Annotated in this window: 52 protein-coding genes and 1 tRNA gene (2 of these 53 running past the window's edge); 36 read left to right on the forward strand and 17 right to left on the reverse strand. The window is 66.1% G+C overall.

Annotated elements, in window-relative coordinates; genetic code table 11:
• Positions 1–551, reverse strand: the 5' portion of a protein-coding gene (locus ACSYG9_RS16415; protein ID WP_440123561.1) for a WYL domain-containing protein. Its footprint begins 418 nt before the window's first position; the window shows 551 of its 969 coding nt (coding positions 1–551); it begins with the start codon at positions 549–551; the stop codon falls past the left edge of the window.
• 86 nt (positions 552–637) lie between these two features.
• On the opposite strand from ACSYG9_RS16415, the gene ACSYG9_RS16420 reads away from it, so the two are divergent.
• The 3 genes from ACSYG9_RS16420 to ACSYG9_RS16430 all read left to right on the forward strand — a co-directional run bounded on the left by ACSYG9_RS16420 (position 638) and on the right by ACSYG9_RS16430 (position 3,971).
• The gene (locus tag ACSYG9_RS16420; protein WP_454839181.1) at positions 638–1,564 is read left to right on the forward strand and encodes a 4-(cytidine 5'-diphospho)-2-C-methyl-D-erythritol kinase; all 927 of its coding nucleotides are present in this window, start codon (positions 638–640) and stop codon (positions 1,562–1,564) included.
• 50 nt (positions 1,565–1,614) lie between these two features.
• The gene (locus tag ACSYG9_RS16425) at positions 1,615–3,402 is read left to right on the forward strand and encodes an ATP-binding cassette domain-containing protein (RefSeq protein ID WP_440123563.1); all 1,788 of its coding nucleotides are present in this window, start codon (positions 1,615–1,617) and stop codon (positions 3,400–3,402) included.
• A gap of 131 nt (positions 3,403–3,533) precedes the next feature.
• Positions 3,534–3,971, forward strand: a complete 438-nt coding sequence (locus tag ACSYG9_RS16430) for a DUF6069 family protein (protein ID WP_454839183.1) — start codon at positions 3,534–3,536, stop codon at positions 3,969–3,971.
• Between the two features lie 113 nt (positions 3,972–4,084).
• On the opposite strand, the gene ACSYG9_RS16435 is transcribed toward ACSYG9_RS16430, so the two are convergent.
• Positions 4,085–5,578, reverse strand: coding sequence for an acetyl-CoA acetyltransferase (locus tag ACSYG9_RS16435; RefSeq protein ID WP_454839185.1), 1,494 nt, complete (start codon positions 5,576–5,578; stop codon positions 4,085–4,087).
• Between the two features lie 94 nt (positions 5,579–5,672).
• Between ACSYG9_RS16435 and ACSYG9_RS16440 the strand changes: the two genes are divergently transcribed.
• From ACSYG9_RS16440 to ACSYG9_RS16455, 4 genes are all read left to right on the forward strand, one after another.
• Positions 5,673–6,311, forward strand: a complete 639-nt coding sequence (locus ACSYG9_RS16440) for a TetR/AcrR family transcriptional regulator (protein ID WP_454839187.1) — start codon at positions 5,673–5,675, stop codon at positions 6,309–6,311.
• A gap of 102 nt (positions 6,312–6,413) precedes the next feature.
• The gene (locus ACSYG9_RS16445) at positions 6,414–6,899 is read left to right on the forward strand and encodes a nuclear transport factor 2 family protein (protein WP_440123567.1); all 486 of its coding nucleotides are present in this window, start codon (positions 6,414–6,416) and stop codon (positions 6,897–6,899) included.
• A gap of 40 nt (positions 6,900–6,939) precedes the next feature.
• Positions 6,940–7,371: a VOC family protein gene (locus ACSYG9_RS16450; RefSeq protein WP_440123568.1), complete on the forward strand. Its 432-nt coding sequence runs from the start codon at positions 6,940–6,942 to the stop codon at positions 7,369–7,371.
• A 56-nt stretch (positions 7,372–7,427) separates the two neighbouring features.
• Positions 7,428–8,465, forward strand: a complete 1,038-nt coding sequence (locus ACSYG9_RS16455) for an enoyl-CoA hydratase/isomerase family protein (protein WP_454839190.1) — start codon at positions 7,428–7,430, stop codon at positions 8,463–8,465.
• Between the two features lie 23 nt (positions 8,466–8,488).
• On the opposite strand, the gene ACSYG9_RS16460 is transcribed toward ACSYG9_RS16455, so the two are convergent.
• Together ACSYG9_RS16460 and ACSYG9_RS16465 are read right to left on the reverse strand one after the other, a co-directional pair.
• A complete protein-coding gene (locus ACSYG9_RS16460; protein WP_440123570.1) occupies positions 8,489–9,109 on the reverse strand; it encodes a hypothetical protein in 621 nt (206 codons plus the stop codon).
• Between the two features lie 104 nt (positions 9,110–9,213).
• On the reverse strand, positions 9,214–10,908 hold the full coding sequence (locus ACSYG9_RS16465; RefSeq protein WP_454839192.1) for a peptide chain release factor 3: 1,695 nt from the start codon (positions 10,906–10,908) through the stop codon (positions 9,214–9,216).
• Between the two features lie 204 nt (positions 10,909–11,112).
• On the opposite strand from ACSYG9_RS16465, the gene ACSYG9_RS16470 reads away from it, so the two are divergent.
• Positions 11,113–12,747: a fatty acyl-AMP ligase gene (locus ACSYG9_RS16470; RefSeq protein ID WP_454839193.1), complete on the forward strand. Its 1,635-nt coding sequence runs from the start codon at positions 11,113–11,115 to the stop codon at positions 12,745–12,747.
• Here ACSYG9_RS16470 and ACSYG9_RS16475 read toward each other — a convergent pair.
• Positions 12,730–13,845: an MFS transporter gene (locus ACSYG9_RS16475; protein ID WP_454839194.1), complete on the reverse strand. Its 1,116-nt coding sequence runs from the start codon at positions 13,843–13,845 to the stop codon at positions 12,730–12,732. The two genes, ACSYG9_RS16470 and ACSYG9_RS16475, sit on opposite strands and share 18 nt — an antisense overlap.
• Positions 13,846–13,979: 134 nt before the next feature.
• The gene (locus ACSYG9_RS16480) at positions 13,980–14,432 is read right to left on the reverse strand and encodes a carboxymuconolactone decarboxylase family protein (protein WP_454839195.1); all 453 of its coding nucleotides are present in this window, start codon (positions 14,430–14,432) and stop codon (positions 13,980–13,982) included.
• 46 nt (positions 14,433–14,478) lie between these two features.
• Between ACSYG9_RS16480 and pdxR the strand changes: the two genes are divergently transcribed.
• Complete coding sequence (pdxR, locus tag ACSYG9_RS16485) at positions 14,479–15,879, forward strand: MocR-like pyridoxine biosynthesis transcription factor PdxR (protein ID WP_454839196.1); 1,401 nt, start codon at positions 14,479–14,481, stop codon at positions 15,877–15,879.
• Between the two features lie 3 nt (positions 15,880–15,882).
• Here pdxR and pth read toward each other — a convergent pair whose 3' ends face one another.
• From pth to ACSYG9_RS16500, 3 genes are all read right to left on the reverse strand, one after another.
• Positions 15,883–16,455 (reverse strand): aminoacyl-tRNA hydrolase, encoded by a 573-nt coding sequence (gene pth, locus ACSYG9_RS16490; protein ID WP_454839197.1) that lies wholly within the window; start codon positions 16,453–16,455, stop codon positions 15,883–15,885.
• Positions 16,456–16,586: 131 nt separating this feature from the next.
• Positions 16,587–17,189 (reverse strand): 50S ribosomal protein L25/general stress protein Ctc, encoded by a 603-nt coding sequence (locus tag ACSYG9_RS16495; RefSeq protein ID WP_440123577.1) that lies wholly within the window; start codon positions 17,187–17,189, stop codon positions 16,587–16,589.
• 211 nt (positions 17,190–17,400) lie between these two features.
• Positions 17,401–18,573 carry an aminotransferase class V-fold PLP-dependent enzyme gene (locus ACSYG9_RS16500; RefSeq protein ID WP_440127677.1) on the reverse strand — a complete coding sequence of 391 codons (1,173 nt, stop codon included), beginning with the start codon at positions 18,571–18,573 and terminating at the stop codon, positions 17,401–17,403.
• A gap of 154 nt (positions 18,574–18,727) precedes the next feature.
• Here ACSYG9_RS16500 and egtA point away from each other — a divergent pair, with 154 nt between their 5' ends.
• Genes egtA through egtD form a run of 4 tightly spaced genes read left to right on the forward strand, consistent with a single transcriptional unit; the run spans position 18,728 to position 22,950 of the window.
• Entirely contained in the window at positions 18,728–19,954 is a 1,227-nt protein-coding gene (gene egtA / locus ACSYG9_RS16505) for an ergothioneine biosynthesis glutamate--cysteine ligase EgtA (RefSeq protein ID WP_454842974.1), read from the forward strand.
• A 2-nt stretch (positions 19,955–19,956) separates the two neighbouring features.
• The gene (egtB, locus tag ACSYG9_RS16510; RefSeq protein ID WP_454842975.1) at positions 19,957–21,255 is read left to right on the forward strand and encodes an ergothioneine biosynthesis protein EgtB; all 1,299 of its coding nucleotides are present in this window, start codon (positions 19,957–19,959) and stop codon (positions 21,253–21,255) included.
• The gene (egtC, locus tag ACSYG9_RS16515) at positions 21,248–21,997 is read left to right on the forward strand and encodes an ergothioneine biosynthesis protein EgtC (protein ID WP_440123578.1); all 750 of its coding nucleotides are present in this window, start codon (positions 21,248–21,250) and stop codon (positions 21,995–21,997) included. The genes egtB and egtC overlap by 8 nt, the downstream gene beginning before the upstream one ends.
• Entirely contained in the window at positions 21,994–22,950 is a 957-nt protein-coding gene (gene egtD / locus ACSYG9_RS16520) for an L-histidine N(alpha)-methyltransferase (RefSeq protein ID WP_454839198.1), read from the forward strand. The genes egtC and egtD overlap by 4 nt, the downstream gene beginning before the upstream one ends.
• A gap of 21 nt (positions 22,951–22,971) precedes the next feature.
• Here egtD and ACSYG9_RS16525 read toward each other — a convergent pair whose 3' ends face one another.
• The 3 genes from ACSYG9_RS16525 to ACSYG9_RS16535 all read right to left on the reverse strand — a co-directional run bounded on the left by ACSYG9_RS16525 (position 22,972) and on the right by ACSYG9_RS16535 (position 27,783).
• A complete protein-coding gene (locus ACSYG9_RS16525; protein ID WP_454842976.1) occupies positions 22,972–24,744 on the reverse strand; it encodes a GMC family oxidoreductase N-terminal domain-containing protein in 1,773 nt (590 codons plus the stop codon).
• A 2-nt stretch (positions 24,745–24,746) separates the two neighbouring features.
• The gene (locus ACSYG9_RS16530) at positions 24,747–25,361 is read right to left on the reverse strand and encodes a hypothetical protein (RefSeq protein WP_454839200.1); all 615 of its coding nucleotides are present in this window, start codon (positions 25,359–25,361) and stop codon (positions 24,747–24,749) included.
• Positions 25,362–25,512: 151 nt separating this feature from the next.
• Positions 25,513–27,783, reverse strand: a complete 2,271-nt coding sequence (locus ACSYG9_RS16535; RefSeq protein WP_440123581.1) for a LuxR C-terminal-related transcriptional regulator — start codon at positions 27,781–27,783, stop codon at positions 25,513–25,515.
• A gap of 239 nt (positions 27,784–28,022) precedes the next feature.
• Between ACSYG9_RS16535 and ACSYG9_RS16540 the strand changes: the two genes are divergently transcribed.
• The 3 genes from ACSYG9_RS16540 (at position 28,023) to ACSYG9_RS16550 (ending at position 31,893) form a co-directional block, all read left to right on the forward strand.
• Complete coding sequence (locus tag ACSYG9_RS16540; RefSeq protein WP_440123582.1) at positions 28,023–29,672, forward strand: NAD(P)-binding domain-containing protein; 1,650 nt, start codon at positions 28,023–28,025, stop codon at positions 29,670–29,672.
• 38 nt (positions 29,673–29,710) lie between these two features.
• Complete coding sequence (locus ACSYG9_RS16545) at positions 29,711–30,664, forward strand: alpha/beta hydrolase (RefSeq protein WP_454839201.1); 954 nt, start codon at positions 29,711–29,713, stop codon at positions 30,662–30,664.
• Positions 30,665–30,891: 227 nt separating this feature from the next.
• A complete protein-coding gene (locus tag ACSYG9_RS16550) occupies positions 30,892–31,893 on the forward strand; it encodes a hypothetical protein (protein WP_454839203.1) in 1,002 nt (333 codons plus the stop codon).
• A gap of 115 nt (positions 31,894–32,008) precedes the next feature.
• Here the strand turns inward: ACSYG9_RS16550 and ACSYG9_RS16555 are convergent, their stop codons facing one another.
• The 5 genes from ACSYG9_RS16555 to ACSYG9_RS16575 all read right to left on the reverse strand — a co-directional run bounded on the left by ACSYG9_RS16555 (position 32,009) and on the right by ACSYG9_RS16575 (position 36,123).
• On the reverse strand, positions 32,009–32,674 hold the full coding sequence (locus ACSYG9_RS16555) for a hypothetical protein (RefSeq protein ID WP_440123585.1): 666 nt from the start codon (positions 32,672–32,674) through the stop codon (positions 32,009–32,011).
• A gap of 182 nt (positions 32,675–32,856) precedes the next feature.
• Complete coding sequence (locus tag ACSYG9_RS16560; RefSeq protein ID WP_440123586.1) at positions 32,857–33,486, reverse strand: DUF2461 domain-containing protein; 630 nt, start codon at positions 33,484–33,486, stop codon at positions 32,857–32,859.
• Positions 33,487–33,518: 32 nt separating this feature from the next.
• A complete protein-coding gene (locus ACSYG9_RS16565; RefSeq protein ID WP_206039866.1) occupies positions 33,519–34,463 on the reverse strand; it encodes a ribose-phosphate diphosphokinase in 945 nt (314 codons plus the stop codon).
• Between the two features lie 29 nt (positions 34,464–34,492).
• Positions 34,493–35,971 (reverse strand): bifunctional UDP-N-acetylglucosamine diphosphorylase/glucosamine-1-phosphate N-acetyltransferase GlmU, encoded by a 1,479-nt coding sequence (gene glmU / locus ACSYG9_RS16570; RefSeq protein ID WP_440123587.1) that lies wholly within the window; start codon positions 35,969–35,971, stop codon positions 34,493–34,495.
• Between the two features lie 80 nt (positions 35,972–36,051).
• Positions 36,052–36,123: transfer RNA gene (locus tag ACSYG9_RS16575), tRNA-Gln, on the reverse strand.
• Positions 36,124–36,333: 210 nt separating this feature from the next.
• On the opposite strand from ACSYG9_RS16575, the gene ACSYG9_RS16580 reads away from it, so the two are divergent.
• From ACSYG9_RS16580 to ACSYG9_RS16675, 20 genes are all read left to right on the forward strand, one after another.
• The gene (locus ACSYG9_RS16580) at positions 36,334–36,927 is read left to right on the forward strand and encodes a TetR/AcrR family transcriptional regulator (RefSeq protein WP_054715858.1); all 594 of its coding nucleotides are present in this window, start codon (positions 36,334–36,336) and stop codon (positions 36,925–36,927) included.
• A gap of 204 nt (positions 36,928–37,131) precedes the next feature.
• Complete coding sequence (locus tag ACSYG9_RS16585) at positions 37,132–37,770, forward strand: ScbR family autoregulator-binding transcription factor (protein WP_454839204.1); 639 nt, start codon at positions 37,132–37,134, stop codon at positions 37,768–37,770.
• Between the two features lie 9 nt (positions 37,771–37,779).
• Entirely contained in the window at positions 37,780–38,109 is a 330-nt protein-coding gene (locus tag ACSYG9_RS16590; RefSeq protein WP_440123589.1) for a helix-turn-helix domain-containing protein, read from the forward strand.
• A 25-nt stretch (positions 38,110–38,134) separates the two neighbouring features.
• A complete protein-coding gene (locus tag ACSYG9_RS16595) occupies positions 38,135–38,755 on the forward strand; it encodes a PIN domain-containing protein (protein WP_440123590.1) in 621 nt (206 codons plus the stop codon).
• 84 nt (positions 38,756–38,839) lie between these two features.
• Positions 38,840–42,496 (forward strand): transcription-repair coupling factor, encoded by a 3,657-nt coding sequence (gene mfd / locus ACSYG9_RS16600; protein WP_454839207.1) that lies wholly within the window; start codon positions 38,840–38,842, stop codon positions 42,494–42,496.
• 7 nt (positions 42,497–42,503) lie between these two features.
• Positions 42,504–43,166 (forward strand): MazG family protein, encoded by a 663-nt coding sequence (locus tag ACSYG9_RS16605; RefSeq protein ID WP_440123592.1) that lies wholly within the window; start codon positions 42,504–42,506, stop codon positions 43,164–43,166.
• Between the two features lie 220 nt (positions 43,167–43,386).
• Positions 43,387–44,280, forward strand: coding sequence for a glycosyltransferase (locus ACSYG9_RS16610; protein WP_440123593.1), 894 nt, complete (start codon positions 43,387–43,389; stop codon positions 44,278–44,280).
• Positions 44,281–44,283: 3 nt separating this feature from the next.
• Complete coding sequence (locus ACSYG9_RS16615) at positions 44,284–45,063, forward strand: NAD-dependent epimerase/dehydratase family protein (RefSeq protein WP_454839209.1); 780 nt, start codon at positions 44,284–44,286, stop codon at positions 45,061–45,063.
• Positions 45,053–45,469: a hypothetical protein gene (locus ACSYG9_RS16620; protein ID WP_454839210.1), complete on the forward strand. Its 417-nt coding sequence runs from the start codon at positions 45,053–45,055 to the stop codon at positions 45,467–45,469. Before ACSYG9_RS16615 ends, ACSYG9_RS16620 begins: the two co-directional genes overlap by 11 nt.
• Positions 45,466–46,434 carry a glycosyltransferase family 2 protein gene (locus ACSYG9_RS16625; RefSeq protein WP_454839212.1) on the forward strand — a complete coding sequence of 323 codons (969 nt, stop codon included), beginning with the start codon at positions 45,466–45,468 and terminating at the stop codon, positions 46,432–46,434. Before ACSYG9_RS16620 ends, ACSYG9_RS16625 begins: the two co-directional genes overlap by 4 nt.
• Entirely contained in the window at positions 46,431–47,225 is a 795-nt protein-coding gene (locus tag ACSYG9_RS16630) for a polysaccharide deacetylase family protein (protein ID WP_440123597.1), read from the forward strand. The genes ACSYG9_RS16625 and ACSYG9_RS16630 overlap by 4 nt, the downstream gene beginning before the upstream one ends.
• Entirely contained in the window at positions 47,218–48,615 is a 1,398-nt protein-coding gene (locus ACSYG9_RS16635; RefSeq protein WP_454839214.1) for a lipopolysaccharide biosynthesis protein, read from the forward strand. Before ACSYG9_RS16630 ends, ACSYG9_RS16635 begins: the two co-directional genes overlap by 8 nt.
• Entirely contained in the window at positions 48,606–50,741 is a 2,136-nt protein-coding gene (locus tag ACSYG9_RS16640) for a hypothetical protein (RefSeq protein ID WP_454839215.1), read from the forward strand. Before ACSYG9_RS16635 ends, ACSYG9_RS16640 begins: the two co-directional genes overlap by 10 nt.
• The gene (locus tag ACSYG9_RS16645) at positions 50,738–52,372 is read left to right on the forward strand and encodes an AMP-binding protein (RefSeq protein WP_440123600.1); all 1,635 of its coding nucleotides are present in this window, start codon (positions 50,738–50,740) and stop codon (positions 52,370–52,372) included. The genes ACSYG9_RS16640 and ACSYG9_RS16645 overlap by 4 nt, the downstream gene beginning before the upstream one ends.
• Positions 52,369–52,590, forward strand: coding sequence for a phosphopantetheine-binding protein (locus ACSYG9_RS16650; RefSeq protein WP_440123601.1), 222 nt, complete (start codon positions 52,369–52,371; stop codon positions 52,588–52,590). Before ACSYG9_RS16645 ends, ACSYG9_RS16650 begins: the two co-directional genes overlap by 4 nt.
• The gene (locus ACSYG9_RS16655) at positions 52,587–53,975 is read left to right on the forward strand and encodes a flavin monoamine oxidase family protein (RefSeq protein ID WP_454839216.1); all 1,389 of its coding nucleotides are present in this window, start codon (positions 52,587–52,589) and stop codon (positions 53,973–53,975) included. Before ACSYG9_RS16650 ends, ACSYG9_RS16655 begins: the two co-directional genes overlap by 4 nt.
• Positions 53,972–55,399: a KamA family radical SAM protein gene (locus ACSYG9_RS16660; RefSeq protein WP_440123603.1), complete on the forward strand. Its 1,428-nt coding sequence runs from the start codon at positions 53,972–53,974 to the stop codon at positions 55,397–55,399. Before ACSYG9_RS16655 ends, ACSYG9_RS16660 begins: the two co-directional genes overlap by 4 nt.
• Positions 55,396–56,244, forward strand: coding sequence for a hypothetical protein (locus ACSYG9_RS16665; RefSeq protein ID WP_454839219.1), 849 nt, complete (start codon positions 55,396–55,398; stop codon positions 56,242–56,244). The genes ACSYG9_RS16660 and ACSYG9_RS16665 overlap by 4 nt, the downstream gene beginning before the upstream one ends.
• A gap of 79 nt (positions 56,245–56,323) precedes the next feature.
• Positions 56,324–56,476, forward strand: coding sequence for a hypothetical protein (locus ACSYG9_RS16670; RefSeq protein WP_440123605.1), 153 nt, complete (start codon positions 56,324–56,326; stop codon positions 56,474–56,476).
• 18 nt (positions 56,477–56,494) lie between these two features.
• Positions 56,495–57,671, forward strand: partial view of a GH39 family glycosyl hydrolase gene (locus ACSYG9_RS16675; RefSeq protein WP_454839220.1) — the 5' portion only. 179 nt of this gene lie beyond the right edge of the window; the window shows 1,177 of its 1,356 coding nt (coding positions 1–1,177); its start codon is at positions 56,495–56,497; the stop codon falls past the right edge of the window.

The following is a 57,671-nucleotide window of genomic DNA, read 5'->3' on the forward strand; positions in this document are numbered from 1 at the left end:
TACCAGCGCAGTCCCGCACGCACCACCCGGTACGGCTCCACCTCCCGGCGCGAGGCCGTGTCGTCGTGGGAGTGGTAATCGAAGCGCAAGCGCTCGTGGCGGTGACAGACGGCCGTCACGGTCGCGAGCAGCTCGGCGTCGACCGCGGATGCCACCGGGCCACGATCGACGACGTCGATGTGCAAGGATTCGAGCCGGTGCTGCAACCGTGACGGCATGACCTGCCTCAGTTTGGTGAGTGCACGTGCTTCGGCGTCCCCGAGGCCGGTGACCGCGTCGTTGGTGCCGGAACGCAACGCGAGTGCGACGGCCACGACCTCGTCGTCGTCGAGCAGCAGCGGCGGCATCTCGGCGCCCGCGCCGAGCCGGTAGCCGCCGCCGACGCCGACATTCGCATCGACGGGGTAGCCGAGGTAGCGGAGCTTCTCGACGTCGCGTCGGACCGTGCGGGTGGTGATCTGCAGACGCTCGGCGAGTTCGGTGCCGGACCATTCCCGTCGCATCTGCAGGAGCGACAGCAGACGCAACAGGCGGGCGGAGGTTTCGCGCATGATCAGACTGTGTCACGAATAACGGACGACTTCCGTCCTCGATTGTGGTCGTTGCCGGTCCCGCAGCGCGGGTAAGCTGTGTATTCGTGCTTTCCGTCGTCCCCGCCTCCGTCAGCGTGAGGGCTCCGTCCAAGGTCAACCTGCACCTCGCGGTCGGGGACCTCCGCCCCGACGGCTATCACGACCTGCGCACAGTGTTCCAAGCGCTGTCGCTGCACGACGAGGTGACCGTCGCCCCCGCAGGAACTCTCCGCGTCGAGGTCCGTGGACCCGACGCGGGTTCGGTGCCCACCGATTCGTCGAACCTCGTCTGGCGTGCCGCGGAGATGCTCGCCGAACGCGCCGGACGCACACCCGACGTCGAGATCACCATCGACAAGGGGATCCCCGTTGCCGGAGGCATGGCGGGCGGAAGCGCCGACGCGGCCGCGACGCTCGTCGCCCTCGACGCGCTGTGGAGGACCGGAGCAAGCCGCGACGATCTCGACGAGATCGCCGCACTGCTCGGCAGCGACGTGAACTTCTGCCTGCACGGTAATACCGCACTCGGAACCGGACGCGGTGAACAACTCGTGCCCGTCCTGTCGCGCGGCACCTTCCACTGGGTGCTCGCGATCGCGAAAGAAGGCCTGTCCACGCCCGTCGTCTTCCGCGAACTCGACCGGCTGCGCGCCAGCGGTGACCCGCAGCGCGTGGGCGACACCGACGATCTGCTGCATGCGCTCGGCGCCGGTGACGCTCGCGCGCTCGCTCCGTTGCTCGGCAACGACCTGCAATCGGCCGCGTTGTCGTTGAACCCCGGTCTGCGTCGCACCCTGCGCGCAGGGGTCGAAGCGGGAGCTCTCGCCGGCATCGTGTCCGGCTCCGGGCCCACCTGCGCATTCCTCGTAGACGATCAACGCGCCGCGGTCGAGGTGAGCGCCGAGCTCGCGGGCGCCGGGGTGTGCCGAACCGTGCGGATCGCGTCCGGCCCGGTGCCGGGCGCGCGCATCGTCGATCACGATCGGTCCTGACACCCCATTCCCGATACACCGATTCACAACTCCGGAAGGCTCTGCACCACGTGGCGAATCTGATCAACCTCGAACAGGTCTCGAAATCCTTCGGTATCAAGCCGTTGCTCGACTCCGTGTCGCTCGGGGTCGAAGAGGGCGAGCGCATCGGCGTGGTCGGCCTCAACGGCGGCGGCAAGACCACGATGCTCGAGGTGCTCGCCGGCCTCGAGGAGCCGGACTCCGGTCGTGTCAGCCGGGTTGGTGGCCTGCGCATGGCGGTGGTCACCCAGCGCGGCGTGCTTCCCGAAGGCTCGACCGTCGGTGACGTCGTGCTCGGTCCCCTCGACGTAGCCGAACACGAGTGGGCGGGTGACGCGCGCATCCGCTCGGTGCTCGCCGGGATCGGCATCGACAAGCTCGGTCTCGACGCCGTCGTCGACGGACTGTCCGGCGGTGAACGGCGACGGGTCGCGCTCGCTGCCGCGCTCGTGCAAGAACTCGATCTGCTCGTGCTCGACGAGCCCACCAACCACCTCGATGTCGAGGGAGTGCAGTGGCTTGCCGAGCATTTGCTGTCGCGACGCAGTGCGCTCGTCGTCGTGACCCACGACCGGTGGTTCCTCGACACCGTTGCGAACCGTACGTGGGAAGTGGTCGGCGGCAAGGTCGAGGCATACGAAGGCGGCTACAACGACTGGATCTTCGCGCGGGCCGAGCGCGCCCGTCAGGCCGACGCCATGGAGGAGCGGCGTCAGAACCTGGCGCGCAAGGAGTTGGCGTGGCTGCGTCGCGGCGCTCCCGCACGCACGTCCAAGCCCAAATATCGCATCGAGGCTGCAGAAGCGCTCATCGCCAACGTGCCGCCGCCGCGTGATTCGGTGGCCCTCGCGTCGTTCGCGAAGCGCAGGCTGGGGCGTGTCGTGATCGAGCTGGAGGACGCCACCTTGGCCACTCCGGACGGCCGTGAACTCGTCCACGATCTGACGTGGCGGCTCGGCCCGGGGGAGCGGATCGGTCTCGTCGGCGTCAACGGATCCGGGAAGACGACGTTGCTGCGCACACTCGCCGGCGAGCGCGAGCCCGCATCCGGCAAGCGGATCGAGGGGCAGACGGTCGAGATCGGCTGGCTACGGCAGGAACTCGACGATCTGCCCACCGACATGCGGGTGCTCGACGCGGTCAAAGACGTGGCCGAACGAATCATGCTGGGCGACAAGGAGGTATCGGCGGGTCAGCTGGCGGAGAGGCTCGGGTTCACCCCTGCCCGCCAGCGCACTCCCGTCGGCGACCTCTCCGGTGGTGAACGACGTCGCCTGCAACTGACGCGCGTACTCATGGCAGAGCCCAATGTGCTGCTGCTCGACGAGCCAACCAACGATCTCGACATCGACACCCTCCAGCAACTCGAAGACCTGCTCGACAACTTCGCAGGGACCCTCGTGGTCATCAGTCACGACCGGTACCTGATCGAGCGGATCTGCGACTCGACATGGGCGCTGTTCGGCGACGGCAAGCTCACCAACTTGCCGGGCGGTATCGAGGAGTATCTGCGTCGACGCGCGGCGATGGGTGACGGTGGGGTGCTGTCGGTGGCGTCCCAGGTGTCGAAGGGGGCAGAAGCGTCGGCGCCGAAGCGGGACGGCGCCGCGGAGCGTGCTGCGCGTAAGGAACTCTCACGACTCGAGCGGGCGATCGCCAAGCTCGACGAGCGCGAATCGAAGCTGCACGTGCAACTGGCCGACGCGGCAACCGATCCCGACCGCTTGCAGAAGCTCGACGCCGAGCTGCGTCAGGTGGTCGCGGACAAGGAAGCGGCCGAGGAGCAGTGGATGGAGCTCGCCGACACGCTGGACTGACGCGGCGAACGGTTTCCACCCCCCACAGGGCAAGGAAAGTCTTCCGGGTCCATGTTTTCCCCTTGACCTCGAGTCTGCTCGAGGTTGCAGGCTGGGCGCAGTCAGTTGAACACGCCCATCAGGAGAGAAACATGTCTGTCACCCGAACATCGTCTGTTTCATCGACATCCGTGTGGTCGCGCGAATACGGGCGGCCCACGGTCGTCGTCGCCTCGGTCCTCGCTGCGTTGATCGCCAACCTCGTGCTCTGGCTGGTCGGCCTGCTGGCCGGTGGATCGTTCGAGCACACCGACGCCGGGACGGTCGCGAGCGCGGCGCCGGGCGGCGTGGTGCTCATGACCGTCGTTCCGCTCACCGTCGGGCTCACCGTCGCCGCTCTGCTGAGTCTGTGGTGGAATCCGATCGTGCGGATCGCCCAGGTGGTCGGGGCGCTGCTGCCGCTCGCAACGATCCAGGGGACGCTCAGCGCGGACTTCGACCCGGCGAGCACCGTCACCCTCGTGCTGATGCACGTCGTCATCGCTGTGGTGGCCGTGCTCGGGCTGGAGAAGATGCGCGTCCGTGTCTAGTGTCGGACCCCGAGAGACCGTGGCCTGGCTCGGGTGAGGCAGGTACACCACAATTGGGCAGGTACACACAGAACGACGGTGTGTATCTGTCCAATTCGCCCGCGGTTGCGTGTCTACGAAGTCGTCGGTGTGACAGTCAGACTGCCGCCGCGGTCGACGATGTGCACGCTGGTGCCGATGATGTCGGCGCCCGCAGCGAGTACTCGGGCCCCCGCCGCGTCGGTATGACCTGCGACGCGACGCCCATCCGGGGTCGCGCCGATGAGGAAGCCGATCGAAGGGTTGCCATCACGGCCGAATTCTGCTGTGGCTGTGATTATCTCGACCTCACCTGAATAGTCGACCGCGACCTCCGTCGCCGACGCGGGCATCAGTACAGGTGCCGGATCGCCGATGTACCCGTCGGTGTGCGGTGCGCATCCGAGCGCCACGACGTGCTGGTAGGTGAGATACCCGCCGTTGCCGTGGACGAGGGCGAGTTCACCGTCGACACGCAGCCGACGCGCGATCGCGACGATCGAATGCAGTGTGTAGCTGTTCAGTGGCCCACCGAAGAACGAATGGCCTCCGGTGACGGTCGGGACGGTGTCGCGGGGCAGACCCAGGTGCTCGACGAGCAATTTGGGGACCACCGGAAAACAACTGTATGCATCGATGATGTCGAAGTCGCTTGCGCGGAGGTCTGCGCGGTCGAGGAGGCGACGGAGGGCGTCGGCGAGTGCGGCGGACCGGTCGAGATCGGCGCGGGAGAGCACGTCCGCCGGTTCGGTCGCGCCTGCACCACCCCAGACGTAGAGAATGCGTTCGTCGGCCACCCCGAGTTCACGTGCCGTCGCCAGCGAGGTGACGACGACGGCTGCGGCCTGGTCGACGAACGGCATCGCATTCATCAGCAGGGGATACGGGTCGGTCACCGCGCGGTTCTTCGGTCCGACCGTGCGGATGTCCTCGGAGGTGCGTGCGTCCGGATTCCACGAGGCCGGATTGTCCGCGGCGATCGCGGAGAACTTACCGTAGAGCTCAGCGGACCATTCGATCGACTTTTCGCGGGAGTGCCCGAGGCGGCTGCTGAACCGGTTCTCGAACAGCGGATACACGCGTGTGGGGGCCACCATCCCGGCGCGCTGCATTGCCGCACTGCCCAGGTCGTCGGGATCGAACACCGGTGGTCCGCCAGGCGCGGTGACCCAGCCGAGTGCGCTCGGGTCGGTCCCGGCCTTGAGGGCATTGGTGACCGAGGCTTGTGCCTCGCCGCCGACGAGCAGCGCGACGGAGCTGGTGCCTGCCGCAATATCGTGTGCGATCCGGTCGAGCAGCGCTGCGGGCCAGTGACCCCCTATCGGGCTCGTCGACGTGTGCTCGGGGGTGGCGCCGATGCGTTCGGCGAGCAGGCCGGGGAGATCGTCGTACGACCAGCTTGCGGTCTTCACGGCGCGGACGGTGTCGATGCGGGAGGCGAGGTCGGCGGCGCCGGTGTCGGCCAGCGCGGCGCGCGTCGCTTCGAGAATGAGGTCGAGTGGCTCTCGTTGGTCGGCGGGCAACCCGGCGCGTCCGGATCGCAGGTCGCCGACACCGATGACGACGGGTGTGTGTGCCGGATCTCTCATCGCTGCTGCCTCTTGGTGGTCGGGTAATGGCACCCGGAGCGTAATACGGACTGATCGAGTCTGTATATCGGGGGCGGTCTGGCACACTCATGGCGTGACCGACCTCCCCGCTCCCCGCCGACGCGGCAGGCCCCGCGACGCCGACCTCGAGGACCGGGTCTTCGACGCCGTGCTCGAGGTCTACGCCGAGACGAGTTGGCGCGGCTTCACTCTCGATGCGGTCGGGCGCAGAGCGCGTGTCGGCCGCGCGGCGCTGTATCGCAGGTGGGACACCAAGGACGACCTCCTGGTCCACGCACTCGAAGCCCGCAGTCCGCTTCCCGAACCGATCGACACCGGTGCGTTGCGCTCCGACCTCATCGAATTGGCGCGACAACTCCTGCGCGGATATCGCACCCCGTCAGGGCTGGTCAGTCTGCGGGTAGCGCTCGATTCGCGAGTGAACCCGGAGCTGCTCGCCCGCTTGACCGCGACGCTCAATCGCAGTCGGGTTCTCGCGGCCCGCACCATCGTGCACCGAGCGGTCGACCGCGGCGAACTCGATTCCGGGACTTCCGTGACCTTACTGCTCGAGATGGTGACCGGCGCGGTGCTCAGTCACGCCCTGTTCGGGCTGTCCGAACCCGCGCCCGGCGACGACGACGCCTACGCGGTGCTCATCGTCGATGTGGTCCTGCGGTCGCTGGAAATACCGGCAAGGTCTCCGGGCCCGAGCATCGGTACCGGTCTGTGACCGAAATGCAATCGAGCTGGCCGGCGGGTCTTCGAATCGGACTCCGCGAGATGGTGATCCGGGCTAGCCTGACAACAGACAGCCGGTGATGGGAGATCAGCGATGGATCTGGAGGCCACGGAACAGATCGCGCAGGTCAAGTATCGCTACGCGCGAACTCTCGATACCAAGAACTGGGAGGAGCTCGCCGACACTCTCGTACCCGAGGCCACCGCGGTATACGGCGAACATCTCAGTTTCGAATCTCGCGAGGTCTTCATCAACTTTCTCGAGAACACGCTCGGCCTCCACATGGTCACGGAACACCACTGCAGCCACCCCGAGATCCGGATCGACGAGAGCGGCCGAACAGCAACGGGGACCTGGCTGCTCGCTGATACCGTCATCGTTCCGGAAGACGGCATGATTCTGCGCGGGTCGGCGTACTACCACGATCGGTACGTCCGTTGTGACGACGGCGCCTGGCGGATCGTGCACACAGGATACGAACGTAATTGGGAGACGGTCGTTTCTCTCGCGGACATGCCCTCGTTCCGGCTCAGCAGCAACAAATGGGCACTGCTCCAGCAGCCTCCGCGCGCGTCCTGAATCGCCCGAGGCGGTGAGACGTTCGAAAGGAAAGATGTCCATGGCAACCCCGGACGGCACGCTGTTTCCCCCGGCAGGCGCGATCCCGTATCTCACGGTGGGGCGCGGCCGTGACGCAATCGACTGGTATGTAAGCGCGTTCGGCGCAACGCTGCATGGCGAGCCGATCTTCATGGACGACGGCAGGCTCGGCCACGCCGAACTCGGGTTCCCGACCGGGATGGTCTATCTTGCCGAGGAGTTCCCGGAAATGGGCCTGACCGCACCGGCCGGGGGAGCCACCTCGGTGAGCTTGATGCTTCCGGTCGTCGATACCGACACCGTTCTCGAGCGCGCCCGTGCAGCCGGAGGCAGGGTCGAGCGCTGGATCTCGGAAAACCACGGTCACCGTAACGCCACATTGATCGACCCGTTCGGGCATCGGTGGATGCTCGTCGGTCCGCTGACCGGAGACCCGATAGGTGAACCCTGACCTCGGCGGTGCCGTACCTCACGTCTGTGTCGCATGCGCCCGGTAGGCTCCCGCCCGTGAAAGAGTCGTTCATCCGCACCCGAGTCGCCGACGGTGTCGCCGAGGTGCAACTCGACCGGCCCGAAGCGCTCAACGCGCTGAACCCGTCGATGATCCGGGACATGCATGCTGCGCTGCTGCAGTGGCGCACCGACCCGTCCGTCACGGCGGTGCTCGTCACGAGCCGGTCCGATCGGGCCTTCTGTGCGGGCGGCGACATCAAACCTGCTCGCAATGCGGTGCTGGCGGGGGACTTCGACGCAGTGCGGAAATCCTTCGCCGCCGAGTATCGGCTCGACGAACTCGTAGCCACCTACCCGAAGCCGTATCTCTCGGTTCTGGACGGTGTCACCCTGGGCGGCGGGCTCGGGATCTCGGTGCACGGCGCGGTGCGGGTGGTGACGGAGAGGGCGTCGTTCGCGATGCCCGAGACGGCGCTCGGCTTCATCCCGGATGTCGGGTCGAGCCATTTCCTTCCCCGATTGAGGGGCACCGCCGTACGTTGCGACGCCGTCGGAATGTACCTCGGCGTGACGGGGACCCGCATCGGTGCCGGCGACGCGCTCGCGGTGGGTCTGGCCACCCATTTCGTACCACGCGACCGCGTCGATGATCTTGTCGACCGTATCCGCGCGGGAGACTGGCGGGCAGCACTCGACGAATTCGTCGCTCCCGCACCCGAATCCGAACTGGAGAAACGCTTCGCTGATATCGAGACGGTGTTCGGTGACGGAACGATCGACGACATCCTGAGCCGGCTCGCGGCGAGCGACGCGGACATCGACCCAGAGTGGGCCGAGCGGACGCATGCGGCCCTTCGCGCCGCGTCGCCGACCAGCGTGCGTGCCACCGTGGAACTGTTGCGCCGTGGCGCCGAGAGCACTCTCGAAGAGTGCCTGGCACGCGAGCTCGAGGTGGCTGTGCGGATCAGCGCGGTACCCGATTTCGTCGAAGGCGTGCGCGCTGTGCTCATCGACAAGGACCGCTCACCGCGATGGTCGCCCCCTCGGATCGAGGAGGTCGATCCGGCGACCATCGCCGCATTGTTCAGCTGAGCGGTACAGCGGTCGCGAGTGGTTCAGCGCGTGAAGCGGTTCGGAGATTGTAGGTCGACCACGATCGGCTGACCACCGAGCATCGCGTGGATCTCGGGCTTCTCGAGCCCGCCCGCCACGAGGTATTCACCGAGCAGTTGCAGCAGTTCGTCATTGTCGATCGTCGGGTCGGTGCCGTGGGACGAGCGTGAACCGAGCTCGCCGTGGGCCAGACGGGCCGCGATCCGCACCGACGCGACACCCATCGAATTGCGGCGGGCGGGCACGCTGGACTTCGAAGCAGTGCCGAGTGTGCTCGACGCGGCGGAGGTATCGGCGGTCGAGCCGTTGGTGCCGGTCGTGCTGCCGTTGGTGCTGGTGCTCGTCACCGAGGACGTCCCTTCGTTCGTGGTTCCGGCGCCCACCCCGCCGGCCGGGTTGCGGTCGATCGCGTGCACACCTGGGGTATCACCCGGGGTGAGCACCGTCATCGGTGTACTGCTCGGGAGCGGCGTGCTCGGCAGCGGGTAGACGAAGGTGCCCGACCGCTTCGGGCCCTTCGACCGCTCACCCGAGCGGGAATGACCGGCCTCGGCGGTGCTGGACTCGGTCGTGCCGCTGTTGGGCTGTTCACCCGATGGCACGGACGATGCATCGTCGTTCATGACAAGCTCCTGAAATCACCCGAGCGTGCGTGCTCGACGGCAGCAAATTACCAGCCGGAGGGTGTCCGCGTCACCCCGTATGTCCGGTATCTGCTGTTCCGGGGTCAGTCGGTAGCAGCGACCAAGGGCTCGAGGGTGAGTTCGGGAAGCTCCTTCTGGATGTACTGCAGCCGCCATTTGTCGCTGACGAGTGCGAGCAACACGCCGTCGGACCGCTCGAACACCTCGACACCGCGCTGACGGTTGAGTTCGATGGTCGACTCCGCATCCGTGCGGCGGGCCAGCGCGTATCCGAGCGGCTCGATCTTCGGGTCGACGTTGTACTCGGCCTTCATCCGCGCCGCGACCACCTCGAACTGCATGGGGCCGACGGCCGCCATCACCGGCGACGCATCGCCTCGGATGTCGTTGCGGAGGATCTGCACGACGCCTTCGGAATCGAGCTGATCGACGGCCTTGCGGAACTGCTTGTACTTCGAGGCGCTCTCGGCCCGCAGGATCGCGAAGTGCTCGGGTGCGAACGACGGGATGGGCGGGAACTCGACCTTCTTGTCGACGAACAGGGTGTGGCCGGGCGCGAGGGCCGTGGCGTTGACCAGGCCCACCACGTCGCCCGGATAGGCGTTCTCGACGGTAGTGCGTTCGCGCCCGAACACGGTCAGTGCGTACTTCGTCGCGAACGGCTTGCCGGTCTGGGCGTGCGTGACGACCATCCCGCGCTCGAAGACACCCGAGACGACGCGCATGAACGCGAGACGGTCGCGGTGGGCGGTGTCCATTCCGGCCTGCACTTTGAACACCACGGCGCTGAACGGGTCGTCGACGTCGCGGGGAGTGTCGTCGATCGCCAGGCGGGCCCGCGGCGGCGGGGCCAGCGCGACGAGCGTGTCGAGGATCTGACGGACACCGAAGTTGAGCATGGCGGAGGCGAAGATCACCGGCGACGTCTGGCCTCCCAGGAACAGTTCCTGGTCGTGATCCTGCCCGCTCGCCGACAGCAGTTCGGATTCCTCGGCGGCCTCGGCCCAGGTGTCGCCTTCGCGCTCGAGCGCGACCTCGGGGGTCAGGTGTTCCTCGGGTGCGATCTTCGCGCCACCTGCGGTGCGCGTGAACTTGATGTATTCGACGGCTTCGCCTGCGTGCTCGTCGAGACCGCGACGCAAGAGTCCGCGGAAGTCACCCGCGATGCCGACCGGCCAGAACAACGGGGTCGGGGTGAGTCCGATTCGTTCGCTGATCTCGTCGAGCAATTCGAGTGGCGTCTGACCGGGGCGGTCCCACTTGTTGATCACCGTGATCACCGGAATGCCGCGGTGGCGGCACACCTGGAACAGCTTCAACGTCTGCGGCTCGAGGCCTTTCGCGGCGTCGATGAGCATCACGGCCGCGTCGACCGCGGTGAGCACGCGGTAGGTGTCCTCGGAGAAGTCGGAGTGGCCGGGGGTGTCGACGAGGTTGATGACGTTGACGGTGTCGACACCGTCCGCCGACTCCGGGGCCTCGGACGACGAATAGTTGAACTGCAGCGCGGTGGAGCTGACGGAGATGCCTCTGGCCTTCTCCATCTCCATCCAGTCGGAGACGGTGGACTTGCGACCGGCCTTGCCGTGTACGGCGCCGGCCTCCGAGATGACCTTCGCGTGCAGTGCGAGGGCCTCGGTGAGAGTGGACTTACCGGCGTCCGGATGGGAGATGACGGCGAATGTGCGCCGACGCAGCGCTTCGGAACGGACTTCGTTCGACGAAGGGGGCTTCGCGGCGTTGGTGGATTCGCTGGCGGAGGCGGGCGGGGTACTCAACGCGGAAACCTCTCGAAACTTTTTGGTCGGTGTTCTATCGCAGGCAACTCCTCCATGTTACTAGGCGATTCGGTGTCGTTTTCCCGCAGATTCGATCACGTTTCCCAGGGGACGCTTCCGATCGCTCATTTTCGGGCCACCCTGATTCGTAAGGCCGGGATTTCGGCACGGGAAGGCCCGTGCGCATCGGAACGAGGAGTGTTCGTGAGCAGGTTCACTGATGAGATGTATGCGACGGGGCGCGAGAGCACACGGGGTCTGGTCACCGGCGAGCCGGACTCGCCGCGGCGACAGACCTGGATGCAGATCCACGAGCAGGCACGGTGCATGGCGGGGTGTCTGGCTGCGAACGGGGTCGCACCGGGCGATGCGGTCGCGATCCTGGCCGGGTTCCCGGTCGACATCGCCCCGATCAGCCAGGGCGTGTGGATGCGCGGCGCGAGCATCACGATGCTGCACCAGCCCACCCCGCGCACCGATCTCGATGGGTGGACGCGAGACACCGAGACCGTATTGCGCATGATCGGCGCGAGGGTCGTGGTGCTCGGCGCACCGTTCGACATCGCCGAACCGCTGCTGCGTGAGCGGGGCATCGACGTCGTTACCACCTCGGAACTGCGCGCAGGCACAGCGATCGACCCCGTCGACACCGCAGAATCCGACATCGTGCTGCAGCAACTGACCTCCGGCTCCACCGGGTCACCGAAAGCCGTGCAGATCACGCACGAGAACTTCTACGTCAACGCGTATGCGATGTTCGAACGCATCAAGTTCTCGCTCGACGACGACGTCATGATCAGTTGGTTGCCGCTGTTCCACGACATGGGCATGGTCGGATTTCTCAGCGTCCCGATGCAGATGGGCGGCGAGGTGGTGTCGGTGACTCCGCTCGACTTCCTGCGGACACCGATGCTGTGGGCGGATCTCATCACCAAATATCGTGGAACCGTGACGGCTGCACCGAATTTCGCGTATTCGTTGCTGGCCCGCAAACTGGCGCAGGCCGAGGACGGTGCGGTGGATCTGTCGTCGGTCAAGTGGATGTGGAACGGGGCCGAACCCGTGGACCCCGACACCATGGACGCTCTCGCCGAGGCAGGTGCCCGGTTCGGGCTCGACCCGATGGCACTTGCCCCGGTCTACGGGATGGCGGAGACGACGCTGGCGGTATCGGTACCCGACCCCGGCCACGGCCAGGTGCTCGATGCCGTCGACCCGGATCTGCTCGAGTCGGGTGGGATGGCCGTGCCGTCCGTCCACTCGAATGCCCGCAGGTTGCCGACGCTCGGGCACCTCGTTTCCGGTCTCGAAGGCAGAATCGTCGGTAACGACGGGCAGGAACTTCCTACCCGAGGGGTCGGGGTCATCCAGTTGCGGGGCACAGCCGTCACACACGGATACGTCACGGTCGACGGTCCTGTATCCGCGCAGGACAGCGACGGTTGGCTCGATACCGGTGACGTCGGCTACTTCACCGAAGAAGGTCTCGTTGTCGTGTGCGGCCGGGTCAAGGACGTCATCATCATGGGCGGACGCAACATCTATCCCACCGATATCGAGCGCGCCGCGTGCGGCGTGGCCGGGGTACGACCGGGTAACGCGGTCGCGATCCGGCTGGATGCCGGCGACAAGCGGGAATCCTTCGCGGTGGCGGTCGAGACCAACCTCATCGACGACCTCGACGAAGTGCGCCGTATCGAGCACGAAGTGGTCCATGCGGTGTGTGCGGAAGTGGGAGCGCGCCCCCGCACGGTTGCAGTGGTCGGCCCCGGCAACATCCCGAAGACATCGTCGGGCAAGCTCCGCCGCGGGACGTCGGCATCATTGCTCCGGCGCTGACGTGGCACGACGCCCGGCCCGCCCGGAGGTTCCGACGACGAGGACGGTGAGTGCGGTGAGGACACCACCGATCCATAGAATGCTCGTCGGCGACAGCGCATCGACGGCAAGCCCACCGATCAGAGCACCCGCTGCGATCGAGAGGTTGAACGCCGAGACGAACAGTGAACTCGCGGCCTCCACGGCGTCCGGAGCCGACCTGAACATCCAGGTCTGGAGGGTGACAGGCACTGCGCCATAGCCCAATCCCCAGAGGGCGAGCATGCCTGCCGCGGAGAAGGCTGTGGCGTCGCTGACCGCGACCGCGACCATGGCGACGGTGAGGACGAGCGAGATTCCCAGTGCGGTCTGTGGCAACCATCTGTCGACCAGGGCTCCCGCAATGAAATTGCCGCAGAGACCGGCGACACCGAACACGAGAAGCAGCATGCCGATCGATCCGCCGTCCACGCCGCTGCCCTGGAGGACGGGGCGCAGAAATGTGTACGCCGTGAAGTGGCCGGTGATGAGCAGGACCGTCATCGTGATTCCCACACGCACGCCTGCGTTGCTCCGGAACACCCCGGGCAGGTCGGTGAGGCCGAGGGTGCGCTGCGGTGGCAGCCGAGGTATCAGGAAAAGCATGGCCGTCAGCGCGACAAGGCCGAGGACGCCGACCGCGCCGAACGCTGTGCGCCAGCCGCTGAGGTCGCCGAGGAACGTGCCGGCAGGCACCCCGAGAACGGACGCGGCTTCGACACCGCTGAAGATCACGGCGGTGGCACGCACGACGTGCCGCTGCGGCACCAGTCGGAGGGCGATGCCCCCGGCCAGCGCCCAGAAACCTCCGACGCTGATGCCGATGAGGAACCGGGCGACCAGGAGGACCGCGAAATCTGTTGCGAAGGCCGATGCGAGATTGGCGGCCCCCATCATGCCGATCAGCAGAGCCAGGACCAGCCTGCGGTCCATCCGCCCGGCGGCCACTGTGATCAGGGGCGCGGAGAGGGCGGCGACGATACCGGGAATTGTCACCATCAGCCCGGCGCGACCTTCGGACACGTCGAGGGCATCGCCCACGGGAGTGAGCAGTCCGACGGGGAGCAGTTCGGATGTCATGAGGGAGAAGATGCCCAGCGTCACCGCCAGGACGGCGAGCCAGCCCTTCAGTGGTGAGGGGCCGGCTGCCGTCCTACTCGGTGCCGCGGGGTCGGCTGACGCCGAGGGTGGCGGACATGATTCCGCCTCCGCGGTCACAGCGCCCCGGGCGTCTTGCGGGTCGTCACGTTCATCCGGTTCCAGGTGTTCACCGTGAAGATCAACGCGATGAGCTGGGCGAGTTCTGTCTCGTCGAACTCATCGGCGACCTCGTCCCAGACCTCGTCGGAGACGCCGCCTGCCAATTGTGTCATCGCCTCGGTGAGGGCCAGTGCCGCACGTTCTTTCGTGGTGAAGACGCTGGATTCCTCCCATGCGCTGAGCTGGTGGATCCGTTCCTCCCGCTCACCCGCCCGGCGCGCGTCGGATGTGTGGTAGTCGATGCAGTATGCGCAGCGGTTGATCTGCGATGCACGGATCTGGACCAGTTCGAGCAGTACCGGGTCGAGACCGACGCGAGCGGCGGCGTCGAGGGCGAGGACGGCTTTGAAGATTCTCGGCGCGACCTGGGCGAAATCCATGCGCTGGGCTACGTGAAAAGTTGTCATGTCATAAAGCTAAGTCCGGTATTGACCATTGGTATGGTTCATTTCGATGACGAATTCTGGGGTCAATTCACCGACGGGCAGTGATCTGCATCTGGAGCTGTCCGGCTCCGGAAGCCTGCGCTCCCAGCTTCTGCACGCCCTGCGGGAGGCAGTCCGCTCGGGTCGCCTCCCACCGGATACCCGGCTACCGTCCTATCGGGCACTCTCCGCCGATCTCGGCATAGCCCGGAACACCGCGGCCGAGGTCTACTCCGAGTTGGTGGAAGAAGGATGGTTGACGGCGCGGCAGGGTTCGGGGACCCGGGTGGCCCGGCGAGTTGCTCCACCGGCACCTGTCCGGCGGCGACCTCGGCCGTCGTCTCGCCGCCCGATCCACGACCTGGCGCCGAGTTCCCCCGACGCGTCGGCTTTTCCGCGGGCCGCCTGGTCGACGTCGGCCCGCCGGGCGATCAACGCGGCACCCAGTGAAGCATTCGGGGTAGGAGATCCACGAGGTCGCCCGGAACTGCGCGATGCTCTCGCCGACTATCTGGCGCGGGCCCGGGGAGTACGCGTCGATGCCGAACTCATCGTGATCTGTGCCGGCTTCGCCCACGCGCTGCAGTTGCTCGGGCCGCTGTTGCCCGGCACCGTTGCGGTGGAATCCTACGGGCTGGCATTTCACCGAGATCTCATCGCGGGCGCGGGGATACGAACCGTACCGCTGTCCATCGACGAGCACGGCGCCCGCGTAGGCGACCTGTCCGAGACATCGGCGGGTGCGGTTCTGCTCACCCCCGCACACCAATACCCGACCGGTGGCCCATTGCATGCCGTGCGCCGCGCCGCGGTCGTGGATTGGGCGCGCACGGTGGACGGCCTGATTCTGGAAGACGACTACGACGGAGAGTTTCGCTACGACAGAGAACCGATCGGTGCGGTACAGGGACTGGACCCGGACCGTGTGATCTACCTCGGGTCGATCAGCAAGAGTCTGTCGCCGTCCCTGCGCCTGGGGTGGATGGTATTGCCGGACCGAATGATCGACGACGTTCTCGCCGTGAAAGGGAGACGTGAACTCTGGTCGAGCGCGTGGGATCAGCTCACCTTGGCCGACTTCATCACGTGCGGTGCCTACGAGCGACACCTGCGCCGCATGCGCGGTGTCTACCGGCGACGCCGGGACCACCTGGCGGCCGCGCTCACCGTGCACGCCCCGCACCTGCGGGTCAGCGGAATCGCGGCCGGTCTGCATGCCGTGCTCGAACTGCCGGAAGGTACGGAACACGCCACTCTCACGGCCGCTCGCAGACAGGGTGTGGCCGTCGACGGATTGTCCGCCTACCGGCACCCCGACAGCACGATGCCGCACCTCGACGGGCTTGTCGTCGGCTACGGCACACCGGCCGAACACGCCTTCTCGTCGGCATTGGAAGCCCTGTGCCTGGCACTGCCTCCGGCGCCGTAGGAGTCAGTGGATGCGGTTCTGTGCGCCCTCGAGGCCGAGTTTCAGGAGCAGTTCGACGGCGTCGGCGCCCTCCTCGCACAGCACACCGAGATCTTTGCGCTCGGCGGAGGAGAACGGCTTGAGTACGAAGTCCGCCGGATCCTGACGGCCCGGCGGCCGGCCGATCCCCATGCGCACTCGCAGGTAGTCCTTCGTGCCGAGCGCCGACGACGTGGACCGCAGGCCGTTGTGCCCGTTCTCACCGCCGCCCTGCTTGAGCCGGATCGTGCCGTAATCGAGATCGAGTTCGTCGTGGATCACGATGATGTTTCCCGGCGAGACCGAGAAGAACTTCGCGAGACCTGCGACCGGACCACCCGACACGTTCATGTACGTGCGGGGCTTCGCGATGATGACCTGTCGCCCGTCGAGGCGTGCCTGCACGATCTCGGCGTTGCTCTTCCTGTGTGCGCTGAACTTCCCGCCGACCCGATCGGCCAGCACATCGGCAACCATGAAACCGATGTTGTGCCGGGTGGTCTCGTACTTGGGGCCGGGATTTCCCAGCCCTACGACGAGCGCGGTGTCCTCGCTCACGTGCGGGTCCTTCCTCGAATCATGTGTGGCGGTGTTCCGCTCGGTAGAACGCGCGTGCGGCGCGCCATCCCGAAGGATGACGCGCCGCACGAAAGACTTCACTGAGCCCGAAAGGTTCACGCAGTCGAGGCTCAGGCCTCTTCTGCTGCACCCTCGGTCTCGTCGGTTGCCTCTTCGGCGCTCGCCTGAGCAGCGGCCTCGACGATGTTCACGAGCAGCAGCTCGGGATCGTCCTGCAGGGTCGCGCCCGCGGGAAGCTCGACGCCACCGGCGAGGATCTGGGTGCCGATGGGAGCGCTCTCGACCGACACCGAGATCTCCTCGGGGATGTTGAGGGCGTCGGCCTCGAGCTTGATGGTGCTGACCTCGTGGACGACCAGCGCGCCGGGGCCTGCAATACCGGTGAGGACGACGGGAACCTCGACGGTGACCTTCTCGCCCTTCTTCACGACGAGCAGGTCGGCGTGCTCGATGTTGCGGCGGATCGGATGCGTGGTGACGGACTTGGTGAGGGCGAGCTGCTCGGTGCCGTCGACCTCGAGGGTCAGGACGGCGTTGGTGCCGTGGTTACGCAGGACAGCGGCGAACTCGAGGCCGGGAAGCGACAGGTGCTTGGGATCGGTGCCGTGGCCGTAGAGGACGGCGGGGATCTGGCCTGCACGGCGGGTGCGACGGGCTGCGCCCTTGCCGAACTCGGTGCGGACAGCGGCTACGAGACGGTTCTCGTTGGACATGGTGCAACGGCTCCTACGCTAGTGAACTCTCACGGGGTCGGTCTTCTCGGCGAATGCGGGACCGGACACGCGCGGCAGTAGGAGCGCTTCTACGCTCTGACGGAGCCGCAGCCGCGTCGATCACGGTGAGCCAGCGATAACGCGGTTCACCCTCGCCGAGACAACTCGACATACTTTACCGGATCCGATTGCGCAATGCGAACGGGCCTCATCATGCGAGGGAGCGAACGGCGGCGAGGAAACGATCGACGTCGGCGGGGGAGACGAAATAGTGCGGCGACGCGCGCACCACGGCATCGAGTTTCCGCTGTGACATGTCGAGCAGAGTGGAGCTGCGTGAGCTGACGGTGACGGTGATCGACTGCTCGGCCAGCGCGTCGCGTACCGCGCTCGGTTCGATCCCGTCGACGGTGAACGAGACGATCCCGTTGAGCGGTGCGCCGCGATCGTGCACGGTGACGCCCGGGATCCGCTCGAGCCCGTCTCGGGTGTGCTCGGCGCGATAGCCGATGGCCTCCGCCACGGCATCGATTCCGAGATCGAGCAGGTAGTCGATCGCGACGCCGAGTCCCAGCCGGGCCGCGACGTCGGCCTCCCACATCTCGAAGCGCGACGCGTCGGACGCGAGTTCGTAGGTGTCGGGCGACGTCCACGTCGCACTGTGCAGATCGATCGGCGCCGGCTCGAGGTCGGCGATCAGTCGCGGCCGCACGTAGAGGAACCCGGTGCCCCGAGGGCCGCGCACCCATTTGCGGCCGGTCCCCGAGAGCGCATCGACGTCCAGTTCGGGCACGCTCACGGGAAGCTGCCCCACCGATTGGCACGCGTCGAGCAGCACCAGTGCGCCCACGGCGTGGGCGGCGTCGGCGACCTCGCGGACCGGGTTGACCAAACCGCCGTTGGTCGGTGCGTGCACGACCGAGACGATCTTGACGCGCTCGTCGAGCAGTCCGCCCAGTGCCTGGGTGTCGATGCGGCCGTCGCTGTCGGAAGGAACCACCTCGACGCTCGCGCCGGTGGCGCGGGCGCGTTGCAGCGCTGCGACTGCGTTGGCGGCGTACTCGGCCTGTGACAGCAGGATGCGGTCGCCCGGCTCCAGCGGCACCGCGTAGAAGAACGACGTCCATGCCCGCGACGCGCTGTCGGACAACGCTATGGAGGCGCCATCGACCCCGAACAGGCGTCCGAGGGAGGTCTTCACCCCGGCCAGGTCGTCGAGGCGCTCGTTGGCGGCTGCGTATCCGCCGATCTCGGCCTCGCGTCGCAGATGGGCGACGACGGTGTCGACCACCGGAGTCGGTGGGAGCGACGAGCCCGCGCTGTCGAGAAACACCCGGTCGAAACAACCGGGGGTATCGCGCCGGGCCTGCTGCACGTCGAGCATGAAGGTGGCCTCCATTTCCTGTCGGCAAGATCCTTCGACCGAATCTAGTGTGGTCAGTGCGCCGCCGGAGCGTTCTACGGGCGTTGCGGCGATGCGCGCGTTAGGCTCGCTCAGTGACCTGGCCCACCGACAAAGGAGGGTGGATCGAGTGGTGATGGCGATGGACGCGGCGATGCCGCGCGCCGACAGGGAGCTCGGTCCGCGCGCCTCCGCCGAAGCGTACGTACGTCGGGTGAGCTTCCGGTTCGGTCCACCGCGGCTGATCGGCGCGGAACTCGAATGGCTGACTGCGCGTGCGGACGGAACGGCGTCACGGCCGGAACTCACGTCGATCGTCGAGGCGCTCGGGCCTCACGCCCCGAAAACCATCGCTCCGTCGTCGTCGGCCCGTCCGCTGCCGTCGGGGAGCGCGGTGAGTCTGGAACCGGGCGGGCAGGTGGAGTTGGCCAGTGTGCCGTGCACGTCGGCCAGGCAAACGGTCGATCGTCTCGTCGCCGACGCGAAGATGTTGCGATCGTTGCTCGCCCGCCGCGCGGTGTCGATGCTCGACAGCGCGACCGATGAGATTCGGCCGCCCCATCGTCTTCTCCGCACACCGCGGTACTCCGCAATGGAATTGCGTTTCGACCGGATCGGTCCCCTCGGGCGGCTGATGATGAACAGCACGGCCGCGGTACAGGTCAGCGTCGATGCGGGAGCCGACGACGCCGAACTCGCCCGACGCTGGGAGTTGCTCCACGCGATCGGTCCGGCGTTGATCGCCGCGTTCGGGCGTTCGGCCACGCTGCAGGGCGCTCCGGAAGGCGAGTGGGTCTCGCAGCGGATGCGCACGTGGTTGTCGCTCGACCCGGACCGCACCGCGACCGTGGCCGACCCGCAGAAGTACCCGGCCTGGGCGCTCGACGCCCCCTTGCTGTGTGTCCGGTCGGCAGGCCCGGAATGGCATGCACCACCCGGGGCGTCGTTCGCCGATTGGCTCAGTGGCGGTCTCGACGGCGAGATCGGTCGTCGGCCGACATTCGCCGACCTCGACTATCACCTGACCACGCTGTTTCCGCCGGTGCGCCCGTGTGGACATCTCGAGGTCCGGTACCTGGATGCTCAGCCCGACAACCTGTGGCAGGTGCCGATCGCGACGATCGAAGCTCTGATGAGGAGTCCGGAGGTCATGACCGAGGCATCGGCGATCGCCGAGCCGGTTCGGCAGCTTTGGGTGGAGGCCGCGCAGCAAGGGCTCGCTGCTGTCGAATTACGTGCTGCAGCAGTGGGATTGCTGTCTCTGGCTGCGGAGTCGTCACCCGACATGAGGTTCACCACTGCGCTCGACGCGGCCGCGGCACGTTGCATGCGCGGGCAGTCGCCGGGGGTGGCCGACCGGTGAGGATGCTGCGCGACCGTCTCGAACGCGACCTCGAACGCGCTCGCGCACGGACATGTTCGCTCACGGATATCGACGATGACGAACTGGTGCAGCAACATTCGACCTTGATGAGTCCCCTCGTGTGGGACCTCGCGCATATCGCGAATCAGGAGGAGCGCTGGCTGCTGCGTGAAGTCGCGGGCCGAGAGCCGGTGCGTCAGGGGATCGACGAACTCTACGATGCATTCCTGCACCCCCGGGCCAGCCGGACCACGCTGCCGTTGCTCGGCCCAGGCGAGGCGCGCCGCTACGCAGCCCAGGTGCGTGACCTGGCGCAGAAAGTACTGCAAAGCAACAACTTCGATGAAGAACTCACTCGCGACGGTTTCGTCTTCTCGATGATCGCGCAACACGAACAACAACACGACGAGACGATGCTCGTGACCCACCAGTTGCGCGCCGGACCCCCCTTGCTCGATGCCCCGGAGGCGCCCCGCGAGGCGGCGTCTCCGGTGTGCGAGCGGGTGGTGATCCCCGCGGGGGAGTTCGAGATGGGCACCTCGGCCGACCGGTCGGCGCTCGACAACGAGAAGCCGGCGCACCGGGTTCATGTGCCCGCCTTTGCGCTCGACACCCTGCCGGTGACCAACCGGTTGTTCACTCGATTCATCGAGGACGGCGGCTACCGGCGCCGAGACCTGTGGAGCGACGAGGGGTGGGCGCACCGCTGCGACGCGGGGCTCGAAGCGCCGCAATTCTGGCACCGCGAATCCGACGGGCGTTGGTGGCGCTGCAGTTTCGGGCGAGAAGCACCCGTGCACCCGGACGAACCCGTCGTGCATGTGTGTTTCTACGAGGCGGATGCCTTCGCGCGCTGGGCCGGAGCGCGTCTTCCCACAGAGGCGGAATGGGAGAAGGCCGCGCGGTGGGATCCCGAGACCGGCCGCAGCCGGCGGTATCCGTGGGGAGACGACGATCCCGGCCCGGCGCACGCGAATCTCGGCCAGCGACATCTCGGTCCCGCGGTGGTGGGTGCGTACCCGGCGGGTGTGTCGCCGCTCGGTGTGCATCAGCTGATCGGTGATGTGTGGGAGTGGACGTCGTCGGGCTTCGAACCGTACCCGGGCTTTAGTGCGTTTCCGTACCGGGAGTACTCGGAGGTGTTCTTCGGCGGAGACTTCCGCGTTCTCCGCGGTGGTTCCTTCGGCACCGATCACGTTGCGTGCCGCGGAACCTTCCGGAACTGGGATCACCCGGTCCGCCGCCAGATCTTCGCCGGGTTCCGCCTTGCGCACGATGTGGAGAAGGCTCCGGATGTGTAGACACCTGGGGTACCTCGGCCCGGTCGAATCGGTTGCCTCACTGCTCACCGACGGCCCCAATTCGCTCATGCGGCAATCGTGGGCGCCGACCGACATGCGTGGTGGCGGCACCATCAACGCCGACGGGTTCGGCGTCGCCTGGTGGTCGGACGTCGGTGTTCTCGGCCGCTACCGCTCGTCCCTGCCGGTGTGGTCCGATCCGTTCGTCACCGAAGGGCTGCCCACCATCCGGTCCGGGGCCGTGATGATCGCGCTCCGATCCGCAACGGAGGGGATGCCGGTCGAACGAAGCGCCAGTGCGCCGTTCTCGGACGGACACTGGGCCTTCAGTCTCAACGGTGTGGTGCGCGGCTGGCCCGGATCGCTGGTGGACCTCGCGAAGAACCTCCCGGTGTCGGAGCTGCTCGAACTGGACGCACCCACCGATTCTGCTGCGCTGTGGGCGATGTTGCGGTCGCGGCTCCGATCGGCAGAACCGGAGCCCGCGCTGATCTCCCTCGTCCACGACGTCCTGGCGCGGGCACCGGAATCCCGCTTGAACATGCTGCTGTGCGACGGAAACGGTATGTGGGCGACCGCGTGGTATCACTCGTTGTGGACCCTCGTGGACGAGAACGTCGCGATCGTGAGCTCCGAACGTTTCGACGACGACCCGCGTTGGCAGGAAGTCGCCGACAAGCATCTCGTCCATGCAATACCCGGCAAGCTCGTCGTCACTCCCCTGGAGGTGTCCGCTACGTGACCATCGACGTGTTCATCACGCCCGAACAATTGGACGAGACACTGCGCGGTGATGCGCGCAGTGGTCTCACCTCGACCCCCAAGCGCCTGTCGCCGACATGGCTGTACGACGAGCGGGGAAGCGAGTTGTTCGATCAGATCACGTCGCTGCCCGAGTACTACCCCACCCGTACCGAATTCGCGCTGCTGCAGCGCCACGCGGCGGACATCGCGGAGGCAGCGAGACCCGAGATGCTGGTGGAGCTCGGATCGGGATCGTCGGAGAAGACGAGAGTGCTGCTCGACGCACTGAAACCGTACATCCATACGTATGTACCGCAGGACGTGTCCGAGCCGGCATTGAGCGCGGCGGTACGGCGCCTGTCCGTCGACTATCCGGACCTCACGGTGCGCGGCGTCGTCAGCGATTTCACCGGTTCTCTCGAACATCTACCCGTCGGCGGGCACCGCATGGTCGCATTCCTCGGCGGTACGATCGGCAACTTCGCACCCACCGAACGCATCGAGTTCCTGACCCACCTCGGGACGATCCTGGAAACCGATGAATGGCTGCTGCTCGGTGCCGGACTCGTCGTCGACCCCGACATCCTCATTCCGGCCTACGACGATGCCGCCGGTGTGACGGCCGAGTTCGACCGCAACGTGCTGCGGGTGGTCAACCGGCGGCTCGACGCCGATTTCGATCCCGACAAGTTCGTGCACCGCGCCGTGTGGGACGCAGAGAACGAGTGGATCGAAATGAGACTCGAAGCGACCGAGGCGATGACGGTGAAGGTCCGCGATCTCGATCTCGATCTGACCTTCGCCGCGGGTGAGCAGATGTGTACAGAGATTTCGGCAAAATTCCGGCTCGACGGAATCGGCAGAGAACTCGACGACGCAGGATTCACCGTCCGGCACGAATGGGTGGATCCTGACGGGAGATTCGTGCTGTTCGCCGCGTCGCGTCGATGACTTTCCAGGTCTTCTTCCTCTCTAGAGCCCCTGCGCAACCACGGCCCGGGTGACCCGATCGTCGATGGACGACACCGGAGTTTCGCGTCCCACCCACCCTTCGCCACCGAAGTACGTCTCGATGATCTTCTCGGCAGTGCGGGTCGCGAGGGCCTGTGTCGTCAGAGTTGGATTGGGGCCGCCGAGGCTGTTGGGGAGCGCCGAATTGTCGGCGATGTAGAGCTGCTTGACCCAGCGTGCCTGCGCGGAGGAGTCGAGGATCGAATCCTTCTCGTTGCGGCCCATTCTCATGCTCGACTGTGCGTGCAGGATCAGCGGCGGCCAGTCGCAGCGATGCACAGATTTCGCACCCGCCGCGCGCATCAGCTCGACAGCCTTGCGGGTGCAGTACTCCCGGTTGCGTCGGGTGCGTTCGGACCTCTTACGGTGCTGCATCGTCACCCGAGGAACGACACCGTGCTCGTCGGCGGGCAGCAGGCCGGGTACGCTCACACGGTTGCCGGATTCGACGTCGTCGTCGGTGATCACCAGTGCGCCGAGCACACGGTCGGCATCGGAGAGCGTGGTCAGCAGATCGCGGCCGACCAGCCGGCCGAGGCTGTCGGCACCCGCGTTGTCGACCACGCCGCCCGCGCGACCATAGCCGTGGATACCGGAGTCGCTGTAGCCCAGCGAGTACGCCAGCAGTGCCGGCGGCATACCCACCTGCTCGATTGCGCCGTATCCCGGAAGGTCCACGCGCGCATTGGAACCGGCGCCGCGCGTCTCGCCCGTGTACTCGTCGAAGACGCCGAACACCGCGTCCATGTAGTGGTCGGTCAACCCGCGACCCACCCATTCGTCCGGGTCGGGAAGCTCCGAGTTGAGCCACAGACGCGGCGACTCGATGGCGCCCGCGGCGAGCACCACGACCTTCGCTTCCGCCTCGTGTTCCTCGCCGTCGGCCGTCCGGAACCGCACGCCGTGCGCGACCGTCTCGCCGCCTTTCTCGTGGACGAGGATCTTGGTGACACCGGCACCGGTCATGAGGGTCGCGGACCTGCCGTGCGGTGACCAAGCATCGGCGGTGAGCATCATCGGCACGTACGAGTTGTCGGTGGAGCGGCGGGCCTTCAGATTCCGCGGCGCACCCAACGGCAGGTAACAGCCCTGGTAGCAGTGGCCGCACATAGTGCATCCGCTGGCGTGAGGGTGACGGAGCAGCGCGGGGTCGCGGGTGCGCCCGGCCGTGCCGCCGGGCTGCAGGATCGCGTTCTGCTGCGCGCGATGCGCAGGCCCGGCGGTGTCGGGCGAGATCTGGTGGGGGAGACCCATTGCCGCGGCACCCCGCAGGAACACCTGTTCTTTCGTCCCCATCGGTGCTGTCTGCACGGGCAGCGTCGCCTCGACCCATTCGTAGTAGCGGCGTAGTTCCTCGTAGCCGAAGGGGAACAGGTGCTCGTTGTCGTACATGTCGCGGTCGGCGCCGTCGTATCCTTCGAACACACCGGGGTACGCCCGGGGCGAATTACCGAAATAGTGGAGTGTCGCGCCGCCCACACCGGAGACCTGCCATACGAACGAGTTCTGCGGAAGATCGCGCAGCCACGGACCCTCGGATCGGTCGCCCGGCCCTTCGCGGAGGAACCCGGTGATCGGGTTGTTCGCGTCGTTCTCGAAGTGGGTCCACTGATTCTCGGGGTCCTCGAAGCGTGGCCCGGATTCGAGTACCAGTACGTCGAGTCCACGTGCGGCGAGTTCCTTCGCGACGACCGGCCCGCCACCGCCTGCGCCGATCACGATCACATCGGTCAACGTCATTCCTCCACTCGTTCGACGCCACCGTAGTAACCCTGGAACTCGTCCCACCCGTCGCTGACGCCCTGGTATGCGGTCAGCTCCCAGCCCACCGGGCGGCCGGTGAGCTCGCGGCGTGCTCCGTCGAACGTCGAGACCTCCGAGTAGGCGACGAACGCGGCGAGTGTCGGAATGGCATTGACCGCGTATTCGATGGGGCGGCCGGGGAACTGCGGCTCGGTGTCGAGGAGTTCGAACACGCGCGCTTTGGCGGCGTACGAGAGGTTCGCGAACGGTGATGCGAACGGTCCCGCAACGGCATTCGGGGCGGCGGTGACCGCGAAAAGGTTCACCAGTGCCGCGATCGCCGCGGAGCCGGTGACGTCGATTCCGAGCACGTCGATCAGGGGGATCGGCACGGCCAGATCGAAGGTGCGCTCCAGGGTCTCGGCGGCGCCCTGTGTGACGCCCCCGGGCGCCTCGGTCGACACGCCCTGGTGTTGCGAGTACGGATCGTTTCCGGGGACGACGAACGCGAGGATCCCGTTGATCGTGTCGCGGACGGAGGGGTTCGGCGACGTCGGCCGCGCTGCGGCCTCACCGGTGAACGACCAGGCCACGCTGGTCAGTGCCACGCTGGTCGCGGCGACACCTCCCAAGAATCGTCGTCGACTCCACTGTGTATGCGTCTCCACGCCGCTCCCTCCCGTCCCGGCGAAGCCTACGGCAGTCTCGAAGTCCTGCTCGACGGGTGCGCAGCCGCGTTGTCGTCGACCGACCTGCGGCTCAGCCGTCACGAGCAGCCACCCACGTCGCGATGCGCGTCCGGGACGTGACGCCGAGTTTGGCGAGGATCCGTTCGACGTGGCCGTCGACCGTGCGGCGCGAGATGACGAGTTTGTCGGCGACGGCACGGTTGCTCATTCCGTCGGCCACGAGGCGGGCGATCTCGAACTCGCGTTTGGTCAGTGGCGAGGTGTCCCGGACGGAGCGATTCGGTGGGACGGTGTGCTCACCGAGCGCGAACAGGACGGCCTGATCGATCGTCATGTCGGCCGGGGGAGCCGAAAGCCTGTCGAATGCGTTGTGGCCGAGTTTCGTACGGGCCGCTTCGCGGGCGGCACGCGAATCGTCGGCGGTGTGTGGGCCGAACGCGGCCACAGTAGTGCCCAGCCGCGTCCACACGACTGCGGTGACTCCGAACAGGCGCGCCGACCGTTCGGCATCGGCATCGGCGACCGCAGCCCACGCGAGGACTTCGATGGACAGCGCGGTGCAGATCTTGTCCTTGTAGTGCTGCTGTATCCGTAAGGCCAGTTGCGCGGCAGACACAGCTTTCGCGGTGTCGCCGCGGTGTACGTGCACGAGCGCGGACACCCACAACGCGTACGCGCGGTTCCACCTCTCCCCGTATCGATTCGCCAGTTCGAGGACGCGGTTGCACGTCTCCAATGCCTCGTCGTAGAGACCTTCGTAGCATTCGGCCATCGCGAGCTGGAACTCGGCCATGAGCGTCGACGCGGGATCGTCGTTGTCGCGGTGCACCCTGATCGCTGAGCGGTAGAGCGCGATCGAATGCGCGGTGTCACCACTGAACAGCTCGTGCAGACCCAGCCAGTGATCGGCATGCGCATGCAGCGCACCATCGTCGAGCGCGACGGCGAGAGAAGTGCATTCGTCCAGATGCCGACGTGCGGCGTCGCGGTCGCCCTGGATCAATGCAATCCACGCGGCCACCCACAGTGCGTCTCCGCGTTCACGCACCGGATCGGTCAGATGGTCCAGCACCTGCTCGACCCGGCGCCGACCGTACGACAGATTGCCGCCTGCGATCCAGTGGTAACGCAATGCCACGATGAACTCGGCTGCGATCGCCACCTCTCCGGGCGTGCGCAGCGACCAATCGAGGGCGGCCATGAGGTTCGCGTGGTCGCGCCGCAGTTGCGCAAGAAGCTCGGATTGGTCCGGACCGCACCAGTATCGGGCAGACCGCGACGCGAGTGCTGCGAAGTGATCCCGGTGTCTGCGACCGACGGCCTCGGTGTCGGCCACAGCGTCGAGCAGTTCGCTTCCGTACTCGCGCACCGTCATGAGCTGGTTGTAGCGGACCGACCCGGGCGACCGCTCCACGACGACGAGGGACTTGGCAACGAGCCGGTCCAGCAGATCCACGACGTCCTCGACCGGGATATCGCCGAACCCGCACACCGACTCCACGGCATCGAGATCGAAACCGCCTGCGAAGACCGATAATCGCGCCCACAGCGAACGTTCGGGGGCGGAGCACAATTCGTAGCTCCAGTCGACCAGCGCCCGGAGTGTCTGCTGGCGGGGGAGTGCGTTCCGATCACCACCTGTGAGCAGGGCGAAGCGGCGGTCGAGTCGTTCGACGAGCTGAGCCGGGGAGAGCGAGCGCAGTTTCGCGGCGGCGAGCTCGAGGGCCAGCGGAATACCGTCGAGTCTGCGACAGAGCTGAACCACTGCAACGACATTGGTTTCGGTGAGCTCGAAAGCGTCGATGACGTTCTGTGCACGTTCGACGAGCAGCGAGACGGCCTCGTAGTGAGCGGCCTCCGCGGCGCGGTAATGGTCCGAGGGCTCCGGGAGAGCGAGAGGAGGCAGGTCGTAGATCTTCTCGCCGGCGACGCGCAACGGCTCACGGGTCGTCGTGACGATCCGGCATTCGGGAGCCGCCGCGAGGAGGAGCGAAACCAGTTCGACGGCAGGTGTCAGCAGGTGTTCGCAATTGTCGATGACGATCAGCAGGTGCCGGTCGCGGACGCGGTCGGTGATCTTGCCGACCACCGGCTTGCTCGACTGGTCGGTGACCCCGAGTGCCGCGGCGGCCGCGGACGGCACCGCATCCGGTTCGCGGACCGGGGCCAGATCGATCCATGCCGACCCGTCGCGGAACACCCGCGCGGTGCGGTCGACGAGTTCCTCGGCCACCCGGGTCTTACCCACACCTCCGGGACCGACCAGCGATACCAGCCGCGACTGCTCCAGGCACACGCGAGCCGCGTCGAGTTCGTGCCTGCGCCCGACGAAGCTGGTCATGGATCTGCGATGCAGTGTGTTCGAAGGCAGTGTGTTCGAAGGCAGGGCGGGCTCCTGTGTTTTCCGGTTGCCGCCCGAACTTACTCCACCGGGTGTGTCGTGCAACACAGGTAGTGAAGGGGGTGATTCACCCCGTGCCGGGGGTGTGTGACGTGCGTCATGGTTGCTATCGGCCCGAGCGGCCCACCTGGTCGCCGGCCTCGCGACCTGCATCACCGCACTTCACAAGGAGCGAAGCTATGTCCACATTCCGTCCCGCGACTCCCGATATCGACGTCCTCGTAGTGGGGGCCGGCTTCACCGGGCTGTATGCACTACACAAGTTCCGCGACCGGCTGGGTCTGTCGACTCGGGTCTTCGATGCCGCGGGTGACGTGGGAGGTACCTGGTATTGGAATCGTTATCCGGGTGCCCGAGTCGACATCGAGTCGGTGCACTACTCGTATTCCTTCTCCGACGAGCTCCAGCAGGAGTGGACCTGGAGTGAGAAGTTCGCCGCGCAACCCGAAATTCTGCGATATCTCGAACACGTGGCCGACCGTTTCGAACTCCGGAAGGACATCACGTTCGACACGCGTATCGAGTCGGTGGTGTGGGACGACGAAGCCCGCCTCTGGACCGTGACCACCGACACCGGTGAGGTCGTGACCAGTAGGTACATCATTTCAGGCGCCGGAAACCTGTCGGTGCCGAAGACCCCCGAGTTCCCGGGCATCGACACGTTCGCAGGCGAGGTCTACATGACGGGCAACTGGCCGCACGGCGGAGTCGATTTTGCAGGCAAGCGGGTCGGTGTCATCGGAACCGGGTCGAGCGGAATCCAGGCGATCAGTGAGATCGCGAAGCAGGCCGGTCACCTCACGGTCTTCCAGCGCACCCCGAACTATGCGACGCCGATCGGCAACGCACCCGCGAACGAAGCAGAAACCGCGCATGCGAAGGCGAACTACAGACAATTGCGAGATGCAGCGCGCAATCACTTTCTCGGTGTGCCGTACCACCAAGTTCAGGATTCCGCACTCGCGGTGTCTGCGGAGGAGCGGCGCAAGGTATTCGACGAGAGGTGGGACGCCGGTGGATTCCGTCTTTTCATCGACAGCTTCCGCGACATCCTGTTCGACAAGGAGGCCAACGACACCGTATCCGAGTACATCCGCGAGCGTATCCACGAGCGGGTGAACGACCCCGAGGTCGCAAAGCTCCTCGCACCGAGCACCTACCCGTACGCCACGAAGCGGCCCCCGCTCGAGACGGACTACTACGAGGCCTACAACCGCGACAACGTCACCCTCGTCGATGTGAAGAACGCGCCGATCGACGCGATCACCCCAGCGGGTGTGCGCACCGGCGGCGTCGAACACGAACTCGATGTCCTCGTCCTCGCCACCGGATTCGACGCGATGACCGGTCCGCTCCTTGCGATGGGGATCGTCGGGCGCGACGGACACCGCCTCGAGGACAAGTTCGAGAACGGCCCCCGCACCTACCTGGGCCTGATGATGCACGACTTCCCGAACCTCTTCCTGATCACCGGCCCGCAGTCGCCGTCCGTGCTCTACAACATGCCGTTGGCCATCGAGGACCATGTGGATTTCGCGGCCGAAGCCATCGCAGACCTGCGTGCCGACGGTCTCGACACCATCGAACCGCTCGCAGACGCCGAGACACTGTGGGTCGAGCACTGCGCCGAGCTCGCGAACGCGACGCTGATGCCGGGTACGGACTCCTGGTACATGGGCGCGAACATCCACGGCAAGCCGCGGGCGTGCCTCGTGTACCTCGGTGGCGCCCCGACCTACCGGGCCAAGTGCGCGGAGGTGGTCGAGCGCGGGTACGAGGGCTTTGCCCTCACCGGTGCGGATACCCACCAAGTGTCGATGGCCTCCTGAGCTCACCCTTGTCCACCACCGACAACGAAGGATTCCCCATGGCTCTGGACGAACACGTATCTCAGCTCATCGATTCCCTGAATTCGCAGGGGGTGCCCTCGTTCGAACAACTCTCCGTCGACCAGGCGCGCGCAGTCGTCGACACATTCACCGGGCTTCAGGCGCCCGCGCAGGAAGTCTCGCGAATCGAGAACCTCACCTACCCGGGAGGAAACGGGGACCTTCCGCTGCGGCTATATGTTCCCGAACATGTTCACGAACGGCCAGGACCGCGGCCCGTCGTGCTCTACCTGCACGGTGGGGGCTTCATCGGAGGCAGCATCGACGTCGCCGACGAGCCCTGCCGGGCGATGGCGAATGGGACGGGAGCCATCGTGGTGTCCGCCGGGTACCGACTGGCGCCCGAACACAAGTTCCCCGCCGCGCCCGACGACGCCATGGCCGCGCTGAGATGGGTTGCCGCTCACATCGCGGACTTCGGCGGCGATCCGGACTGCATCGTGATCGCAGGCGACAGCGCGGGCGGCAACCTCGCAGCCGTGACCGCGCTGCGCACCCGGGACGAAGGTGGGCCGCGATTGCGCGGGCAGGTGCTGATCTATCCGGTGATCGACCCGAACGCGGATTTCCCGTCGGCCCGCGAATATGCGGAGGGCTACATCATCACGAAGCCGGCTCTGGACTGGTTCTGGTCTCACTATCTGCCCGGACCCGGCGACGCGGGCAACCCGTACGCCGTGCCGTCCCGCGCCGACGATCTGAGCGGGCTGCCACCCGCACTCGTGCTCACCAACGAGTACGAGGTCGGCCGCGACGAAGCAGAGGACTACGCGGCGAAGCTGAAGGCAGCCGGGGTCGACACCGCGGTGCGTCGATTCGGCGGGCTCGTTCACGGTGTGTTCTGGATGTCGGGAGCGGTGCCTCGGAGCAGTGAAGTCCTCGCCGCAGTGTGCGACTATCTGGGATCCATCACGGAGCCCAGCGGGGTGTGATGACCCGAGCACCATGAAGCGCGCCTCGCTCAGCACGCGCTACGCCGCGCGCTGAGCGAGGCCGATCTGCGGACAATGGCGTAGGTTGGTGCCCGTCGACCTTGACGATCGGTTGACGAATACTTGGGAAGTCGGTGGTCCCTGTGTGGGGAGAGGCGCGTTCGACGGCAGCTGCTGTCCTCGCGTGCATCCTCGTGCCCTCGGTCCTGACCGGATGCGCAACGGTCATGGCGGGAACCCCGGTCGAGACACCACCGGCCCCCGTCGACTACCTCGCCCCCAACACCCACAGTCGCTCGATCGGCCCGTCCGACAAAATGCTCCTCGAGGTCGCGGAAAGACTACGACGACTCGATCCGTGCGGGCTGCTCCCGGAACCGGTGGTTGCCCGGTACGGCGAAATACGTCAGTTCGGACCGCAACGAGCGCTCGACACGTGCACCGCCGTCGCACATCCATCCGGGGGAGCGAAATACGATGAGCTGGACGTCACCATCGACCTCTCGCCTGTGCCGTCCACCGACGGCCAGCGCGACCGGTCTTTCGGCGACACCGAGGTGTATCGGACCACGAGCGTCCACGAGAACTCCCTCGACTGCACGCTGACATTCGCGCTCGACATCCCCGTCACCGTGACAGCCGATGCGGTACCACCCTCACGGTTCGCGACGATCGCGGTCACGCAGTACCGCTCCGCGGAGTCGAGCGGGGAAAGCGTTCCGGTATGTGCGGTCGCGGCAGATGTTCTGTCGGAGACGCTGGCACTCGTGCCCTCGCTGCCCGGGCGGCCGACCAGCGGTCCGGGCCGAATCCGGCTGGCAGCGGCAGACCCGTGCGAGATAGTCGGCAGCTTCGCACCCGAAGAACTGGTCGGATGGCAGATCGACAGCGACCCGTATCGGTGTGTCCTCACTCCCCACCAGGACGGCGTCGCGCCGGAGTCATGGAGCATCTACTACGGACTCGAACCCGAGTTCGCGCCGCCGGATCGCGACGACGTCAGAGAAGTGACGTTCGAAGGCCTCACCTTGCAGGTCCGCGAGACAGGGGATTCCTGCCGGATCTCGGCGCCCATCGAATCGGTGATCGACACCAATCGACCCGGCGCCGAGCGCTACAACAGGTCGCGCGGCCGTAACGTCCCGGCGGTGATCCTGATGAGCGACACCCCGAACTGCGACGACCTGGTCCCGCTGACAGTCGACATTGCCGACGGTGCGCTCACCTGACGGCTCGCCGTCGTGCGCTCACCTGACGGCTCGCCGTCGTGCGCTCACCTGACGGCTCGCCGTCGCGATCTCGGGCACGTGATCGAAGCACCCGAGACCCGAAACGGCGGAGTGTCTACTTCGCGGCGCTGAGCCGAGCCTTCTCCAATGCGGCGAGAGTGCGCAGCACCGTCGCCTTCTGCTTCTCCAGATCGCTGCGACGAGCACGGGCCGCGAGACCGGACTGTTCGGCGACCAACGCGAGCTGTGCATCGATCGTGGAGAGCTGATCGAGCAACACGAGTGCGCGGCTCTGGATCTCGTCCAGGTCGACGCTCTTGGTCGCTGCGGCGGCAGCGGGGGTGCGGCGCGGGGCCGACGACGCCGAACCCGACGAACCCGATGCGGAACTCGACTTCGTCGCGGCGGGCTTGTCGGCGACGATGGCTGCGGCGCGCGGACGCAGCGCCTTACGGACGAGCGCGGGGTCGGGCTGCTCGGCCAGCCGAATGTCGTTGAGCGCGCGGCGTGCATCGCGTGCGGCGACCCGGTGCTCGTACTCCTCCTCGTCGTCCGACTGCAGGGTTCCGCCGATGGGGCGCAGACCGTACGTGCCCATGAACCGCCGGGCCTCGTCGATCACGGATTCGTGGCGGAGGCAAGTGGCGCAACGGGGTTCGTTTCGGAACTCTTCGACCGAGTCGGTGTCGCCGCACCACACGCATGCGCCGGGCGACCACCTTCGCGCAATCCGATTTGTCGGGGTTTCCATGGGGGCCTCGAGAGTCTGCGCGTCGATCACGAGGAGCCACCTTAGGTCAAACCCCCGGGGCTCCGTCGGCCGGGGTCCGATCCGACCTGCACTGTTTCGCGGCGGCGTGACGAAGATCATCCGTGTACGTGCGGCGACGGCCGGAGGACGTGAGGATGACGACAAAGCATTGCGCCGCACGGTATTTGCATACCGACCGGTTTGCTCGGTGGTCAGGTCGCAGTTGCAGCGGTGAGCCACTGCACGAGTGGGCGGAAAGAACGCCACGCGCCGCGAACCTCGTCGAGAGTGCGGGCGCTGTCGAGCCACGGGGGCGACACATCGGTGCGGCCGGCGTGCAGCGCCCTGTGCCGAAGCAGTTCGATGCGCGGATGATCCGCGGAGAAGCCGCGGGGCCGGGTCTTCAGCCGGTCACCACCGATCTCGTAACCGGTGCGCGTCAGACGGCGCACGAGAGTCTCGAGTTCGGTACCGCGGCGCTCGTCGTCGATCGCGGAGCGGAAGGTCGCGAGCTGAACAGAACTGCCGTGATAGAACCCTCCGGCGATCCGCAATCCCGCAGCATTGATCTCGACGTAGAACCCGACCCCCGGCCCCGTCGCGACGTAGCCGCCCTGGTGGGTTTTGTACGGGGTCTTTTCTTTGCTGAACCGGACATCCCGGTACGGACGGAACACCTTGCCCGGGCCGAACTCGTCTTCGAGTTCGCCGAGCAGCGCAAGCATCGGGCCGCGCACGCAGTCGTCGTAGACGGCCTTGTGCGCGGCCCAGAATGCCTTGCTGTTGTCGGCCTCGAGATCTTCGTAGAAGTCCAGCGCCGAGACGGGAAATCCTGAGAACATCCCGCCAGTGTGCCGTGCGGTGACGCCGGGTGTCAGGCGACGCCGTTGAAGAGCGACGTGACGGAGCCGTTCTCGAACACCTCGCGGATCGTCTGCGCAAGCAGCGGCGCGATCGAGAGCACCGTGAGCGAATCGAACTGCTTCTCCGGCGGGATCGGCAGCGTGTTGGTGACGATGACCTCCTGAGCGCCGCACGCGGCGAGGCGCTCGGCGGCCGGGTCGGAGAGCACGCCGTGTGTTGCGGCGATGATGACGTCGCCCGCACCGGCCTCACGCAGGATCTTGACGGCGCCCGCGATGGTGCCGCCGGTGTCGATCATGTCGTCGATGAGGATGCAGGTGCGTCCTTCGACCTCACCGACCACGCGGTTCGACTTCACCTGGTTCGGCACCAGCGGGTCGCGGGTCTTGTGGATGAAGGCCAGGGGAGCGCCACCGAGGGTGTCGGCCCACTTCTCGGCGACACGCACGCGCCCGGAGTCGGGGGAGACCACGGCGATGTTGTCGACGCCGTACTTGCCACGGATGTACTCGGCGAGCTGGCCCTGCGCGTGCATGTGGTCGACCGGGCCGTCGAAGAAGCCCTGGATCTGGTCGGTGTGCAGGTCGACCGTGATGATGCGGTCGGCGCCTGCGGTCTTGAGCAGGTCGGCGATGAGACGGGCAGAGATGGGCTCGCGACCGCGGTGCTTCTTGTCCTGGCGCGCGTACGGGTAGAACGGCAGGATCGCGGTGATGCGCTTGGCCGAACCACGCTTGAGCGCGTCGATCATGATGAGCTGCTCCATGACCCACTCGTTGAGCGGGAACGGGTGGCTCTGCAGTACGAATGCGTCGGAGCCGCGGACGGACTCCTCGAAACGGACGAAGGTCTCGCCGTTCGCGAAGTCGCGGGCGGTCTGCGGGGTCAGGGGGACACCGAGTTCCTTAGCGACCTGCTCTGCCAGCTCGGGGTGTGCCCGGCCGGAGAAGAGCATCAGGTTCTTCTGGTTGTCGATCCAATTGGTCACTGGTCCTGGCCGTCCTTCTGACGCTCGTTTTCGTGCTCTGCTTGCTGTGCTTGCGATGCTGCCTCGGCAGCCGCGGTCCCAGCGCGGTTTCGCTGGACCCACCCCTCAATATTGCGCTGTGGCGCACCCGACACCGCGAGTGCCCCCGGCGGAACGTCGCGACGCAGCACCGTCCCGGCACCCGTGTAGGCCCCGTCACCGACGTTCAACGGCGCTACGAACATCGTGTCGGACCCGGTGCGGACGTGTGATCCCACCACGGTGCGGTACTTCTCCACCCCGTCGTAGTTCACGAACACGCTCGACGCGCCGATGTTGGAATGTTCGCCGATCTCGGCGTCGCCGACGTAGGTGAGGTGGGGGACCTTCGAGTGGGCACCGATCTGCGCGTTCTTGGTCTCGACGAATCCGCCGAGCTTACCGTGCGCGCCCAGTTCGGTGCCGGGGCGCAGGTAGGTGAACGGGCCGACGGTTGCGTGCGCACCGATGACCGCTTCGGAGCCGTGGGTGCGGATCACGGATGCCCCCGAACCCACCTGCACATCGGTGAGTGTGGTGTCGGGGCCGATCCGGGCGTCCTCCGCGATCACGGTGCGTCCGCAGAGCTGGACGCCGGGATGCAGGGTCACGTCGGGGGCGAGAACGACCTCGACATCCACCCACGTCGTCGACGGGTCGAGGACGGTCACTCCGTCGCGCATCCAGCGCTCGAGGATGCGCCGGTTGAGTTCTGATGTCAGTGCGGCGAGCTGGACGCGGTCGTTGACACCGGCTACACGCAGCGCATCGTCGGTGTGTACCGCGCGGACGATGTCGCCGTGGCGGCGCGCGATGCCGATCACGTCGGTCAGGTAGAGCTCACCTTGTGCGTTGTCGGTGCCCAGCTCGCCGAGCGCGGTCCGTAGCCGGGCGGCATCGAATGCGTACACCCCGGAGTTGACCTCGGTGATGGCGCGCTCGGCAGCGGTGGCGTCCTTCTCCTCGACGATCGAGGCGACGTCGCCGTCGGTGGTGCGGATGATGCGTCCGTAGCCGGTGGGTTCGGTCACCGTCGTGGTCAGGACGGTGACTGCGGCGGGCTCGGGATCGGCGTGTACCTGGAGCAGCTCACCGATGGTGTCGGCGTCGAGCAGTGGCACGTCGGCCGCGGTGACGACGACGGTCCCGGTGAAGTCCTTGGGGAGTTGCGTCAGACCGCATCGGACGGCGTGCCCGGTTCCGTTCTGGGCGTCCTGGACCGCGAGGGTGATGGTGCGGCCGAGTTCGTTCGCGATGTCGGAGACGGCAGCCTCGACGCGTTCCCGTTCGTGCCCGACCACCACGACGAGGTGGCTCGGGTCGGCCGCGGAGGCGGCATGCAGAGAATGTGAGAGCATCGAGCGGCCGCCGAGTGCGTGCAGGACCTTCGGCGTCTTGGATCGCATTCGCGTTCCCGCTCCGGCGGCCAGGACGATCATCGCGGTCTGCACTTGCATGTAGCTCCCTCGGCGCGGCGTGCGTGCACACGCCCCGACGACGTGCGCACTGGAGCTCGTGGCTCCGGCAAATGTCCCCGCTCCGCCGCCAGGACTCGAACCTGAACTATCTGAACCAAAATCAGAGGTGCTGCCGATTACACCACGGCGGACTGCGACACCCTCGGAGCCCGAGCTCCGAAGTATGCGTCCCCGATCTTCGCATGCGACCGCACGGACGTCGAATGTGGGGGCCCGCTCCGCGGGTATCGCTAGGGTGACACGGAGCAACCGAACGACGGTCCCGGTGTGGTGCCGTGGGGAGAAGGAGTCAGGTGTCGCGATCATCGCAACCCCCGGTCGAACGGAATCCGCGCACCCGCATGACCGGTACCCAGCGGCGGGAGCAACTCATCGAGATCGGCCGTGCCCTGTTCGCCGAGCGGGGATACGAGGGTGCGTCCATCGAGGAGATCGCGCAGCGGGCGCAAGTGTCCAAGCCTGTCGTGTACGAGCATTTCGGAGGTAAGGAAGGCCTCTACGCGGTGGTCGTGGATCGGGAGATGACGATCCTGATGTCGATGGTCACCGAATCCCTGACGCGCAACCGGTCGCGCGTCCGCGTCGAGCGGGCCGCACTCGCCCTGCTCACCTACATCGAGGAACGCACCGAGGGCTTCCGCATTCTGGTGCGTGACTCGCCGATGGCGGCCGAGGAAGGCACCTACTCGAGTTTGCTCAACGAGGCCATGCGTCAGGTCGGCCAGTTGCTCACCGGGGACTTCTCGCGGCGGGGACTGAATCCCGAACTCGCGCCGTTGTACGCGCAGGCGCTGGTGGGCATGGTTGCAACGACCGCCACGTGGTGGCTCGACGAGCGGACTCCTTCGAAGGAAGTGGTGGCCGCGCATCTGGTCAACCTGTGCTGGAACGGATTGACCCGGCTCGAGGCCGATCCGACGCTCGGAACCGACTGAACCACTGGACGAATGTCCATTGGAGTGAGCCGGTTTTGCGCCCTATGTGGCATGTATGCGGTCTGTCCTGGGGTGTTACGGTATGCAAGACGTCGTCTATGAGGGGCGACATCGAGGTGCATGTGAGGCATACTTGCTGATTTCGTACCTGCCGTCGGCTTCGCTGGCTCAGCCGACACGGTCATCGAGCGAGGAGGCGGTGGAATGGGGCGCCAGGTTCGGGCGGAAGTAACGCGCGAAGCGGTACTCGGTGGCGCAGCGGAAGTCTTCGTGCGGCTCGGGTACGCCAATGCGAGCCTCAACGAGATCATCGATGAAGCAGGCGTCACCAAGGGCGCGTTGTACTTCCACTTCGGTTCCAAGGAGGAGCTCGCCCGCGGTGTGATCGATGCAGGCTGCGAACGATTCGCCGCCGCTGCGCGCAGCAAGATGGAACAGCGTGCGCCCGCACTCGAAACCGCCATCGAAGTGTCCGTCCTCAACGCCAGCCTGTCCGAATCCGACCGGATCGTGCGGGCGATGTTCCGGCTGATCGTGGAGATCGGTGACTACCACGGCAACGAGGTAGCCCCGTTCGGCTCATGGTTCACGTCCATGCTCGAGCTCATGCAGCGCGCCCACGACGAAGGCGACCTGGAGCCCTCGATCGACGTCGATGCTCTGGCGTATCTGCTCCTGCAGTCCCTTATCGGTGCGCGCACCGTGGCCGCCGCACTCAGCAGGAACGAGCAACTGACCGAGCAGATCGAATCGATGTGGTCGATCATGCTGCCCGCGCTCGTCCCCGCAGACAAACTCGGCTATTTCCTCCAGTTCGTGTCGCGGCGGTTGCGCGTCTCGTAGGGTCGCGCTGTGAACTTCGGACCCTTCGACGCGAAGCAGGCCCCGAGCGCACTCGCGCGCGCCATCGACGACCTCGGCCCCGACGCCGCGATCACCTTCTCGGCGGTGCCCGCACTGTTGACCGTCGGGCAAGCAGCGGAGGTCCTCGGCAGTTCACGGCATCATGTCGCACGACTGATCGACTCCGGTGCCTTACCCGCAGAGTTCCACGGCCTGCACCGCAGGGTGTCGCGTGCCGATGTGCTGGCCCTCGCCGAGCGGCAGAGCCGGATCCGCACCCAGGTGCTCGACAGCCTCGCCGAACTGTCTCGGCGAGAAGGCCTGTACGACGAGTTCTGACGATCTACGAAAAAGGGGGACAGCCGTGCCGGTCCGGGTGGTACTGGGGGCGACTGCGCTGGTCCGGCCACGAGTTCGTGACATCGCGTTGGCCTTCGCCGAAGACGGCCACTGCCAACCCTTCTGGAGTGACGGCATCATTGCGGAGGTCGACCGCCGGCTTCCTGCGGATCTGTCCCGCGCGACACGGGACTACCTGTTCGCCGAGCTCGAGCGCGCGTTCCCCGAGGCGAGGGTGACGTGGCCGGCGACCGTGCTGCGGGAGGTGCCGTATGTCGTCGACCCCGCGGAGACACACATGATGTCGGTGGCGCTGCTCTCCCACGCCGACGCCGTCGTCACCCAGACCCCCGCCCTGGCCGACGCACTCGAACGGGTCGACGTCGAACCGTGGACCGCCGACGCATTCGTCACCTTCGTTCTCGACGCGGCTCCCGAGGCCGCGCAGCGCACCCTCCTTTCTCTGGTGCGGCGCCGTTGGCTGCCACCGCAGCCCGACCCGTCGCGGGCTCCCGAGGCCGTCGAGGCCGATGCTCCCACCGACGCCGAACTGCTCGGCCGGCTCTCGGCGTGGGCGGGGCGGGAACTCGGCCCCAGCTGCGCCGGGCTCCTCGCCGCCTATGCGGACGAGGCGCGGTTCCGGTAGCGCCGGGGCCCTGGCCGTCCACACATGTCGGCCCCACCGCATAGACTTGTCACGGTCTTCGTCTCACACTCAGGAGCGCTTTCCTTGTCCGCTGTGTCCCCGGCCGCCACCCCTCTGTCCGGATTGGCGCGGATCGCGCTCGCCGACGATCAGTTCCGGAAGGTCTCCGAACTCGCCGGATCCGCCGAGCAAGCACTGGTCGCGCCGCCTGCCGTGCGTCCGTTCGTCGCCGCAGCCCTTGCCGAGAAGGCCCCGCTGCTCGTCGTCACTGCCACAGGCCGCGAAGCCGATGATCTCACCGCCGAACTCGCGGAGATGCTCGGTGAGTCCGTCGCGCAGTTCCCGTCGTGGGAGACCTTGCCGCACGAGCGCCTGTCGCCGAGCGCCGACACCGTGGGTAAGCGACTGCAGGTGTTGCGCCGGCTGGCACGACCCGACGACCGCGACCTCGGCTCCGAACTGCGCGTCATCGTCGCGACCGTGCGTTCTCTCGTGCAGCCCATGGCGCCCGGCCTCGGTGAAATCGAACCCGTGACCCTGCGGGTCGGCTCCGAGCACGACTTCGACACCCTCGTCGAGCGGCTCGTCGAACTCGCCTATGCGCGCGTCGACATGGTCGGAAAACGCGGTGAGTTCGCTGTCCGCGGCGGCATCCTCGATGTCTTCCCGCCCACGGCCGACCACCCTGTCCGCGTCGAATTCTGGGGCGACGAGGTCACTGAGCTGCGTCCGTTCTCCGTCGCCGATCAGCGATCGATCGCCGATGTCGAGGTGCCCACGGTCATCGCCACCCCCTGCCGCGAACTTCTGCTCACCGAGACCGTCAAGGAACGCGCGGCGCAGCTCGCGAAGGACAACCCCGCCGACGCTTCGCTGGTCGAGATGCTCGACAAGATGGCAGGTGGCATTCCTGTCGAGGGCATGGAGGCGCTCCTGCCCGTCCTGCAGACCGGCGAACTGCAGCTGCTCACCGACGTACTGCCCCCCGGTACGCACGTGTTGCTGTGCGATCCGGAGAAGGTCCGGACCCGCGCGACCGACCTGATGCGCACCGGCCAGGAGTTCCTGGAGGCGTCGTGGACGGCCGCATCGATAGGCGGTGCTGCACCCCTGGACGCGGGCAACCTCAAGGGCGTCGACGGCAAGCCGATGGATCTCGCGGCGTCGTCGTACCGGTCGCTGCGGCAGGTCCGCGAGGCCGCGCAGGCGAACGGCACCCCGTGGTGGACGCTGTCGCCGCTCGCGTCGGGAGCCGACACCGAAACGGTGCTCGAAGTGCAATCGGCACCCGAGGTGCGCGGGTCCGAGGAACTGCTGTCGATGCTGTTCGTCAATCTGCGTGCGCACGTCACCACCGGTGGTCGTGCCGCGATCGTCGTTGCAGGCACCGGCACCGGGCTGCGTATTCTCGAGCGGCTGAAGGAGAACGAGGTCCCTGCGGCCAAGCTCGAACCCGGAGCCGAACCCGTCCGCGGGCAGGTCGGGGTCATCAAGGGCGCGCTGCACGAGGGGATCGTCCTCGCAGGCAACGGCGACAATCAGGTGCCGGGACTCGTGCTGGTGACCGAAGCGGACCTCACGGGCAACCGTGTCACCGCGGTGGAAGGCCGCAAGTCCCCGGTCAAGCGTCGCAACCAGGTCGACCCGCTCGCGCTCACCGCCGGTGACTACGTGGTCCACGACCAGCACGGTATCGGTCGTTTCGTCGAGATGGTCGAACGCACTGTCGGCGGCGCCCGCCGCGAATACCTTGTGATCGAGTACGCCGCGAGCAAGCGTGGCCAGCCGGGCGACCGTTTGTTCGTCCCGATGGAATCACTCGATCAGCTCTCCCGCTACGTCGGCGGTGAACTGCCCGCGATCAGCAAGCTGGGCGGTTCCGACTGGGCCAACACGAAACGGAAGGCCCGCAAGGCGGTTCGAGAGATCGCAGGCGAGCTGGTCCGACTGTATGCGGCGCGTCAGGCGTCGCCCGGTCACCAGTTCGGCCCCGACACTCCGTGGCAGAAGGAGATGGAGGACGCCTTCCCCTTCACCGAGACACAGGACCAGCTCACGGTCATCTCGGAGGTCAAGACCGACATGGAGAAGCCGGTGCCGATGGACCGCGTGGTGATCGGCGACGTCGGATACGGCAAGACCGAGATCGCGGTTCGCGCGGCATTCAAGGCAGTGCAGGACGGCAAACAGGTTGCGGTGCTGGTGCCCACGACACTGCTCGCGCAGCAGCATCTCCAGACTTTCACCGAACGGATGGCGGCGTTCCCGGTGACGGTCAAGGGCTTGAGCAGATTCACCGACCCCGGCGATTCCAAGGAAATTCTCGCGGGCATGGCCGACGGTGAGGTCGATATCGTCGTCGGTACCCACCGTCTCCTGCAGACCGGGGTGCGCTGGAAGGATCTGGGCCTCGTCATCGTCGACGAGGAGCAGCGGTTCGGCGTCGAACACAAGGAACACATCAAGGCGCTACGCACCCACGTCGACGTGCTCACGATGTCCGCGACACCGATTCCCCGCACGCTCGAGATGAGCATGGCGGGGATCCGCGAGATGTCGACGATTCTCACCCCGCCCGAGGAACGGCACCCGATTCTCACGTACGTGGGCGGGTACGCCGACAAGCAGGTGGCGGCGGCCATCCGTCGCGAGCTGCTGCGCGACGGTCAGGTTTTCTACGTCCACAACCGGGTCAGTTCGATCGAGAAGGCCGCCAAGAAGATTCGCGAGCTCGTCCCCGAGGCGCGGGTCGTGGTGGCGCACGGGCAGATGAACGAGGACACCCTCGAGAAGACCGTGCAGGGGTTCTGGGAACGCGAATTCGACGTGCTGGTGTGTACGACGATCGTCGAGACCGGTCTCGACATCTCCAACGCCAACACCCTCATCGTCGAGCGTGCCGACGCGCTCGGCCTGTCGCAACTGCATCAGTTGCGCGGGCGCGTGGGGCGTTCCCGCGAGCGCGGCTACGCGTACTTCCTCTATCCGCCCGAGAAGCCGCTCACCGAGACGGCATACGACCGGCTCGCGACGATCTCGCAGAACTCCGATCTCGGTGCCGGTATGGCGGTCGCGATGAAGGACCTCGAGATCCGCGGCGCCGGAAACGTGCTGGGTGCAGAGCAGTCCGGCCACGTCGCGGGTGTCGGCTTCGATCTGTATGTTCGGCTCGTCGGCGAGGCAGTCGAGGCGTTCCGCGCCGCCGCCGATGGCACGCCGATCACGACGGACGAGGCACCGAAGGAGGTGCGGGTCGATCTTCCTGTCGATGCGCACATCCCCGCCGACTACGTCACCTCCGACCGCCTGCGGCTCGAGGCGTATCGGAAGCTCGCCGCTGCCACGGACGACGCAGCCATCAGTGCGGTCATCGACGAACTGGTCGACCGTTACGGTCCGCTACCCGAGGAGGTGCGCCGACTCGTCTCGGTAGCGAAGCTGCGGTTGCTCGCGCGTGAGTACGGGCTCGAGGAACTGGCGGTCACCGGCACGCAATTGAAGATCTCGCCGATGGAGCTTCCCGACTCGAAGCAGATGCGGCTCAAGCGCCTCTACCCGACGGCGCAGTACCGTGCCACGAGCGGCATCGTGCAGCTGCCGTTGCCGCGAACCGGCGGGATCGCATCCGATCGCGTGCGCGATGTCGAACTGCTCCAGTTCATCGCCGATTTCCTGCTTGCGATGGACGGTAAGCCGCAGGGGTCGGTGGATGTGCGAGTCGAGTCCGCGGCGCAGGTCTGAGCCGGCGATGACGGACACCGGGGACGCTCTGGGCAGAGCCGCCGAGGTGATGGACAGGCTCTGGTCCTTCGGTGGGTGGGAGGTCACTCAGACGCACGAGAGCCTGCGGCGGTATCTGGTCGAGGAGACCTACGAGGTTCTCGACGCCATCGATTCCGGTGATCCCGACTCTCTGCGTGAAGAACTCGGAGACCTGTTGCTGCAGGTGCTGTTCCACTCGCGGATCGCGGAGGCCGCGGGGGAGTTCACCGTCGACGACGTGGCCGCGACACTCGTCGCGAAGCTGGCTGCCCGTAGCCCGCACCTGACCAACGGGCACACCGGTCCGCTCGACGTCGCCGAACAGGAAGCGGCGTGGGAGGCGGCGAAGGCGGCCGAGAAGGCGCGACCGTCGTGTCTCGACGGTATCGCGATGGCGCAACCGGCGCTGGCACTGGCCGACAAGGTGCTCGAGCGGGCGCGACGGGCGGGGTTGCCCGACGATCTCGTGCCGGATGGTCTCAGGTGTGTGCGTGTCCGCGACTCCGGCGATACGGAGTCGGTGTTTCGCGCAATCGTCCTGGAATTCGTCGCGGACATTCGTGGGGCCGAGGTCTCCGCAGCGGGCGGCGGTGGTCAGGCCGGTCCACCACACGATGCTGAGGCGTGGCGTCGCCACTGGCGGCGCTGAGCTCGATCTGCCGATCCCGCGTTCTTCTAAGCACAGAAGACGTAAAGATTATTTCTCGCTTTAAAACAAACTCAAATACTGTTTTGTAGCTTACTATGGTATCTACGACATGTTAATCACCGGGAAAGGCAATCTCCGGTCTCCGAGTGTCGGGTTCGGACAAGCGGAATTTGCCACACGCGCCCGAGAGCGCCGTGCCCAGAGCGGATCGGAGTCCAGCATGACCCAGGTACGCCCACCCAACGGGCTCGTGACCGAAGCGTCATCGACGCGGATGGTCGACCCAACCGAACATTTCCGGCCGGGAAGCCCCGCTCGATCGTCCAACGGCGTCACCGGTACTGCACGTCACGATCGCGTCGACGCAGCTCCCCCCGCGCAGAGATCCACCGTCAGCCTGATCATCCCGGTCAGAAACGAAGGACGGAACATCGCCTGGGTGCTCGAGCAGATCACCGACGACATCGGCGAGATCATCCTGGTCGACGGGAACTCGACCGACTCGACCCTCATCACCGCCAGTAGCTGCCGGTCGGACATCAAGGTTGTGCCTCAGGAAGGCACCGGCAAGGGCAGCGCGCTCAGGACGGGATTCCTTGCGGCAACCGGCGACATCATCGTGATGATGGATGCAGACGGAAGCATGGCACCCCAGGAGATCCGCCACTACCTGTACTTCCTCAACAACGGATTCGACTTCGTCAAGGGCTCGCGGTTCATCGTGGGTGGCGGTTCGCTCGACATCACCCCCTTCCGCCGGCTCGGCAACCGCTTCCTGCTCACCGTCTTCAACACTCTCTACGACGCCGAACTCACCGACCTGTGCTACGGCTTCTGCGCATTCCACCGCCGCTACCTCGAGCTCCTGTCGCTTTCCGCGTCGGGATTCGAGATCGAGGCCGAAATGGTGGTGCACGCGATGCAGGGCGGTCTGCGCGTGGTCGAGGTTCCGAGCTTGGAAATGCCCCGCCGGTCGGGCAAATCGAACCTCCACGCTGTCCGTGACGGGATCAGGGTGTTGCGCACCGTCCTCCGCGGACACAACTCCGGGATGTCCGGCTATGTCGCCCAAGCCCTGTCCCGTGGCGGCGCCCCCGAGCTCGCGAAGGAATGAACCGTGCGGACACTGGTCACCGGTGCCGCGGGGTTCATCGGGTCTGCTCTGGTCGATCGACTCCTCACCGAAGGACACCACGTGGTCGGAGTCGACGATCTCAGCTCCGGCACCACCGCGAATCTCGAACGTGTCATGCTCCGAAGAAAACTCGGAGCGGGTCGATTCGTTCTGCTGCAGCGCGATATTCAGTGTCCCGAGCTGGCAGGCATCGTGGCCGGAGCGAATCCGGAAGTGATATTCCACCTCGCCGCACAGGTGGATCCCGCAGTATCGGTGGCCGATCCGCAGTTCGATGCCCGCATCAACGTCCTCGGCACGATCAATGTCTGCGAAGCCGGTCGGCGGGCCGGCGTACGCAGAGTCGTGTACGCGACATCGGGTAGTCCCCGGTACGACGACGCGAGACCGATTCCCCCGGTACGGAGTTCGTCTCCTGCTCCGACCACACCGTGCGAGGCAGCGAAACTGGCCGGTGAACTCTATCTGAATGCGTATGCCCGCATGTACGGGCTGGCGCCGATCTGCCTGGCGCTCGCTGACGTCTACGATCCGCGCGAGGAGAACAGCGGGCGCGCGGACACCACCGAAGACCGCGTCTGCGTCGACGACGCTGTCGAGGCATTCGTGCGCGCAGGCCGGGCCCCCCTGTCGGTCACCGGCACGTTCTGCATCCGAACCGGTGAGACCTGGGAGATACCCGCGAATTCAGGATCCGAGCTCGGCTGCACTGCTTCGGTCGGCCTGCACCCGGAGAGCGAGGAGGTCCGTCGTGCGTCGTGACACCACCGGCCGGCTTCTCACGGCCCTCAGGGCGCCGCGAGGAGGCACACGACTCGGGCACCGCCTTGTCGCCGCCGCAGTGACGGCGCTCGGAGGAGTGGCGATCGCCGTGAACAGTCCTCATCTTCCGGGGCTCCCGGATCGGCTGATAGTGGTGATGTTCGTCGTCGCAGCCCCGCTGATCGCACTCGTCCGGCTGCTACCGGGCATCAACGTCCTACTCGCTCTGATCGTCGGGGCCGCAGGTTCTCTCGTCATCAACATTCTGATCGCACAGACGATGTTGACGGCCGAAGCCTGGTCGCCCCCAGCAGGTGTGGTCGCGGTAGGCCTCACCGCGTCAGTGCTGTGGCTGGTGCCGAACGATCACAACTCGCTTCCACATACGAAGGAAGATGTTCCATGACCGCCGCAATACCTCCGAGCAGTATGACCATGGATGTGGTGATCTGCGCCTACACGCTCGAGCGCTGGGACGACACCCTCGCTGCGATCGAATCGGTGCGGAATCAAACGACGCCGCCCCAGGAGATCGTCCTCGTCGTCGACCACAATCCCGATCTCTACGAACTCTTCAGCGCGGCCCTACCCGACGTGACCGTGGTGGAGAACCGGAAGCAACGTGGATTGTCCGGTGGCAAGGACACCGGTGTCGAGGTGGCCACCAGTGATGTGGTGGCTTTCCTGGACGACGATGCAGTGGCTCATCCCGACTGGCTCAGGCATTTCCGCGACGCCTACGTGGACGAGACCATCGTCGGCGTAGGAGGCACCACCCTTCCCTCCTGGGAATCCGGGCGGCCCCGATGGTTTCCGGAAGAGTTCGATTGGGTCCTTGGATGCACGTTCACCGGGCGAGAGCCGGGACCGGTGCGGAACCTGTTGGGCGGCAATGCGTCATTCCGCCGCGATGTCTTCTCGGTCGCGGGGGGGTTCCCGAGTCACATCGGCCGGACTTCGGAGCAGAGCCGACCCCTCGGGTGTGAGGAGACGGAGTTCTGCATCCGGGTGCGCCAGCATCGACCGGACTGGACCTTCGTCTTCGAACCGCAGTCCGTGATCTGGCACCGCGTACCTGCTGCGCGAGAGACTTTTTCCTACTTCCGCTCCCGCTGCTTCGCCGAGGGTCTGTCCAAAGCGGCCGTCACGCGCAGTGTGGGTGTCGCAGATGGACTCTCGGCGGAACGTAGCTACACCGCACGCACCCTGACCCGAGGCGTGGCGCGGGGGCTGGGGGAGGCGCTCCGTGGAGAACGAGCAGGTATCGAGCGTTCGTACGCGATCTCGGTCGGTCTTCTCTCTGCGGCAGCCGGTTACGCGCGCGGGGGCGTGCCGCTCCGCAGACGACCTGCAATGTCGGCGACGTCATGAACGAGTCGATTCCGGTCCTCATGTACCACTCGGTTTCGGAAGCCCCCACCGCCGCGACCCGTCGTCTCTCCGTCGATCCCGATGCCTTCGACCGGCAGATCACCTTTCTCGCAGAGAACGGCTACACCGGGATGACCTTCTCCCACCTCGCCGATGCACTGGCGAAGAACGGGCCCGTGTCGGAGAAAACGGTGGTGCTCACATTCGACGACGGCTACGCGGACTTCGCGCGGGTTGCCTGGCCGATCCTTCGGCGGCACGAATTCCCGGCGACGGTGTTCGTCACGAGCGGCTGGATCGACGACGCAGGCTCCAATGCAGCCGGACATCCGCTGGGACCGATGCTGAACTGGGCGCAGGTCAGGGAGCTTGCAAGCGAGGGTGTCGAAATCGGAGCGCACAGCCACAGCCACGCTCAACTCGACCAGTGTGGGGATGCGGCACTGTGCGAGGAGCTTCGCATCGGACGGATCCTGCTCGAGGAGTGCGTCGGCGCTCCCGTCCACTCGCTCGCCTACCCCTTCGGTTACTCGACCCCGCGGGTGCGGGTCGCCGCCAGAGCAGCCGGCTACCGGTGCGCGGCGGCCGTGCGAAATATTCGCGCCACTGCATCCGGTGACCCGTTCATGATCCCGCGGCTGACCATCCGCCGAAGTACCGACGACAACGACTTCGCGTCGATCATGCGCGGCGACAAGCAGTTCTACCTGCGAGACCGCGTGCTGACCGCAGGGTATGCGACCGTACGCGGAGCCCGTCGCGTGGGTAAACGGGTCGCGCGACATGGCTGAGAGCGTGCTCGCGATCCATCCCGGTGGCGGCCCCACCGACGATCATGTTGCGGCCGGAAGGCCGGTCAGCGAGCGGGGCAGCGGTTCGCTCTTCCTGCGGAACACCTATGCGCTCGTCCTCAACACGGGAATCACCGGCGCACTCGGCCTGGGGTACTGGATTCTCGCCGCGCACTACTACGACGATTCGGATGTCGGTCGCGGATCAGCCGCGATCTCTGCGTTGATGTTGTTGACCGGGCTGGTGTCGGCCAATTTCGCGGGCACGCTGAACCGCTTCATACCCAAGACCGGCAAGCGCACCGTCCGGGTCGTCGTGTTCGTATACCTGCTCACCTCCGGAGTGGTCGCCGCGCTGGCCGTCGCCCTGACCTTCGCGCTCGACATGCTGGGCGGCCCGGCGTACGACATCCTGCGCGAGCCGAACATGCGACTGTGGTTCATCTGCGCGGCGGTGGTTGCGAGTGTGATCACGGTGCAGGACAGTGTCCTGACCGGGTTGCGTGTCGCCGTCTGGGTGCCCGTGTGGAACGCGGCATTCGCGGTCGCCAAGCTCGGCTTACTCGTACTGCTCGCCGAGTCGATGCCCCGCACGGGAGTCTTCTTCTCCTGGATCATCTCCATGTTCATCGTCGTGTTCCCGGTGAACCTGTTGATCTTCGGCAAGCTACTACCGCGGCACGTGCGCACGTCGACCCACGATGTCGCGGTGCGAGCCGCACAGGTCGGCCGGTTCTTCGCCGCCGACTACTTCGGAGGGCTACTGCAGTACGGCACAATCTTCCTCGTCCCTGTCCTGGTGGCGTTGCGGGTTGCTCCGCATACCTACGCGTACTTCTTCCTGGCCTGGTCCGTCGCCAACATGATGAACCTCGTGGCGATCAACACCGGTGTATCGCTTGCTGTGGAAGGAGTGTGTGCCCCTTCGCGTCTGGCCGACTACTGCCGCGCCGCGCTCATCAGGACCCTGGGGCTGCTCGTCACAGGTTTCGTCGCGGTCGGCCTCGCGGCTCCATACGCCATGGGACTACTCGGCGACGGCTACCTCGACGCCGTGCCACTGCTCCAACTGCTGGCCCTCGCCAGCCTGGCCAGCGCAGTAGTGGACATCTACCTCGGCACGCTGCGGGCGCGCACCCGAAGCAGGCGGATCATCATCGTCCAATCATCGCGAGCGACGGCAGTACTGGGGTTGGTGGTGCTCCTGCAGCAATACGACCAGGTATTCGCCCAGTTCGGCGATCCGAGACTCACCGCAGTGGGAGTCGCGGTGCTGCTCGGTCAACTCGTCACCATGCTGACGGTGCTTCCGGATCTCGGCAGGCTTCTGAGGCGGCGCCCGCAGCCCGACCCCCCGATCGAGACATACGAGGAGAGCGTATGTCCCTGATCGACGCGGACAAGCGCCGGTCCGATCCGGCCGATTTCGCTGCACAGTGCACCGACGCCGACGCGCAGCCACCGTTGCCTCCGCAAGTCCGCAGGCAACGGCTGCCCGTGGCGATTCTCTGCGTTGCGCTCGTCGTGGCTGTCGCGTTGTACCTCGCTGGACTGCGCAATGTCGATCTGCAAGCCATGACCGGGCTCGGGCTGATATCGGTTCTGACGATATCGACCATGCTCGGGCCGGGTCTGATCGTGCTCGGTTTCATCGGGACGTTGTCGCTGAGCCGCCGCCGCACCTGGCTACTCGGCATCCACCTCGTCCTGCTCGTGCTCATGCTGCACGGCATCACACTGCTGCTCGAATCGGAGCCGCGGTTCCCGATCAGCTGGGTCCACATCGGATTCGTCGAGTTCATCGCCCGAACCGGAACCACCGCACCGGACCTCGATGCCCGATGGTCCTGGCCCGGGTTCTTTGCGCTGGCCGCGTTCTGGGGTGGTTCGGGAGACCTGTCTGCGCTGCACACCGCGGTGTCCGTGGCCTCGGTGGGCACCAACCTGCTGTATCTCGTTGCACTCGGGCTGCTGATGAGCCCACTCCGGATGTCCTGGCAGGCGAAATGGCTCGCGGCCATGTTCTTCTGTCTCCTCAACTGGATCGGGCAGGACTACTTCTCGCCGCAGGGCTTCGCGCTGGTGCTCTACCTGCTCTTCGTGGGCTTCCTCGTCGTCTGGTTCCGTACACCTCATTCACCGTCGGGGGATGCCCCCTGGCCCTTGCGTCCGGGAAACAGGCTGTGGCGATGGGTCTGGGGTGAAGCATCGCGCGGGGAGCTGCCGCAGAGGAAGGCAGATCCGTCGGAGCGAGTGGTGATCCTCGCCGTCGTGGTGGGTCTGTTCGCTGCCGCGACCGTCTGTCACCAGCTGACTCCCTTCGCCATGATCCTGAGCGCCGCCGGGTTGGTCGTCGCGCGCCGATGCGTACTCCGGGGACTTCCCGTACTGCTCGTCGTGATCGTCGTCGCCTGGGTCAGTTATATGACCCAGGCGTACTGGGGAGGTCACTTCGGGGAGGTGATGAGCGGTGTCGGGAACGTCGGATCGACGGTGTCTGCGAACATCTCCGATCGGGCAGAACTCGGAAACTCCGAGCACCAATGGGTGGTGCGCGCCCGGATGCTCACGACGGTACTGGTCTTCGTGATCGCAGGTGTAGGGCTACTCCGGCGCCGGCGGCGAGGAATCGAGGACCGTGTACTTCTCGTCCTGATCACCGCTCCGATCGGCTTGGCCTTCATGCAGAGCTACGGCGGCGAGATGGCGCTGCGTGTCTACTTGTTCGCACTCGCCCCGGCCTCGGTGCTCGTCGCGCTCGCCCTGTTTCCCCGCCCGGTGTCGCGGCCCTCTCTTCTGGCGCGCTGCGCTGCATGCGTGCTCGGGCTGGTGATGCTGTTGTCCTTCTTCGTCACCCGATACGGCAACGAGCCGTTCGAGCGGATCGACAGTGGTGCGGTGAGTGCAGTGGGATCGGTGTACGACCAGACCACCGACGACGTGCGGTTCCTCTACGTCACCGCGGTCCCCGAGCTCAACTCCACGCCATTCATGCCGCTCGGCTACCGCGACGTGGAACGCGTCCACTGGTCGAACACGATGGCCCCCCTCGATCCGTCGGATGTGACAGGCGTGCTGCAGGCGCTCCGCGAAAAGGGGCCGGACACCTACCTGATCACCACGCGAAGTCAGGAAGCGTTCGTCGAGCTCGGCCAGGGATACCCGCTGGGCTGGGGCGACGAGTTCCGCGCCTCGCTGGCCGATGCGCCCGGACTGAGAACGGTCGTGGAGAACCAGGACGCCACGGTCTATTCCCTCGACTGGCCTCCGGATGCCGAAGCCGAACACAAGGCGCTGATGTCCACCGGAGTACAGGTGTGGCTCACGCCGTGGACCGGTGTCGGCGTGGCTTTTCTGATCCTGCTCGTGGGCACCCTGGGTGTGCGTGAGGCATGGCGCCTGCGGCTCACGCCCGACCGATACAAACGTCTGCGCCCACTCACCTTCGCTGCGATACCACTGCTCATCGGATTCGTGCTCGTCGTTCTCGAGCGCTTCGCGATGTTGACGTCATGACGAAGAAGGAGCGAATCGCACCGCAACCGAAATCTCTCGACAGCGAGGAATTCATGTCTCACAACACTCTTTCCGGACCCGATATCGCTCCGGTCGCCATCGATCACACCGGTGACGTGGTGACGGATTTCGTCGCCGCGGCGCACGACCTGCCCGGCCACGCGGCTCTCGTGTACAACGGGTCCGTCATCACCTATGGGGACCTCGCCGAAAGGGTCCGTTCCACGGCATCGAGGTACCGCTCGACCCGGCCGGACGCGGGCGGGGGATCGGGCCGGATCGGCGCGGTCGTGTCGCACACACCCGCCGTGGTGGAACATCTGCTCGGAATCCTGCAGGCCGGCGTCACCTACTGTCCGATCGACTCGGCGCTTCCCGGTGCCCGCAAGCATTCTCTCGCCGCGGCCCTCGGAGTCGATCGGGTGGTCATCACCGATCTCGATGGCGGCGAATCGGACAACCATCGGATCGAGGTGCCCGACAACCCGGCAGTGGTGGACGGCGACCCGTCGAGCCGTATGTGGTTCCCGGACGATCCGGCATATGTGCTGTGTACCTCGGGTTCCACAGGAACTCCCAAGCCGGTTGCGATCTCGCGGCGTGCGCTGACCGTGACGGCACGCGCGTTGCGCGACCTCTTCGAACTCACACCCGACGACCGTGTTCTCCAGTTCGCCTCTCTCGGCTGGGACACGTGTCTCGAAGAGATGGTGCCCGCATTGATCACCGGCGCAACAGTGGTGTTCGATGATGCGGCCCGCATCGGATCGTTCCGGCCCTTCGTGCGCATGCTGACCGAGCAGGAGATCACCATGATCGACCTGCCGACGGCGTACTGGCACGAACTCGTGCTCTACCTGCACGAAGAGCAGATCGGCCTGCCGGACAGTCTCAGGCTGGTGGTGATCGGGGGCGAACGGGTCGATCCGACCCGGTTGCGGCAGTGGCGAGAACTCCCCGTCGGGAACGTCGTGTTGCTCAACACCTACGGGTGCACCGAGACGACGATGGTGACCCACGCCGTGAGACTGAGCGGACCGGGCACCGAACCCGAGGTCATGGCACTCGTCTCCGACGCACCGCTCGGGCGCCCGCTGCCCCACGTGCGCGATCACATCACCGACGACGGTGAACTCCTGATATCCGGCCCATCGTTGGCAACCGGGTATCTGGGCATGCCGGAGCACACGGCGTCCGGGTTTCCCGTCGCCGACCACGGAACGGGACCGGCCCGCTGGTTTCGCACAGGTGATCTCGCCACTCGCAGCGGGACGGGGCCGGTGTTCTCACGGGGCCGCGCTGACGACCAGCTGAAGGTGCTCGGCGTTCGGGTGCATCCGGCGGAAGTCGAGGCGCAGTTGAATACGCATCCCGCCGTCGCGGGTGCAGTGGTGGTCGGGGAACTGCTACTGGGACGAATGTCGCTGACGGCGTATGTGGTCCCGGCCGCAGGAATGCTCCCGACGCCGCTCGAGCTGAAGCGCTTCCTGCGTGAGCGGCTACCCAGCCAATTCGTCCCTGCCCGGGTGTATTTCGTTGCAGGACTGGAGTACACCGCCAGCGGAAAAATCGATCGATCGGCGACACAGCGTGCCGCACTGAACGGTGACCTCGAAGGAGCAGAACGATGAACTCTGACCATATTGTCCAGATCTTCCGCCGGGTCCTCGAGACCCCCGACGTCGATGCCGGTTCCGACTTCTTCGAACTCGGTGGTGATTCGCTTCTGGCAACGCGGGTGCTCAGTGCCATTGCCCGTGATTTCGGAATCGAACTGCCGTACGACGACTTCCTCGATGGGCCCTCCGCGGAGCAGTTGTTCGCCAAAGTGACGGCGGTCGCGTCGTGAACGGGACGCGCATGCGGGTCGTCGTGGTCGGTGCGGGACTCGCGGGGTTGACCGCTGCGGTCGATCTGGTGAACGCGGGCGCGGACGTCACTGTCCTGGAGGCGCGCGATCGTGTCGGCGGCCGGATGCACGGTATCCCCGTGTCCTCGGGTATCTCAGCGGACGGAGGGGCTGCCTATCTGGGCGTGCGGCACACCGAGCTTCTCGCGCAGTTGCGCGAGTACGGACTCGATCTGGCCTCCACCGAGATGACCGGGGACAGCACCTTTCTGATGGCGGGGCAGCGGACGACAACGCCGGGCAGGGTGCCCCCTCTGGGGGCCGTCGCACTCGGTGATCTGTTCGACCGGCTCGACGAGATCGTGGCGTCGGTGCGCACCGACGCTCCCTGGCTGAGTCCGGATGCCGAACGCCTCGACCGGATCTCGGTTGCACAATGGGCAGCCGACGTGATCGATCATCCGGATGCGCAGACCTTTCTCCCGCTGTTCCTCGGCGAGATGATGGCGGCGGACCCCGCGTCGATCTCCGTGCTCCACATGGCTTTCTACCTGTCGTCCGGCGGTGGCATCCGCTACCTCAATGCGTTCGAGGGCGGTGCGCAGCAATGGCGAATCGATGGGGGTTCGCACCTGCTGTGCGAGGCGCTCGCCGACCGGCTCGGCGACCGAGTGCGGTCGGATCGTCCGGTTCGCGCGATCGAGCAGGACGGGGACGGAGTAGTGGTGGCCTGTGGTTCGGACAGCGAGGGGGTATCGACCACGTACCGGGCCGATCGCGTCGTGGTCGCCATTCCGCCGCTGTTGGCGCAGCAGATCGAGTTCCGGCCAGGGCTGCCCGAGCCGCGTGCGACAACCGCGACCGGCCGTGGATGCGCGGTGAAGGTGCACCTGAGCTACCCTTCGCCGATCTGGCGGGAAAGCGGACTGTCCGGGTGGTCGGTGAGTGCGCAGGGGCCGTTGCTGTCCACTGTCGACGATTCGCCTCCGGATGGGTCCGTCGGCATTCTCACCGGATTCGTCACGGGTGCTGCGGCATCCGCCTTCTCCGCGATGTCGGAGTCGCAACAGCGAGAGGCAGCGCTGGCCCACACCCGTCGGCTCTTCCCTGAGCTGCCGTCGCCGTCGCAGTGCACGGTGACCGATTGGCTGTCCGAGACGTACAGCAAGGGCTGTTATGCCGCCTTGTTCGGCCCTGGCGATTGGTTGCGGCTCGGACCGAGCTTGATCGAACCCCACGGCCGGGTGCACTGGGCCGGAACCGAAACGAGCCTGGAGTTCTTCGGGCTCATGGAGGGCGCGATCAGGTCCGGTCGTCGCGTCGCCACCGAAATGATCGCGGCCGGAATTTCGCAGACCGACTCTCGGAAGGTTGCATCACGATGACCACATACATCGAACGCGAGAAGACCGGGTTCGCCTACGCCACCGATCAGCCGTACACGTATGTGCGCAGGCAATTGATCGAGCCGGACTGGCGACGATATCCGGGATGGACGGCCGTCACCGAAGCCGAGTGGCGTGATGCACAATGGCAGCGCGCACACTCCGTGAAGAACATCGCGCAATTGCGCGCGGTGATGGGTGATCTGCTGGACGAGAATTTCTATGCCGATCTGGCTGCCGATCAGCAGGAACGTGCGACGATGTCGATGCTTCTGCCGCCGCAGATGCTGAACACCATGACGCCGTCGGGCGCGACACGCCGCGGCTTCACCGAGGCATTCTATGCGGATCCGATCCGCCGCTACATGTTGCCCGTGCTCAGCGATCGCGATCCGCAGTGGGTCTCGCATCCGTACGCCGAGCGGGATTCTCTGCACGAGAGCGAAATGTGGGCGACGGAGGGGCTGACCCACCGGTACCCCACCAAGGTTCTTGCCGAGCTGTTGTCGACCTGTCCGCAATATTGCGGACACTGCACACGGATGGATCTCGTCGGCAATTCGACACCGACGATCGGCAAGGCGAAGTTGGAGCTGCGGCCGGTCGACCGGCAGGAACGAATGCTGGAGTACCTGCGCGCCACGCCATCCGTGCGCGACGTGGTGGTCTCCGGTGGCGACGTGGCGAACCTTCCCTGGCCGCGGCTGGAAGCCTTCGTCGCGGAGTTGCTCGAGATCGACACCGTTCGCGATATCCGCTTGGCGTCGAAGGCCCTGGCGGGGTTGCCGCAGCACTGGCTGCAGGACAAGGTGGTCGACGGGGTTGCCCGCGTGGCGCGCACCGCCGCGGATCGAGGCGTCAATCTGGCTTTGCATACCCACATCAACCATGTGCAGTCGGTGACTCCGCTGGTTGCGGAGGCCACGCGGGCACTGCTCGACGCAGGTCTGCGGGATGTGCGGAACCAAGGGGTGTTGCTGCGCGGGGTGAACGCCACCACCACCGACCTGCTCGATTTGTGTTTCGCACTGCAGGGTGAAGCGAACATCCTGCCGTACTACTTCTACATGTGCGACATGATTCCCCACGCCGAGCACTGGCGGGTCGCGCTGTGGGAGGCGCAGCAACTGCAGCAGGAGATCATGGGTTACCTACCCGGATTCGCGACCCCGCGGATTGTGTGCGACGTCCCGTTCGTCGGCAAGCGCTGGGTTCACCAGGTTGTCTACTACGACCGGATCCGCGGTATCTCGCACTGGAGCAAGAACTATCGCACTGGTTTGGACGGCGTGGACGTCGATGCGTTGAACCGGGTCTATCCGTATTACGACCCGATCGACACACTCCCGCCCTCCGGGCAGACGTGGTGGCGGAACTCGTGCACCGTCCCGTGTGATGCCTCCGGAACGGTCTCTGCGCCATGACCGTCGAGCTTGCCCCGATCACCGACGCCGACCTCGGGGAGGTCGCGGACTTCCTGAGCGTCAATCACAACGACCGTGTTCCGTGGGAGTCGGCATGCTCGACGGTGCCGTGGAAGGTGGACGCTCCGAATCACGGATTCATGTTGCGCGACGGGCCGAATGTGGTCGGCACATTGCTGGCTCTCTACTCCCAGCGCCGGGTCGCGGGGCAAGTGGAGCGGTTCTGCAACATGGGATCGTGGTGCGTGTTGTCCGAGTATCGGGCGCGCAGTATGTCTTTGCTCGACGCCTTGCTGGCGCAGGACGGATATCACTTCACCGTGCTCTCGCCCGACGACGGACCGCGGGAGATTCTGTCCTGGAGGAAGTTCCGATTCCTCGATACGTCTGCGGCGCTCATCCCCAATCTCCCGTGGCCGACTGTTTCCCCGCGAACGAGGGTCAGTTCCGACCCGAGGGTCATCGCGCGCACACTCACCGGTGCAGAGCTCGACATCTACCGCGACCATGTGCGCGCGCTGGCTGCGTGTCATCTCGTGGTGGTCCAGGGACAGCAGTCCTGCTACGTCATGTACCGCAAATGCCGGTACAAGGGTGTACCCGTTTTCGCCGTCGCGCTGCATGTGAGCAATCCGGATCTGTTTCATCGTGCCTGGATGCCGCTGACACGCCACCTGCTGGTGCGGCACGGGCTTATGGCGACACTTGCCGAGTTGCGGGTGATCGGGCGCCGTCCACCGCTGGCATTCGAGCTGGACAACTGGCCCAAGATGTACCGCAGTGCAACGCTCGATCCAGGGCAGGTCGACGACCTCTACAGCGAACTCGTATGCGTGCCTTGGTAGTCGGGGTCGCCAATCCGACATCGAAGAATCCGACCCTGAAGAATCCGGAAATGAAAGGGAGCGATGCAGCATGATCGAGATGGCGACAAACGCAGTGGTGATATTCGTCCTTGCGATCGCGGCCTTGTTCGTTCTGCTCATTGCGGCCGATATCGTGCTCCTCCTCGGGCTCCGAGCGCGTATTCCGCAGGGCGGCTCGGCAACGTCCGAGCAGGGGACGACACATGCCTGACACCGAGGGGGTGGAGCCATGACGCCCCACCTCGGGATATGGCCGGTCGTACGAAGCACGATCCGGCGGTGGGGCACGGTCGGATTGCCGGTCATGGTAGCGGTGGCCGCATTGCTTGCCGCCGTGCATCTGAGCTCCCCTGGTCTTCCTCCTTCGGGAGGAGCCGGGAGTATCAGTACTGCCGGATGGGGTTTCACCCATACGCAATTCAGTGCCGACACCGGCAGACCTCTGGCAGTTGCGGCTGCCGAGAGGGCAGTCGGATCGGTGCCGATGGTGCAGGCACAGGCCATCATGGGGTGGGGAGTGGACAACCCGGAGCCATCGCCGGGCCGTTACGATTTCGAAAGTCTCGATCGTCGAATGGACTTCATCTTTCGCAGTGGCGGTACGCCGGTGATCGTGCTGTGCTGCGCACCGGACTGGATGAAGGGAGGAGAGCCCGGAGAGACCGATTGGGACCGACTGGAGGTCGCTCCGCGTCCGGAACACTACGCTGATTTCGCGGAACTGAGTGCCGAAGTGGCACGGCGTTATCCGAATGTCCGGCACTTTCTCGTCTGGAACGAGTTCAAAGGATTCTTCGACGACGACACCGATCGCTGGGACGCGCAGGGATACACGACCTTGTACAACATGGTGTACGACGCGGTGAAAGCGGTGGATCAGGCGAATCAGGTCGGTGGGCCCTACCTCGAATTCGCGAGTAAGCCGGTGGGTTCACTGGGCACCTCGCCACAGCTGGAGGGTCCGTGGGGAGCAGTGGATCAACGGTACCTGGATGCATTCGTCTTCTGGAACATGCATCGGAAGGGGGCCGACTTCGTTGCTGTCGATGCCCATGCGACAACGGCTCAGGGCGCTCCGGACGAGTTCACAGCAGTGCAGAAGTTCGCGGCGGTCAACGAATGGCTCCACTGGCAGGTCGGTCTGCCCATCTGGTGGGCCGAGTGGTACGTCGAGCCACCGGGTCCGGGCTGGTCGCCGGAGCATCGGATGGCATTGCGTGTCGCCGCGATGATCGAGCTCGCCGGTAGTGGAGCAGATACGGTCTTGTACTGGAACCCACGACCGCAGGACGCGGCATGTGCAGAGTGTCTCTGGACGGATACCTGGGACGCCGACGGGGGCCGGCCGTTACCGTTCCTCGATGTTCTCCAAGTTTTCGCGCGGTGGTTTCCCCCAACCGTCGATC

The sequence above is a fragment of the Rhodococcus sp. SJ-2 genome (assembly GCF_053750035.1).

What these genes read in the sequence shown, in the direction of transcription:
- ACSYG9_RS16430 (WP_454839183.1), top strand. Translation starts at nt 3,534, where the DNA reads ATGTCTGTCACCCGAACATCGTCTGTTTCATCGACATCCGTGTGGTCG.
- ACSYG9_RS16435 (WP_454839185.1), bottom strand. Translation starts at nt 5,578, where the DNA reads ATGAGAGATCCGGCACACACACCCGTCGTCATCGGTGTCGGCGACCTG.
- ACSYG9_RS16445 (WP_440123567.1), top strand. Translation starts at nt 6,414, where the DNA reads ATGGATCTGGAGGCCACGGAACAGATCGCGCAGGTCAAGTATCGCTAC.
- ACSYG9_RS16450 (WP_440123568.1), top strand. Translation starts at nt 6,940, where the DNA reads ATGGCAACCCCGGACGGCACGCTGTTTCCCCCGGCAGGCGCGATCCCG.
- ACSYG9_RS16460 (WP_440123570.1), bottom strand. Translation starts at nt 9,109, where the DNA reads ATGAACGACGATGCATCGTCCGTGCCATCGGGTGAACAGCCCAACAGC.
- ACSYG9_RS16475 (WP_454839194.1), bottom strand. Translation starts at nt 13,845, where the DNA reads ATGACATCCGAACTGCTCCCCGTCGGACTGCTCACTCCCGTGGGCGAT.
- ACSYG9_RS16480 (WP_454839195.1), bottom strand. Translation starts at nt 14,432, where the DNA reads ATGACAACTTTTCACGTAGCCCAGCGCATGGATTTCGCCCAGGTCGCG.
- pdxR (WP_454839196.1), top strand. Translation starts at nt 14,479, where the DNA reads ATGACGAATTCTGGGGTCAATTCACCGACGGGCAGTGATCTGCATCTG.
- ACSYG9_RS16495 (WP_440123577.1), bottom strand. Translation starts at nt 17,189, where the DNA reads ATGTCCAACGAGAACCGTCTCGTAGCCGCTGTCCGCACCGAGTTCGGC.
- ACSYG9_RS16500 (WP_440127677.1), bottom strand. Translation starts at nt 18,573, where the DNA reads ATGCTCGACGTGCAGCAGGCCCGGCGCGATACCCCCGGTTGTTTCGAC.
- egtA (WP_454842974.1), top strand. Translation starts at nt 18,728, where the DNA reads ATGGCGATGGACGCGGCGATGCCGCGCGCCGACAGGGAGCTCGGTCCG.
- egtB (WP_454842975.1), top strand. Translation starts at nt 19,957, where the DNA reads ATGCTGCGCGACCGTCTCGAACGCGACCTCGAACGCGCTCGCGCACGG.
- egtC (WP_440123578.1), top strand. Translation starts at nt 21,248, where the DNA reads ATGTGTAGACACCTGGGGTACCTCGGCCCGGTCGAATCGGTTGCCTCA.
- ACSYG9_RS16535 (WP_440123581.1), bottom strand. Translation starts at nt 27,783, where the DNA reads ATGACCAGCTTCGTCGGGCGCAGGCACGAACTCGACGCGGCTCGCGTG.
- ACSYG9_RS16540 (WP_440123582.1), top strand. Translation starts at nt 28,023, where the DNA reads ATGTCCACATTCCGTCCCGCGACTCCCGATATCGACGTCCTCGTAGTG.
- ACSYG9_RS16545 (WP_454839201.1), top strand. Translation starts at nt 29,711, where the DNA reads ATGGCTCTGGACGAACACGTATCTCAGCTCATCGATTCCCTGAATTCG.
- ACSYG9_RS16550 (WP_454839203.1), top strand. Translation starts at nt 30,892, where the DNA reads ATGGCGGGAACCCCGGTCGAGACACCACCGGCCCCCGTCGACTACCTC.
- ACSYG9_RS16560 (WP_440123586.1), bottom strand. Translation starts at nt 33,486, where the DNA reads ATGTTCTCAGGATTTCCCGTCTCGGCGCTGGACTTCTACGAAGATCTC.
- ACSYG9_RS16565 (WP_206039866.1), bottom strand. Translation starts at nt 34,463, where the DNA reads ATGCTCTTCTCCGGCCGGGCACACCCCGAGCTGGCAGAGCAGGTCGCT.
- glmU (WP_440123587.1), bottom strand. Translation starts at nt 35,971, where the DNA reads ATGCAAGTGCAGACCGCGATGATCGTCCTGGCCGCCGGAGCGGGAACG.
- ACSYG9_RS16580 (WP_054715858.1), top strand. Translation starts at nt 36,334, where the DNA reads ATGACCGGTACCCAGCGGCGGGAGCAACTCATCGAGATCGGCCGTGCC.
- ACSYG9_RS16585 (WP_454839204.1), top strand. Translation starts at nt 37,132, where the DNA reads ATGGGGCGCCAGGTTCGGGCGGAAGTAACGCGCGAAGCGGTACTCGGT.
- ACSYG9_RS16605 (WP_440123592.1), top strand. Translation starts at nt 42,504, where the DNA reads ATGACGGACACCGGGGACGCTCTGGGCAGAGCCGCCGAGGTGATGGAC.
- ACSYG9_RS16610 (WP_440123593.1), top strand. Translation starts at nt 43,387, where the DNA reads ATGACCCAGGTACGCCCACCCAACGGGCTCGTGACCGAAGCGTCATCG.
- ACSYG9_RS16625 (WP_454839212.1), top strand. Translation starts at nt 45,466, where the DNA reads ATGACCGCCGCAATACCTCCGAGCAGTATGACCATGGATGTGGTGATC.
- ACSYG9_RS16630 (WP_440123597.1), top strand. Translation starts at nt 46,431, where the DNA reads ATGAACGAGTCGATTCCGGTCCTCATGTACCACTCGGTTTCGGAAGCC.
- ACSYG9_RS16635 (WP_454839214.1), top strand. Translation starts at nt 47,218, where the DNA reads ATGGCTGAGAGCGTGCTCGCGATCCATCCCGGTGGCGGCCCCACCGAC.
- ACSYG9_RS16640 (WP_454839215.1), top strand. Translation starts at nt 48,606, where the DNA reads ATGTCCCTGATCGACGCGGACAAGCGCCGGTCCGATCCGGCCGATTTC.
- ACSYG9_RS16645 (WP_440123600.1), top strand. Translation starts at nt 50,738, where the DNA reads ATGACGAAGAAGGAGCGAATCGCACCGCAACCGAAATCTCTCGACAGC.
- ACSYG9_RS16650 (WP_440123601.1), top strand. Translation starts at nt 52,369, where the DNA reads ATGAACTCTGACCATATTGTCCAGATCTTCCGCCGGGTCCTCGAGACC.
- ACSYG9_RS16660 (WP_440123603.1), top strand. Translation starts at nt 53,972, where the DNA reads ATGACCACATACATCGAACGCGAGAAGACCGGGTTCGCCTACGCCACC.
- ACSYG9_RS16665 (WP_454839219.1), top strand. Translation starts at nt 55,396, where the DNA reads ATGACCGTCGAGCTTGCCCCGATCACCGACGCCGACCTCGGGGAGGTC.
- ACSYG9_RS16670 (WP_440123605.1), top strand. Translation starts at nt 56,324, where the DNA reads ATGGCGACAAACGCAGTGGTGATATTCGTCCTTGCGATCGCGGCCTTG.